The sequence below is a fragment of the Oceanobacillus aidingensis genome (genome assembly GCF_042654105.1).
GTDB classification, from domain to species: domain Bacteria; phylum Bacillota; class Bacilli; order Bacillales; family Amphibacillaceae; genus Oceanobacillus; species Oceanobacillus oncorhynchi.
On record NZ_JBHSFT010000017.1, the window covers coordinates 1 to 57,671 of the forward strand.

Annotated in this window: 52 protein-coding genes and 2 other annotated features (1 of these 54 running past the window's edge); of the genes, 35 read left to right on the top strand and 17 right to left on the bottom strand. The window is 38.7% G+C overall.

Translation table 11 applies throughout. The features are described from left to right. Positions 1-413: 413 nt before the first annotated feature. The 9 genes from ACFO3P_RS11550 to ccpA all read left to right on the top strand — a co-directional run bounded on the left by ACFO3P_RS11550 (position 414) and on the right by ccpA (position 11,447). Entirely contained in the window at positions 414-740 is a 327-nt protein-coding gene (locus tag ACFO3P_RS11550) for a thioredoxin family protein (RefSeq protein WP_332093802.1), read from the top strand. Positions 741-756: 16 nt separating this feature from the next. Next, on the top strand, positions 757-1,572 hold the full coding sequence (locus tag ACFO3P_RS11555; protein ID WP_042535510.1) for a DUF1444 domain-containing protein: 816 nt from the start codon (positions 757-759) through the stop codon (positions 1,570-1,572). Between the two features lie 5 nt (positions 1,573-1,577). Further along, entirely contained in the window at positions 1,578-2,183 is a 606-nt protein-coding gene (gene ytpR / locus ACFO3P_RS11560; RefSeq protein WP_289585375.1) for a YtpR family tRNA-binding protein, read from the top strand. A 132-nt stretch (positions 2,184-2,315) separates the two neighbouring features. Beyond that, the gene (locus ACFO3P_RS11565; protein ID WP_289585376.1) at positions 2,316-4,907 is read left to right on the top strand and encodes a DNA translocase FtsK; all 2,592 of its coding nucleotides are present in this window, start codon (positions 2,316-2,318) and stop codon (positions 4,905-4,907) included. 589 nt (positions 4,908-5,496) lie between these two features. Next, positions 5,497-6,792 (top strand): UDP-N-acetylmuramate--L-alanine ligase, encoded by a 1,296-nt coding sequence (gene murC / locus ACFO3P_RS11570; RefSeq protein WP_042535506.1) that lies wholly within the window; start codon positions 5,497-5,499, stop codon positions 6,790-6,792. Positions 6,793-7,440: 648 nt separating this feature from the next. Next, on the top strand, positions 7,441-7,854 hold the full coding sequence (locus ACFO3P_RS11575; protein WP_042535504.1) for a DUF948 domain-containing protein: 414 nt from the start codon (positions 7,441-7,443) through the stop codon (positions 7,852-7,854). Between the two features lie 19 nt (positions 7,855-7,873). Continuing rightward, positions 7,874-8,470, top strand: a complete 597-nt coding sequence (locus ACFO3P_RS11580) for a YtxH domain-containing protein (protein WP_042535502.1) — start codon at positions 7,874-7,876, stop codon at positions 8,468-8,470. 357 nt (positions 8,471-8,827) lie between these two features. After that, positions 8,828-9,904: a bifunctional 3-deoxy-7-phosphoheptulonate synthase/chorismate mutase gene (locus ACFO3P_RS11585; protein ID WP_212929569.1), complete on the top strand. Its 1,077-nt coding sequence runs from the start codon at positions 8,828-8,830 to the stop codon at positions 9,902-9,904. A 547-nt stretch (positions 9,905-10,451) separates the two neighbouring features. Continuing rightward, positions 10,452-11,447: a catabolite control protein A gene (gene ccpA, locus ACFO3P_RS11590; protein WP_042535498.1), complete on the top strand. Its 996-nt coding sequence runs from the start codon at positions 10,452-10,454 to the stop codon at positions 11,445-11,447. Positions 11,448-11,559: 112 nt separating this feature from the next. Here ccpA and ACFO3P_RS11595 read toward each other — a convergent pair whose 3' ends face one another. The 4 genes from ACFO3P_RS11595 to ACFO3P_RS11610 all read right to left on the bottom strand — a co-directional run bounded on the left by ACFO3P_RS11595 (position 11,560) and on the right by ACFO3P_RS11610 (position 16,721). Continuing rightward, entirely contained in the window at positions 11,560-12,714 is a 1,155-nt protein-coding gene (locus tag ACFO3P_RS11595) for an acetoin utilization protein AcuC (protein ID WP_042535496.1), read from the bottom strand. Beyond that, positions 12,711-13,358, bottom strand: a complete 648-nt coding sequence (locus ACFO3P_RS11600; RefSeq protein WP_212929567.1) for an acetoin utilization AcuB family protein — start codon at positions 13,356-13,358, stop codon at positions 12,711-12,713. Before ACFO3P_RS11600 ends, ACFO3P_RS11595 begins: the two co-directional genes overlap by 4 nt. Before the next feature lie 29 nt (positions 13,359-13,387). Further along, positions 13,388-14,020 carry a GNAT family N-acetyltransferase gene (locus ACFO3P_RS11605; protein ID WP_042535494.1) on the bottom strand — a complete coding sequence of 211 codons (633 nt, stop codon included), beginning with the start codon at positions 14,018-14,020 and terminating at the stop codon, positions 13,388-13,390. A gap of 184 nt (positions 14,021-14,204) precedes the next feature. Beyond that, complete coding sequence (locus ACFO3P_RS11610; RefSeq protein ID WP_226895001.1) at positions 14,205-16,721, bottom strand: transglycosylase domain-containing protein; 2,517 nt, start codon at positions 16,719-16,721, stop codon at positions 14,205-14,207. A 126-nt stretch (positions 16,722-16,847) separates the two neighbouring features. After that, positions 16,848-17,081, top strand: a binding site (T-box leader). Between the two features lie 112 nt (positions 17,082-17,193). Here ACFO3P_RS11610 and tyrS point away from each other — a divergent pair. Continuing rightward, a complete protein-coding gene (tyrS, locus tag ACFO3P_RS11615) occupies positions 17,194-18,471 on the top strand; it encodes a tyrosine--tRNA ligase (protein WP_042535493.1) in 1,278 nt (425 codons plus the stop codon). 84 nt (positions 18,472-18,555) lie between these two features. Here tyrS and ACFO3P_RS11620 read toward each other — a convergent pair whose 3' ends face one another. Next, positions 18,556-19,413 carry a DegV family protein gene (locus ACFO3P_RS11620; RefSeq protein ID WP_042535492.1) on the bottom strand — a complete coding sequence of 286 codons (858 nt, stop codon included), beginning with the start codon at positions 19,411-19,413 and terminating at the stop codon, positions 18,556-18,558. A gap of 94 nt (positions 19,414-19,507) precedes the next feature. On the opposite strand from ACFO3P_RS11620, the gene ACFO3P_RS11625 reads away from it, so the two are divergent. After that, positions 19,508-20,350 carry a YitT family protein gene (locus tag ACFO3P_RS11625; protein WP_193064340.1) on the top strand — a complete coding sequence of 281 codons (843 nt, stop codon included), beginning with the start codon at positions 19,508-19,510 and terminating at the stop codon, positions 20,348-20,350. A 16-nt stretch (positions 20,351-20,366) separates the two neighbouring features. After that, a complete protein-coding gene (locus ACFO3P_RS11630; RefSeq protein ID WP_052485098.1) occupies positions 20,367-20,786 on the top strand; it encodes a hypothetical protein in 420 nt (139 codons plus the stop codon). A 109-nt stretch (positions 20,787-20,895) separates the two neighbouring features. Here ACFO3P_RS11630 and ACFO3P_RS11635 read toward each other — a convergent pair whose 3' ends face one another. Both ACFO3P_RS11635 and ACFO3P_RS11640 read right to left on the bottom strand, forming a co-directional pair. Beyond that, complete coding sequence (locus tag ACFO3P_RS11635; protein WP_042535487.1) at positions 20,896-21,159, bottom strand: NifU N-terminal domain-containing protein; 264 nt, start codon at positions 21,157-21,159, stop codon at positions 20,896-20,898. A gap of 114 nt (positions 21,160-21,273) precedes the next feature. Further along, entirely contained in the window at positions 21,274-22,116 is an 843-nt protein-coding gene (locus ACFO3P_RS11640; protein ID WP_042535485.1) for a Cof-type HAD-IIB family hydrolase, read from the bottom strand. Between the two features lie 153 nt (positions 22,117-22,269). Here ACFO3P_RS11640 and yjfP point away from each other — a divergent pair, with 153 nt between their 5' ends. Next, positions 22,270-23,034, top strand: coding sequence for an esterase (gene yjfP, locus ACFO3P_RS11645; RefSeq protein ID WP_042535483.1), 765 nt, complete (start codon positions 22,270-22,272; stop codon positions 23,032-23,034). Between the two features lie 62 nt (positions 23,035-23,096). Continuing rightward, positions 23,097-23,408, top strand: a complete 312-nt coding sequence (locus tag ACFO3P_RS11650; protein WP_040979684.1) for a metal-sulfur cluster assembly factor — start codon at positions 23,097-23,099, stop codon at positions 23,406-23,408. 73 nt (positions 23,409-23,481) lie between these two features. Here the strand turns inward: ACFO3P_RS11650 and ACFO3P_RS11655 are convergent, their stop codons facing one another. Then, complete coding sequence (locus ACFO3P_RS11655; RefSeq protein ID WP_042535481.1) at positions 23,482-24,303, bottom strand: undecaprenyl-diphosphate phosphatase; 822 nt, start codon at positions 24,301-24,303, stop codon at positions 23,482-23,484. Between the two features lie 218 nt (positions 24,304-24,521). Then, on the bottom strand, positions 24,522-24,698 hold the full coding sequence (locus ACFO3P_RS11660; protein WP_084613006.1) for a DUF2929 family protein: 177 nt from the start codon (positions 24,696-24,698) through the stop codon (positions 24,522-24,524). 145 nt (positions 24,699-24,843) lie between these two features. On the opposite strand from ACFO3P_RS11660, the gene ACFO3P_RS11665 reads away from it, so the two are divergent. From ACFO3P_RS11665 to ACFO3P_RS11685, 6 genes are all read left to right on the top strand, one after another. Beyond that, positions 24,844-25,449, top strand: coding sequence for a hypothetical protein (locus tag ACFO3P_RS11665; protein WP_289585377.1), 606 nt, complete (start codon positions 24,844-24,846; stop codon positions 25,447-25,449). Between the two features lie 18 nt (positions 25,450-25,467). After that, complete coding sequence (locus ACFO3P_RS11670) at positions 25,468-26,424, top strand: BMP family ABC transporter substrate-binding protein (RefSeq protein WP_256704913.1); 957 nt, start codon at positions 25,468-25,470, stop codon at positions 26,422-26,424. Between the two features lie 169 nt (positions 26,425-26,593). Beyond that, positions 26,594-27,532, top strand: coding sequence for a beta-ketoacyl-ACP synthase III (locus ACFO3P_RS11675; RefSeq protein WP_042535475.1), 939 nt, complete (start codon positions 26,594-26,596; stop codon positions 27,530-27,532). 27 nt (positions 27,533-27,559) lie between these two features. Next, entirely contained in the window at positions 27,560-28,801 is a 1,242-nt protein-coding gene (gene fabF / locus ACFO3P_RS11680; protein WP_042535473.1) for a beta-ketoacyl-ACP synthase II, read from the top strand. Between the two features lie 656 nt (positions 28,802-29,457). Then, positions 29,458-29,664, top strand: coding sequence for a hypothetical protein (locus tag ACFO3P_RS22870; protein WP_042535471.1), 207 nt, complete (start codon positions 29,458-29,460; stop codon positions 29,662-29,664). Positions 29,665-29,810: 146 nt separating this feature from the next. After that, positions 29,811-30,572 carry a YjbA family protein gene (locus ACFO3P_RS11685; RefSeq protein WP_042535469.1) on the top strand — a complete coding sequence of 254 codons (762 nt, stop codon included), beginning with the start codon at positions 29,811-29,813 and terminating at the stop codon, positions 30,570-30,572. A gap of 45 nt (positions 30,573-30,617) precedes the next feature. On the opposite strand, the gene trpS is transcribed toward ACFO3P_RS11685, so the two are convergent. Continuing rightward, positions 30,618-31,607 (bottom strand): tryptophan--tRNA ligase, encoded by a 990-nt coding sequence (gene trpS / locus ACFO3P_RS11690; RefSeq protein ID WP_042535465.1) that lies wholly within the window; start codon positions 31,605-31,607, stop codon positions 30,618-30,620. A 119-nt stretch (positions 31,608-31,726) separates the two neighbouring features. After that, positions 31,727-31,900: a binding site (T-box leader), on the bottom strand. A 211-nt stretch (positions 31,901-32,111) separates the two neighbouring features. Here trpS and ACFO3P_RS11695 point away from each other — a divergent pair. Both ACFO3P_RS11695 and ACFO3P_RS11700 read left to right on the top strand, forming a co-directional pair. Further along, complete coding sequence (locus ACFO3P_RS11695) at positions 32,112-33,338, top strand: putative glycoside hydrolase (protein ID WP_042535463.1); 1,227 nt, start codon at positions 32,112-32,114, stop codon at positions 33,336-33,338. A 736-nt stretch (positions 33,339-34,074) separates the two neighbouring features. Further along, a complete protein-coding gene (locus ACFO3P_RS11700) occupies positions 34,075-35,421 on the top strand; it encodes a gluconate:H+ symporter (RefSeq protein ID WP_042535461.1) in 1,347 nt (448 codons plus the stop codon). A 255-nt stretch (positions 35,422-35,676) separates the two neighbouring features. Here ACFO3P_RS11700 and ACFO3P_RS11705 read toward each other — a convergent pair whose 3' ends face one another. Continuing rightward, positions 35,677-37,050 (bottom strand): GntP family permease, encoded by a 1,374-nt coding sequence (locus tag ACFO3P_RS11705; RefSeq protein ID WP_289585378.1) that lies wholly within the window; start codon positions 37,048-37,050, stop codon positions 35,677-35,679. A 1,028-nt stretch (positions 37,051-38,078) separates the two neighbouring features. On the opposite strand from ACFO3P_RS11705, the gene ACFO3P_RS11710 reads away from it, so the two are divergent. From ACFO3P_RS11710 to ACFO3P_RS11735, 6 genes are all read left to right on the top strand, one after another. Continuing rightward, positions 38,079-39,848: a sigma-54-dependent Fis family transcriptional regulator gene (locus ACFO3P_RS11710; protein ID WP_042535457.1), complete on the top strand. Its 1,770-nt coding sequence runs from the start codon at positions 38,079-38,081 to the stop codon at positions 39,846-39,848. Positions 39,849-40,089: 241 nt separating this feature from the next. Then, positions 40,090-41,412, top strand: coding sequence for a four-carbon acid sugar kinase family protein (locus tag ACFO3P_RS11715; protein WP_193064332.1), 1,323 nt, complete (start codon positions 40,090-40,092; stop codon positions 41,410-41,412). A gap of 78 nt (positions 41,413-41,490) precedes the next feature. Then, a complete protein-coding gene (gene pdxA / locus ACFO3P_RS11720; protein WP_042535453.1) occupies positions 41,491-42,495 on the top strand; it encodes a 4-hydroxythreonine-4-phosphate dehydrogenase PdxA in 1,005 nt (334 codons plus the stop codon). A 154-nt stretch (positions 42,496-42,649) separates the two neighbouring features. Beyond that, positions 42,650-43,900 carry a nickel pincer cofactor-dependent isomerase, group 22 gene (locus ACFO3P_RS11725; protein WP_193064331.1) on the top strand — a complete coding sequence of 417 codons (1,251 nt, stop codon included), beginning with the start codon at positions 42,650-42,652 and terminating at the stop codon, positions 43,898-43,900. Between the two features lie 205 nt (positions 43,901-44,105). Continuing rightward, positions 44,106-44,945, top strand: coding sequence for an ATP-dependent sacrificial sulfur transferase LarE (gene larE, locus ACFO3P_RS11730; RefSeq protein ID WP_042535449.1), 840 nt, complete (start codon positions 44,106-44,108; stop codon positions 44,943-44,945). 390 nt (positions 44,946-45,335) lie between these two features. After that, positions 45,336-45,932 (top strand): GNAT family N-acetyltransferase, encoded by a 597-nt coding sequence (locus ACFO3P_RS11735; RefSeq protein WP_042535447.1) that lies wholly within the window; start codon positions 45,336-45,338, stop codon positions 45,930-45,932. A gap of 83 nt (positions 45,933-46,015) precedes the next feature. Here the strand turns inward: ACFO3P_RS11735 and ACFO3P_RS11740 are convergent, their stop codons facing one another. Together ACFO3P_RS11740 and ACFO3P_RS11745 are read right to left on the bottom strand one after the other, a co-directional pair. Further along, the gene (locus ACFO3P_RS11740) at positions 46,016-47,383 is read right to left on the bottom strand and encodes an ammonium transporter (RefSeq protein WP_368901669.1); all 1,368 of its coding nucleotides are present in this window, start codon (positions 47,381-47,383) and stop codon (positions 46,016-46,018) included. A gap of 18 nt (positions 47,384-47,401) precedes the next feature. Beyond that, the gene (locus ACFO3P_RS11745; protein WP_042535443.1) at positions 47,402-47,743 is read right to left on the bottom strand and encodes a P-II family nitrogen regulator; all 342 of its coding nucleotides are present in this window, start codon (positions 47,741-47,743) and stop codon (positions 47,402-47,404) included. A gap of 426 nt (positions 47,744-48,169) precedes the next feature. Between ACFO3P_RS11745 and spxA the strand changes: the two genes are divergently transcribed. From spxA to pepF, 4 genes are all read left to right on the top strand, one after another. Next, positions 48,170-48,565, top strand: coding sequence for a transcriptional regulator SpxA (spxA, locus tag ACFO3P_RS11750; protein ID WP_040979700.1), 396 nt, complete (start codon positions 48,170-48,172; stop codon positions 48,563-48,565). 380 nt (positions 48,566-48,945) lie between these two features. Further along, positions 48,946-49,638, top strand: a complete 693-nt coding sequence (gene mecA / locus ACFO3P_RS11755; RefSeq protein ID WP_042535441.1) for an adaptor protein MecA — start codon at positions 48,946-48,948, stop codon at positions 49,636-49,638. Between the two features lie 180 nt (positions 49,639-49,818). Next, positions 49,819-51,015 (top strand): competence protein CoiA family protein, encoded by a 1,197-nt coding sequence (locus ACFO3P_RS11760; protein ID WP_212929431.1) that lies wholly within the window; start codon positions 49,819-49,821, stop codon positions 51,013-51,015. A 97-nt stretch (positions 51,016-51,112) separates the two neighbouring features. Then, a complete protein-coding gene (gene pepF / locus ACFO3P_RS11765; RefSeq protein ID WP_368901670.1) occupies positions 51,113-52,924 on the top strand; it encodes an oligoendopeptidase F in 1,812 nt (603 codons plus the stop codon). Between the two features lie 66 nt (positions 52,925-52,990). On the opposite strand, the gene ACFO3P_RS11770 is transcribed toward pepF, so the two are convergent. The 4 genes from ACFO3P_RS11770 to ACFO3P_RS11785 all read right to left on the bottom strand — a co-directional run bounded on the left by ACFO3P_RS11770 (position 52,991) and on the right by ACFO3P_RS11785 (position 55,798). Then, a complete protein-coding gene (locus tag ACFO3P_RS11770; RefSeq protein ID WP_139089162.1) occupies positions 52,991-53,170 on the bottom strand; it encodes a hypothetical protein in 180 nt (59 codons plus the stop codon). 646 nt (positions 53,171-53,816) lie between these two features. Continuing rightward, entirely contained in the window at positions 53,817-54,680 is an 864-nt protein-coding gene (locus tag ACFO3P_RS11775) for a ClpXP adapter SpxH family protein (RefSeq protein ID WP_042535437.1), read from the bottom strand. Positions 54,681-54,695: 15 nt separating this feature from the next. Beyond that, the gene (locus ACFO3P_RS11780; RefSeq protein WP_042535435.1) at positions 54,696-55,085 is read right to left on the bottom strand and encodes a globin domain-containing protein; all 390 of its coding nucleotides are present in this window, start codon (positions 55,083-55,085) and stop codon (positions 54,696-54,698) included. A 143-nt stretch (positions 55,086-55,228) separates the two neighbouring features. After that, on the bottom strand, positions 55,229-55,798 hold the full coding sequence (locus ACFO3P_RS11785; RefSeq protein ID WP_042535433.1) for a CYTH domain-containing protein: 570 nt from the start codon (positions 55,796-55,798) through the stop codon (positions 55,229-55,231). 265 nt (positions 55,799-56,063) lie between these two features. Between ACFO3P_RS11785 and yjbM the strand changes: the two genes are divergently transcribed. The 3 genes in view from yjbM to ACFO3P_RS11800 are tightly spaced (at most 20 nt apart) and all read left to right on the top strand, a layout consistent with a single transcriptional unit that may run on beyond the window. Then, on the top strand, positions 56,064-56,672 hold the full coding sequence (gene yjbM, locus ACFO3P_RS11790; RefSeq protein WP_042535431.1) for a GTP diphosphokinase: 609 nt from the start codon (positions 56,064-56,066) through the stop codon (positions 56,670-56,672). 20 nt (positions 56,673-56,692) lie between these two features. Next, positions 56,693-57,496: an NAD kinase gene (locus ACFO3P_RS11795; RefSeq protein WP_042535429.1), complete on the top strand. Its 804-nt coding sequence runs from the start codon at positions 56,693-56,695 to the stop codon at positions 57,494-57,496. Continuing rightward, positions 57,497-57,671, top strand: partial view of an RluA family pseudouridine synthase gene (locus ACFO3P_RS11800; RefSeq protein ID WP_246529047.1) — the 5' end (the start) only. 749 nt of this gene lie beyond the right edge of the window; the window shows 175 of its 924 coding nt (coding positions 1-175); the start codon lies at positions 57,497-57,499; its stop codon lies beyond the right edge, outside the window. It begins immediately after the preceding gene.

Below are 57,671 nucleotides of genomic sequence, written 5' to 3' on the forward strand. Positions count from 1 at the left end.
AGGAGCCGTGTGCGGTAATACCGCTCGCACGGTTCTGGGAGGAGTAGAGGAATTCAGCAAGCAATTATCGAACTGAATTCCCGCTTACTCGACTGGGAAAGCGCGTAGGGAAGACCCCGCAGAAAAAAGCGAACTTCTTTTTTTGAGGAGGCTGAGCTCAAGCCCACGGAAAGCGTAGTGTTTTTCTGCAGCGGCCGCATTAACCTGACAACATTGGTGATTACTCACCCCGCCATAACCCGTCGCAGGGGGTATCACTCTGGCAAAAACACCGATATTTAAAGACCAAGTGATGTTATTGTTTTATCTTATTTGAAAAATGAACGATAAAAATCAAAATTCAAATAATATGGAAACAAGGTAACATAATTGAAAGAATATGTGTGGCAAGCTATGATAGGAGTAAAGAAAGGATGTATAAAATGAAAGAATTACAAAATACAGAGGAATTTAATACGTATATTCAAGAAGGCCCGGTTGTCTTTTTATTTACGGCAGGATGGTGCCCGGATTGCCGCGTGATTGAACCGATTTTGCCTGAAATAGAAGAGGCTTATTCACAATTTCAATTTGTAGAAGTAAATCGGGATAACTTTATCGAGCTCTGTCAGGAATATGATGTCTATGGTATTCCTAGCTTTCTGGCGTTTGAAAAAGGGGAAGAACTGGGCAGATTTGTAAGTAAAGACCGGAAAACACAAGAAGAAATCGAATCCTTTTTAGACGGGCTTGCTAAATAGGTAGGGAGGCATTTGTATGGCAAAAATGACAAGCATTAAGATGAAACGCCTGTTGGAGGATGAACTGAAGAACCCTGATTATCGAGTGACCTACAAGCGTGATGACGATGCTGTACGAATTGAATGGAAGGACTCGAACGAAGGCATGACGGTATCATTGCCTAATTTAATTGCTAAATATAATGACCGGGGGAAGGAAGCCCTTGATGAAATCGTGGAGCATGTTAATGAAGCGTTAAAAATTATGAATCAGACGCAGCATTTAAAAGGAATGGAAAAGCAGATTTTTCCTGTGCTCCGTTCCCCTTCCTTCCCGACAGAAACAAAGGCAAAGAAGAAGTTGATTTATAAAGATCATACTGCAGAAACCCGGGTTTTCTATGCACTTGATTTAGGAAAGTCTTACCGTTTGATTGATGAGGATTTATTGGAGGAAGAGGGCTGGTCTAAGGAAAGATTAGATGAAATAGCATCTTTCAATATCCGCTCTTTATCTTATCAGCCGAAAGCAGATCAGGTTGCAGGCAATGATTTTTATTTCTTGGCAACACAGGATGGTTATGATGCAAGCCGTATTCTGAACGAAGCCTTTTTAGAAGAGATGCGTGCCAATGCAAAAGGAGAATTAACTGTTGCTGTACCGCATCAGGATGTGCTTATTTTAGGAGATATCCAAAATAAATCTGGATATGATATTTTAGCGCAAATGACAATGAAATTTTTTGCGGATGGCAGAATACCGATTACTTCTTTGCCGTTTGTTTATGAAAATAAAAAATTAGAGCCGGTATTTATACTGGCAAAAAATCGACCTGAGAAAAATGAGGAGTGAAAGAAATGGATGTTTTTTATAACCGTCAAGGAATTGGAGATGTATTGATTCTTCCTATTAAGGAAGGGAACCGCTATGAATTAAAGCAAGAAACGAATGGGGATATCACTAAAATAACATCAGCTGATGGAGAAGTGCTTGGCTACAATATTTTTCATGCTTCCACCTACTTTCAATTAGATGAAAAAAACGGTGCGATTCCTCTAGAAGAAAGCTTATTAGCGGAAATTCGTACACTTTTCCAAAGAAAAGGAATAGATGACCCCCTTGAATTTGATTTGAGCCCGAAATTTGTAGTAGGATTTGTAAAGTCAAAACAGGCCCATGAAAATGCGGACAAATTAAGTGTATGTCAAATTGATGTTGGGGAAGAAACCTTGCAAATTGTTTGCGGCGCTCCAAATATCGATGAAGGTCAAAAGGTCGTTGTAGCGAAAGTAGGAGCAACGATGCCGTCCGGAATGAAAATTAAAGCATCTGAATTAAGAGGTGTACCTTCTCACGGAATGGTTTGTTCTCAAAAAGAACTGGGCTTGCCTGATGTGCCGAAGGAAAAAGGCATTTATGTACTGGATGATACGTATCAAATTGGCGAAGAATTTACATTTTAACTTTCAAATCCCTTGTGTGAGCAGGGGATTTTTTAACAGGAAAGGAAACCGAAAAAATTATCGCAGTAATCATGTAAATCCCCTTGAAAAACTGCTAAAATGAACAGTATGAACAATTAAGGAAATGAGTGAATGCATATGTGGTGGGAGCAATGGAAAGAACGGCTCAAAAACATATTTACAAAAGAAGTGGAAATAGAAGTAGAGGAATTTGTTGAGGTTGAACAGGAAGAATCTGATAAACAACCAAATATACAGACAAAAATGACATACCATTATCCTTCCGGGCGATCATTTAAGTTTCCGGTGATTCCAGATACTGTTGATCAAAAAAAAGAAACGAATGTTGACAAGCAACCTAGTTATAAAAGAAGAAATCAAGATATTGTACAAGAAAGAAGAGAGAGACGGACACACAGAGAAAATAATCAAAGAAAAGAAACAACTGCGGACAAAAAGCCGGACAATCATCGCCCGCTGCCGAACCGAAGCAGAAAAGAAGCTTCGTATCCTGCACGTAATGCGCGCAGTACTCCGCAAGCGGAAAATAACCCGGGAAGAAAAGTATATAAGAAAAACCCGGATGTTCCTTTTCAGCCGACAGAGGTGCCTTCTCCGATTTATGGCTTTCAGTCGAGAGAATCTAAGCTGATTCATGAAATACCAGCGTATCAGAGAAAGGAATCCAAACTTCAAAAAGAGGATGAAGCAGCGAGCAGCTTAGAAGATACGATGATGTCAACTGAATCATTGTTAAGGAAAAAGGAAGAATTTCCGACAATAGATACAGGACACCACTCGGATAGAAAAGAAGCTGATATCTTTGAAACAGCGGATCCGTCAGATAAGCAGCAGGATACTTTTTCAAAAGATATGATATTAGAACAAACGCATGAAGTTCAGCAGGAAGTCAGCAGTACGGCGGAGATGCTGGAGACGGAGGAAGATGAGGTTCAAGAAACACCTCCGGAGCCGGAAGAGCCTAAAACCGAAACTGAAAATGATGTTACTTCCCAAAAAAGAAACCCGATTCATACAACAAACCAGATGCCAAGCCAGAATAAGGAAAGGTCAAGTCAGGCTTCAACTGCTTTTAATGTAATGATGACTCCGCGGGATAAGAAAAATTTGCAGGAGCAGCGAAAACGGGAGGAAACTTTTCAGCGATTGCAGCAAGCACATGAAAGACGCGAGGACGAGCTGCGCAAGGCAGAGGAAAAATTAGCCGAAACCCATGCAACGAATCAAGATTCCGAAAGCATGGCTTCGACTGTGAATATAGTACCTGCACCTGTACCTTCACGGAGCGAACCTGAACCGAGAGAGGTTCCTTTGCACTTGTTAAACGATCCAGCAGCCAAATCAACCGAAGAGGATGAAGAATGGCTGATAGAACAGCAAGATTTACTGGAAGAGACATTGAAGCATTTTCAAGTCAAAGCAAAAGTTGTAAAGGCAACACAGGGGCCGTCTGTTACACGTTTTGAGGTGCATCCTGAGATGGGCGTCAAGGTAAGCAAGATTAAAAACTTAGCTGACGATTTAAAACTAAATATGTCAGCGAAGGATATTCGTATTGAGGCACCTATTCCAGGTAAAAATACAGTAGGCATCGAGGTTCCTAATCTTCACCCGGAAATGGTGGGGATCCAGCGGATAATTGAATCGGATGATTTTAAAGATAATAAGTCTCCTTTAAGTGTGGCGCTGGGACTGACTATTGAAGGAATGCCCAAAGTAATTGATATTAATAAAATGCCGCATGGTTTGATTGCAGGAGCTACCGGTTCGGGGAAAAGTGTCTGTATCAACACCATTCTTGTCAGCTTAATTTATAATGCCAGTCATGAGGATGTGCGGATTCTGTTAATCGATCCTAAAATGGTTGAACTTGCTCCATATAATGGTATCCCGCACCTTGTTTCTCCTGTCATCACAGATGTTAAAGCTGCTACACAGAGTCTGAAATGGGCTGTGGCAGAGATGGAGGATCGCTATGATCGTTTTGTAAATGAAGGGGTCCGGGATATAAGCAGGTATAATCAAAAAATGCTGCGAGAAGGAAAAGCAGATCAAAAGATGCCGTTTATCGTGATTGTTATTGATGAATTAGCTGATTTAATGATGATGTCTCCGCAGGATGTGGAGGATGCCATCAGCAGAATTGCGCAAAAAGCAAGAGCATGCGGTATTCATCTTCTGCTTGCAACGCAGCGTCCATCTGTGGATGTTATTACAGGTCTGATCAAAGCAAATATTCCTACAAGAATTGCTTTTAGTGTATCTTCCCAAGTGGATTCACGGACAATTATTGATTCCAGCGGTGCGGAAAAGTTACTTGGAAAAGGGGATATGCTCCTGATTGAGAACGGCGCCGGGAAAAGTGTTCGTTTACAAGGACCATTTGTGTCTGATGAGGAAATTGAACGAGTAGCAAATTATGCAAAATCAATGGCTGAACCGAAATATCTGTTTGAACAGGAAGATTTATTAGAACAAGTACAGATAGATGAAGAGGAAGATGATCTCTTGGAAGATGCGATTGAATTTGTATTAAATCAAAATAGTGCAAGCACATCTTCCCTGCAAAGGCATTTTAAAATAGGATATAACCGTGCTGCGAGATTAATTGATTCTCTGGAACAGCGGGGAATTATCTCAGGGCAAAATGGCAGCCGTGCGCGAGAGGTCTTGATTACAAAAGCGCAGAGAGACAGTATGTAAACTGTCTCTCATTTTTTGGCGGTGAAAATACGGTTACTTTATAATAAACTAGCTCACACTTTGTTTGTTAAGAAAGGCTTGCCGGATGCTGTTTCTCCGCATATCAAAAATAAGGACAACTAAAAAAGTTGCTATAATTCCGGAAAGTTACTAAAATATAAAGGAAGCTTTTCAAGAGAGAAAGAAAATATAAGGCAAAAGCACATATTATTCATTATCTGTATAGAATGAGATATAGGCTCTCTATCTGTACAGAAAATGGTGCTTCTTTTTTACGTGTTAAGAAAGGATAATAGGGACTTGAGATGATTCGTCCCCACCGGCCAGCATTTGCAAAAATGCAAAAGGAAGTACATTTTTATGTAAATAAATGGGCGGACAAACGCTTTCGTTTAAAAAAATATGTTTAAAATGCTTGAATTTACTTTTAAAAGCTTTGAAATAATAAATTTTGCTTTAAAATAAGTTATTTATTTGTTATAATCCATTGAATGGGATTGCGGTTATATAATATCTTGACACAGAGCCGCTGATAACAAATAAAATGACATGAAAATGAATGGATGAAAAAACGTTGGAGGTTCGTTTTATGACAACTTACCATTTTATAGGTATTAAAGGAACAGGGATGAGTGCATTAGCACAAATTCTTCATGACTCAGGTGAGAAAGTACAGGGTTCAGATATTGACAGCCGTATTTTCACACAGCTGGCATTAGAAGAAAAACATATTCCTATTCTGTCTTTTTCAAAAGATAATATTCAATCAGATTATACGATTATAGCAGGAAATGCTTTTCCTGAAGACCATGTTGAAATAAAACAAGCGAGAGAGCTTGGTTGTAAATTTTATTGGTATCATGAGTTTTTAGGCGAATGGTTGAAGCAGTATACAAGTATTGCTGTTACAGGTGCACACGGGAAAACGACAACGACAGGATTATTATCACATGTTTTGGAAAGTGCTTATCCAATCTCTTATTTAATTGGAGACGGGACAGGGCGTGGGCATGTTGACAGTAAATATTTTGCTTTTGAAGCTTGTGAATATCGCAGACACTTTTTAAGCTATGAGCCGGACTATGCGATTATGACAAATATTGATTTTGATCATCCGGATTATTTTACAAGCTTAGATGATGTAGTGGATGCTTTTCAATCTATGTCTGATCGCGTGAAAAAAGGTATTGTTGCATGCGGTGATGATGAAGAACTTCAAGGCATTCATACGAAAGTGCCGATTATTTATTATGGTTTTAATGAGACAAATGATTTCCAAGCGAAAAATGTGGTAGAGACAGAGCAGGGAACAGAATTCGATGTATATGTTCGAAGCACCTATTATGAGCATTTCTTCATTCCTACATTTGGAAATCATACGATTTTAAATTCACTAGCAGTGATAGCGATTTGTCACTACGAAGGAATTCCAGTTGAATTTATGAAGGAATTAAGCTCTTTTAAAGGGGTTAAAAGACGCTTTACAGAAAAGACAATTGATTCTCAGGTAATTGTAGATGATTATGCACATCATCCTAAGGAGATTGCAGTAACAATTGAATCAGCTCGTAAAAAGTATCCAAATAAAGAAGTGGTTGCTATTTTTCAGCCGCATACCTTTACACGTACAAAAACATTTTTACAAGAATTTGCAGATAGTTTAAACCAAGCAGATAAAGTCTATTTATGTGATATTTTTGGGTCGGCTCGAGAGCAGTCAGGTCAATTAACTATTGAGGATCTGCAAAATTTGATTCCTGAAAGTGATATTTTAGATTTAGAGCATACCAATGTGCTACAAGAATATAAAGATAGCGTGTTGATTTTCATGGGTGCAGGAGATATTCAAAAATTCCAGAAATCCTATGAAGAGACACTAGCCTAAATGAAAAAGCAGTGAAGCGGTTCACTGCTTTTTTCTATTTGCCGTGGGTGTGCAGGCAATCTCGTTTATCCTGAGAGGCTAAAGAGCTGTCTATGGATTGCTTAGAGAATTTCCGGGGCTCCAACTGGCTCTCGTTGCTAAACAGCGACACAGGGGCAGATATAAGCCATTCTTGCAGTACTATTGATGAAAGCAATGTATCTTAAATACAGTAAAGACAGCTGTTCGAAAATACCTGCTGAATGAAATTTCATTCGATGTAAGGGCGGTTAGCTGCAGCATTCTATACTGGATATAGATTGATGTTGTATTTTAACGGAAAAATAAGATACAATAAGTATATGGATTAAATCTTTTAAGGGAAAATGTAGTTTATTCTTTAGCTATGCAGGGTAAGAATAAATTATGGTGCCAGCTCTCCCGGTATGGAATGGGCTAAAAGTGATACGGATAAGTATGCCGTTTACTTCACCGCAGATGTTAAAGAGCCAAATAATCGTGTTTTCCTGCAGACTGGATAAAGCAATGTTTTATCCAATACATTTTTACCGGGTTATTTGGACAACCTCTTTATGAAGTACATACTATCCCTTAAAACGTATTTAATCAATATGGATGAATCAAGAAATAAAGGAGTGATATAAGTTTATGGGAGTTATCCTCTATAGTGCACTGGCAATTGCCATAATAGCCTTGCTCATATTAATGATTTATGCGGTTATTTTAGTGTTCAACACAAAGAAAACAATGGAAGAAGTTCGGGAAACATTAGGGAAAATCAATCACCAGGTAAACGGAGTTACAGAAGATGCAAGAGAGGTTGTTCAGGATTCTAAAGGGCTGGTAGCTGATTTAACTCAAAAATCAACTCAGCTTGATGGTTTAATCCAGGGAGCAAAGGGAATAGGTGATACAGTAGAAGACTTTAATAAGTCATTACAGCAATTATCTAATATTATTTCAAAGCACTCAAAAGAGGACCAGGAAAAAGCTGCTCAAGCAGTAAAATGGGGTGCTTCCATTTTTGAGTATTGGAATAATCGGAAACACAAGTCTAATTAAATCTTAGGAGGTTATACGGATGGCAGACAATCAGATTAACACGAAGGATTTTATTATCGGAACACTTGTAGGAAGTTTTGTAGGAGCTGCGACAGCATTGTTGCTTGCACCAAAATCAGGTAAAGAACTGCGCAGTGATTTAAACGATAGTGCGGTTCAAGTGAAAAATCGTGCAACAGAATTAGCAGGAACAGCTCAGGAAAAAGGTGTGGAATGGAAAGATAAAGCTTATTCTACAACTTCCGATTTAACGAAGAAAGCAGTGGATGTAACTTCTGATTTATCCAAGACAGTTGCAGATAAATCTCAGGAGCTTACAGAAAGCGTAAAACAAAAAACGGCTGATTTGAAGGATGTCGTAGAAGATAAACTGAATGATGCTCAGGATAAAGCAGAAGATGTAAAAGATTCTGCTGGTGAGAAGCTGGATGATGCAAAAGATAAGGCTTCGGATTTAAAAGATGAGGTATCAGATAAAATAGAAGATGTAAAAAAAGAAGCTGCTGATAAAAAAGCAGAGGCAGAAGAAACTGCTTCTAAAAAAACAGCAGAAGTAAAAAAAGAAACAAAACAAGCAGTTAATGAAGTAAAAAAAGAAGCAAATAAAAAATCATAATACTTAAAAACATTGATGAGCATTTTTACTCATCAATGTTTTTTTATAATTATATCTTGTCTGTCCCGGAGAACCGCCCGTAAAATTCCCGCTGAATGAAGTTTCGTTCTATATGATTGTAGAACTCCGCTGATTTTTAAATTGAAAATATATTGGATTTATAAAGGAGGAGGGGAGGGCTTTTGGCCCTTCTTCCAAGATATATAATATAATTAATGGTTCCATTTTTCCGTATTTTCTCTAAGAATTAAAATTTTACATTAATTAGATGGTGACAAATAGAAGAATCTTAGCTATAATGGTCTCTAATTATTCTAAATGATTAAACAGATTAAGTGACTTGAGGAGTGTGTATTAATGAGTAATGAAATGGAACAGCTAAGAGAACAAATGGACAAGGTCAATCTGGAAATACTAGAATTGATTAACAAGAGAGCAGGCATTAATCAAGAGATTGGTGAATTAAAAACCAAGCAGAGCATTAAGCGATTTGATCCAGTGCGTGAGCGTGAGATGCTGGATAAAATTAAAAGTAACAATGATGGTCCATTTCAGGATTCAACACTTGAACATATTTTTAAAGAAATTTTCAAAGCAAGTCTTGAGCTTCAAGAAGAAGATAACAGCAAGGCACTTTTAGTATCGAGAAAGAAACAGCCTGAAAATACAGTCGTTGAGCTTAAAGGGGAAAAAGTCGGCGATGGCGGAATCAGCTATGTATTTGGTCCATGTGCAGTAGAAGGATATGAGCAGGTTGCTGCAGTAGCTGCGTCTGTAAAAGAAAAAGGATTGAAATTACTTCGCGGCGGGGCATTTAAGCCGAGAACATCTCCATATGATTTCCAAGGACTTGGAATCGAAGGATTAGAAATCCTGAAAAAAGTAGCGGATGAGTATGATTTAGCTGTTATCAGTGAAATTGTAAATCCTGCAGATTTAGAACAGGCAGTTGATTATATTGATGTCGTTCAAATCGGTGCAAGAAACATGCAGAACTTTGAACTGTTAAAGGCTGCTGGAGATGCTGGAAAGCCTGTCCTGTTAAAACGCGGACTATCTGCAACCATTCAGGAATTCATAAATGCAGCAGAGTACATCATGTCCAGAGGCAACAAAAATATTATGCTGTGTGAACGTGGAATTCGTACATACGAAAAAGCAACACGTAATACACTGGATATTTCTGCAGTACCTATTTTAAAACAAGAAACTCATTTACCTGTTTTTGTAGACGTAACACATTCTACAGGCAGAAGAGATTTACTGTTGCCTACAGCTAAAGCTGCTATCGCAGTCGGAGCAGACGGCGTAATGGCAGAGGTTCATCCGGATCCGGCAGTTGCTCTTTCTGACTCAGCTCAGCAAATGGATATCCCGACATTCGATCAGTTCTTTAAAGAAATCAAAGATGTTGAAAATCGTTTAGGAAAATAATAAAGACTGTCTCAAAAATTAGTGGTATAATTTTTGGGGCAGTTTTTTTGATAGAAAAAATGCTATACAGGATCTGCGCTAAAATAAAACGTTGAAAATGTTTTCAAAGTTTCAAGTTTGGATATAATAAGATAAAGGTATATTATATTTATAGTGTGTTTATGAAAATTTTCATTTTGTTTTCATGAAAGTTTTGTAATTTTTTTCATGGTAGCGTATGATATATAAATAGATGCAGCATTAGTTCTTGTTTAAAGTGAAACATTATTCAGCAGGGCTGTATTTCCCGATTTTGACTATGCTTGAAACGGGAGTCTTGCAAAAGCTCTTTGATGGGACGAGTAATCCCGGCAATATTGACAGGTTAATGATTTTGATGAATTTTGATACAGATAGTAATAAAACTGTCTAGCGAAGGAAAAACACGAAGACTCCTATGGGAAAGCGTTGTGTTTTTCTTCAGCGGTCGCACTAACCTGACAACATTGCCAGTCCCGGTTTCAGCCAGATGCACTGCGATAAAATGAATTTTAGGAGGTAGATAAACATGACTGTTACAATTTATGATGTAGCAAGAGAAGCAAATGTTTCCATGGCGACCGTATCTCGTGTTGTCAATGGAAATCCAAATGTAAAACCAACCACACGAAAGAAAGTATTAGCAACGATTGAACAATTAGGATATCGTCCTAACGCAGTTGCACGCGGACTGGCAAGTAAGAAAACAACAACCATCGGTGCGATTATTCCGGATATATCGAATATCTTCTTTTCAGAGCTTGCCCGGGGAATTGAGGATATTGCGACAATGTACAAGTACAATATTATTTTAAGCAGCTCGGATCAAAACAAGGACAAGGAATTGGAATTGATCAATACAATGCTGGAAAAACAAGTAGACGGTATCCTGTTTATGGGCGGAAATATCACGGAGGACCATGTTCATCAGTTTCAGACAAGCTCTGTTCCAGTTGTACTGGCTTCTACGTATGATTCGACAGACACCATTCCTTCCGTCAATATTGACTATGAACTGGCTGCATATGAAGCAACAAAATCATTGATTGAGAAGACAAACAAACAGCCTGCTTTAGTAGGCAGTGAATCAGATACAAGCGTGAACATTTTAAAAACGAATGGCTATCTGCGTGCATTGAAAGAGGCTGATATAGAGCCTAAAGAAGATTATATATATAAGAGTTCTTATGCGTATTCAACAGGTATAGAAGCAATGGAGCACTTTTTAAAATTAGAGGAACGCCCAGCTTCTGTATTTGTGATGTATGATGAAATTGCTCTAGGTGTTATTCATGGCGCGCAGGATAATGGACTGCAAGTCCCTGAGGATATCGAGGTATTTGGTTTTGATAATATCCGGCTGGCAAGCATGGTACGTCCTAAACTGACTACCGTTGTCCAGCCTACCTACGATATTGGTGCAGTAGGTATGCGTCTTCTGACGAAATATATGAACGATGAGGAAGTAGACGAGAAAAATGTGGTATTGCCGCATCGTATGGAATTCAGAGATTCTACAAAATAACACACAACAAAAAAGACAAGGCAGTTTTGAATCATAAACTGCTTTGTCTTTTTCTATGGCTGATAAGAGACAGTACTGGTTTGAAAAAGAAGAAATCTAACCTCCATTACAATCAAATAATCGCAGTATACTTAAGCATATCTTCTAACAGTAATTTGTTTTTCTCTGTGATTTCAGCCCTTCTAGGAATTACCGGATAAGAATCGGCTGCATCCTGCCAATTTGCCGGAAGGGCTACGGGAGCTTCCTTTTGCCATTTTTTCAGCCACTTTTCAGGAAGGGGACCTTTACAGCAGCTTCCTGTTTTCATCACATTCCACACCTGTCCCCACGCACGTGGCACAACACGCCACATGTCGTATCCGCCGCCGCTGACAGCAAGCCATCTTCCATCACAATACGTATCTGCAATTTCAGCGGCAAGCAAAGGGATTCTCTCATATATCTTCATGGTGCCGCACAAATGTGTTAAAGGATCAAGAAAATGGCTGTCCGCTCCATTTTGTGTCACAATAATATCTGGTTTGAAGAACGCAGCAATTTTCCGTAAAGCTGTTTCATATAATTCTAAGAAAGAATCATCCTCTGTAAAAGCATCAATAGGTAAATTAAAACTATAGCCGTGTCCGCCTTTGATTCCTCTTTCATTTACGTTTCCCGTACCTGGAAAAAGGTAACGGCCTGTTTCATGTATAGAAAAGGTGCATACATTCGGATCATCATAAAAACCAGCCTGCACGCCGTCCCCGTGATGTGCGTCTGTATCTACATAAAGCACTTTCAAATCCTCCTGTTCCCGCAAGTATTTAATAGCAATCGCGCAATCATTATAAATACAGAACCCGGAGGCTTTACGTGGAAATCCATGATGAAGTCCGCCGCCAATATTGGTTATTTTTTTATAATCTCCGTTTAATATTTTATCAATAGCAGTGAGACTGCCTCCAACTAATGCAGAAGAAGCTTGATGCATATTTGGAAAAATAGGTGTATCTTCTGTTCCTATGCCATACTCCTGTGCCCGATCTGCTATTAAATCTCCGCTGCCGGCTCTTTTAACCGCTTCAATATAGGTTGTATCATGAAAAAGAGCAATCTCTTCATCTGATGCAACCCGAGGTACAATGAAATCCTCTGCTGTTAAGGTAGCCTGCTCTTCCAGCAGTTCCTTCGTCAGTAAGGTCCTCTTGTGATTAAAAGGGTGATCTTCTGAGAATTGATAGTTTAAAAAATTAGAAGTATAAATAAAACCTGCCTGCTTCGTCATTTCTTTGGCTCCATAATATTATTTGGCCAGAGCAGGGTATAGCCGGCATCTCGAAGGTCATTGATAATAGGCATCGGATTTAACGTTTTAACACGGAAGACAAGTATTTTATAGTCAGGATCCTTATAAGGATAAAGCAATACGGAAACAATATTTACATTATGGTTGCCGAATACACTTGCCACCTTTGGCAGCTGTCCAGGCAGATCAGGTACTTTTACTTCAATAAGGGAGCTTTGTTCATGTGTTCCGGTCAATTGAATCAATTTATAGAGCATATCTTTTTCGGTTACGACACCAACCAGTTTGTTTTGGCTGACAACCGGTAAACAGGCAATCTCTTTGTCATAAAAAATATAAGCAATTTCTTCGACAAAATCCATGGGATGAATCGTTATCACCGGACTCGTCATAATGGTCTGAATCTCTTTGTTAAGAATATGAAAATCACTTGTATCCAAAAAAGTGGATGGGCTTGCATCTCTTACGTCGCGGTCAGAAACAATACCGAGCACCTGCATCGCTTCATCTACAATCGTGATATGTCTGATTTTATGCTTTTCTAATAGCTGCAATGCTTCATTGATTGTTGCATTCGGTGGAAGCGTTATCATATTCCTGTTCATTAATTCTTCAACTAGCATAGTAGAATCCCCCTTCAGTTATATCTCTGTTAATAATGATTCGGACCTAAAAAACGCAATTTATCAAATCGTTCAATGGATTTTTGCGGCACATTACTTCCTATACGGACCATCAAACAGTTAGCCGGATGAGAGTTTATCTCCGGTTCATCTGTAGGAGCTGGAAGAAGCCCTCCCGCTGCCATCATCTTTTCCATCACTTTCCGATAATCCCAGATACTTAATTGACTGTAATCAAGATCCCAATGCCAATAATATTCTGTAGAAATGACAATATAATTTTCCATGTAAGGGTCCTTCATGGATTGCCGGAGCAGTGTAGACCCGACGCCTCCGCCCCGATATTTCCGGATAATCTCAATTGCGCCTAATTCAATTAAATCCTCCATATTGAACTTGGACCATCTTTCCAATGGATCAGGATGCAGGTAAGTCACATAGCCGATAATGGTATCTGTTGTACGTGCAATGATAATTCTGGACTCTTCCAGCTCTGCGATGTCTAAAAGTGCTTCAAATTGTTTGTCAGCAGGCCGGAATGCAGTTAATTCTTCATGAAAATGATATTGTTCTAACTGGGAGCGTGAAACAGGACCTTCGATTGTCAGCAGACCTGCCTCTGTTTCTAAAAGGATTGAATCAAATTCCTTTATGTGTTTCATCCATCCACCACCTTTATGAGATACAAAATGCTCTTACCATCCATTATACAGAAAATCGCAGCATTTTTTTAGTATTTTTTGATAATTGTTAGGAAGCTTATGGTATGTAATAAAAAACTTCACTCTATAAGCGGATATCCCTTGCTTGATAGAGTGAAGTTTTATTAAAAATATATATCATTTGTTAATCGTCATCATCACCGTCATCGTCTGAGCTGGATGAGGACATACTGACTGGTATGCCAATTCTCAGCCATTTATCTGTTTCTGTTCGAGGATAGAGCATGGAAAAGTCATCCATATCATCATAACCATTTTCTCTCAGCCAGTCAGGGTTGAACATAATCCCGTTGCTTCTGCTGAATGACCTGCCGTCGTCATCTGATTCTAAAACGCGTCTGCTGCCTCTGGTTAAGCTATTGTCCTCTTCTGTCGGCACATGACGGGAATCAAATAAGTCTGTTTTAACCAGACCTACATCTTCACATAAATCGGATGGAAGCATTCCTGAAACGGCGCAGTAGCTTCTTTCTACAATGCCGTCCGGACGTTCAAACGTTGATTCCGGTGTTACCAGGACAGGGTCTACCTGCGCGGCGGCATTAATAACCTCCGCCCACAACTTCATATTCCGCTGACTGTATGTCAGATGATACTCATGATTGATGGGAGCAGGCGTTTCATAGCCAATCCAAGTTCCAAAGGTAATATTTGGATTAGTTGCTACAAACCAGGCGTCATGATAATCCTGAGATGTTCCTGTTTTTCCAGCCCAGTCGACATTTGTGTTTTGAAGCTGGGAATTCACGAAATTACCTGTCCCGTTATCAATCACATCCCGCATCATATCGACTGTCAGGTAAGCTGTTTCAGGTGAAAATACTTCTACTGGATCCGTTTCATGCTCATAAATCACATCGCCTTCAGCGTTTGTGATTCTATCAATCATATAAGCATCTGCAAACTTCCCGTTATTGCCAAAGGTGGAGAAAGCATTGACGTTTTCTTCTACTGATATACCATGGTCCATTCCGCCAATAGAAAGAGATGGCTGAACATGATCACCAGGCGTTAATGAAGTGATGCCCATCTTTTCCAAATATTCAGCAGCAGGGTCATTATTGATTATTTCCATATACACGGCGGCAGCAGGAATATTATAGGAATTGGCCAGCGCTGTACGGGCAGAGACAAGGCCATAATTTCCTCCTCCATAGTTACGCGGAGGCCATCCACCAGCAAATGTCCTAGGATAGTCTGCAATCGGTGTTCCCGGCTGAATAACGCCTTCTTCCATCGCCGGCGCATAATCAAGCAAAGGCTTGATGGTACTGCCGATAGAGCGTCTTGTATCCGTAGCGAAATTTACCTGGTGATCTTCATCAAAACCGCGTCCGCCGATAAATGAAATTATTTTGCCGGTGTTATTTTCAACCATTATCGCACCAGTCTGGATTTCCTGTGTTACTTCATATTCTTCCCCATCACTGTTTGTAGCGGTAAACGTTCTGGCATATCCATAGTCTGAATAATTGTCTGCTGCTTCTTCCATGGCGTCGTACATTTCTTTATTAATCGTCGTATGGATTTGATAGCCGCCGTCACGTAATTCTCTTTCTGTACGCTCCGCATATTCAGCTCGTAAATCGTCATCTTCTGCCAAATCTTTCTCAGTCACGCCGTCTTCTTCCATTAATAAACCTTGAATAATATCCTTGGTTCTTTTCTCTACTTCATAAGTGACATATGGATATTCGTCTGTAGAAGAAGGGATCGCATCAATAAAATCGCTGGCAATATCATAATTGGCAGCTTCTTCGAGTTCTTCATCTGAAATAAAATTCATATCATGCATGCGATTTAAAACTGTTCTCATCCGGCTGATTCCAGCTTGCAATTCTTCTTCAGACTTTCGCGCACCTTCCGCTGTAAATGGTGTGTAGGAAGAAGGACCTTGCGGAAGGCCGGCCAGATATGCAGCCTGCGGAAGTGTTAATTCAGATGCCTCTACACCGAAAATACCTTTAGATGCTGTCTGTATACCTGCAATATTACGGCCGGATGAATTTCTGCCATAAGGAATAATATTTAAATAAGCTTCGATGATTTCATCTTTTGTAAAATAATTTTCCAGCCGCATTGCTAATAATATTTCTTTGGCTTTCCGGTCAAAGGACACTTCGTCTGTTAGAATTTGATTCTTAATCAGCTGCTGTGTCAGTGTGCTTCCTCCTGTTTGGACAGAGGAATTTAGAAATTCCTGTGCCGTCGCTCTTAAGATCGCTTTTGGCACCACACCGTTATGCTCGTGAAAATACTCGTCCTCTGTTGCGATAACCGCATCAATCAATGTAGGTGAGATATCGTCAAGTGCTACTTCTTCCCGATATAAATCACTTCGGATATCTCCCAGGTAGACATCGTTAGCGAAATAAATACTGGATGTCTCAGAATAATTGTAAATATCATCTGCCATAGATGCTTCACTTCGTAATGGTTCGTCATAAACCAGGGAGGCAAAGTACCCAAGTCCGATTCCGCCGGCAAAAATTCCGCCGATGCCGATAATCACAATGACAAATAATACAATATTCCAAACAACGTCGTATGTAACTCGTGATGTCTGCTGGAGGATACCTTTTTTCCACCAGTCTTTAACAGTATTAAAAAAACGTTGCAGTTTTTCTTTCATAATAGACATTAGACCTCCTATTTCAACATTTATTATAACATAGTGAAAATACAGTTTGGTAGTAAGACGGAAAAAGGCTTGCATAGAAGAACTATTTATGCTATGAATAGTATCATATGAATTTAATTTTTTATGAAAGAAACATGGAAGGATCGAAGTAGCAACGTGAATCCCTGTCTTAGAGAACTGACGGATGGTGCGAGTCAGTATATATTCACTTGCGAATTACAATCTGGAGTTTTTCTTTTTATTATTCGCGTCATGGAGGCTGATAATAAGAAGAACGGTGACAACCATCGTTAACAAACCTTAAGCGGCTATTTTATAATAGCAACAAGGGTGGTACCGCGAATCCAACTCGTCCCTTTCTTACCAGAGAGGAGGCGGGTTTTTTTATTTACCTTAAAAAGGATGTACCAAAAGCGGGGAGCAGCTGGCATTGTCAGTAAAAAGAAAATACAAATAAGCAGGAGGAAATAATATGAATATTTTACAGGATTTAGAAAACAGAGGGTTAGTAAATCAAGTAACAGATCGGGATGGATTAGAAAAGCATCTTGAAAATAATCAGGTAACCTTATACTGCGGCTTTGACCCGACAGCGGACAGCTTGCATATCGGACATTTAGTCCCTTTAACGATGCTGCGCCGGTTTCAGCGGGCTGGTCATAAACCGATTGCCTTAGTCGGAGGGGGAACCGGGATGATTGGCGATCCAAGCGGCCGTTCAAGTGAACGCAGCTTGAATACCGAAGAGGTTGTTTTTGGTTTTACGGAAAGCATTCAAAAGCAAATTGCCAAAATTGTAGATATGGATGATACCTCCAGCGATAATCAAGTTGTCTCCCGCAACAACCACGATTGGCTGGGAAATATGACAATCATTGATTTCCTTCGCGGAGCAGGAAAGCATTTTGGGATTAATTACATGCTGTCTAAGGATTCGGTTGCTGCAAGACTTGCACAAGGAATTACCTTTACCGAATTCAGTTACATGATTCTGCAATCACTAGACTTTTTACGGTTATACGAAGAAGAAAATTGTACATTGCAAATTGGCGGAAGTGATCAGTGGGGGAATATCACAGCAGGGTTAGAGCTTATCCGCCGTTCCAGAGAGAACCAAGGGGAAACTGCTGAAGCATTTGGCTTAACTGTTCCTTTAATCACAACGGCAGATGGAACAAAATTCGGAAAAACCGCCGGGAACGCCGTGTGGTTAGATGCTGAAAAAACATCTCCATATGAATTTTACCAGTTTTGGATCAATGCTGATGATCGTGATGTGATTCGTTTTATCAAATACTTTACTTTCCTGTCAGATGAGGAAATTGCAGAGCTGGAAAAAGAAGTAGAAACACAGCCGGAAAAACGGGTGGCACAGCGCCGTCTGGCAGAAGAAATGACACGCAGCATCCATGACCAGGCTGCTTTGGATCAGGCGCAGCGAATTTCTGCAGCATTATTCAGCGGAGATATCAAACAATTAAAAGCAGATGAAGTAGAACAAGCGTTTAAGGATGTTCCCAATCATGATACGGGGAAAGAACCTTCCAGCTTAATCGATTTATTAGTGGATGCTTCTATCTCTTCATCGAAGCGGCAGGCAAGAGAAGATGTGAAAAATGGAGCTATCTACATTAACGGAGAACGTGTTCAGGATTTGGATTACGTGGTAGATGAAGCGGACCGTTTAGGGGATGCTTTCACGGTTATCCGCAGAGGAAAGAAAAAATATTTCTTGATTCGTTTTCAATAAAAAGAAGAAAAAATAGATTTGACGCTGTGATAACGTCAAATCTATTTTTTCCTCCAATACAGTATATACAGCGAAGTATATATTTTATTTGTTGTAGAAGAATAAAGCCAACGTGCCGGGACCTGAATGCGCGCCAATCACGGAACCAACCATTTCAATAATAATATTTTCTTCTTTGACATGAAACGTATCCTGAATCATTCTGGAAAGCTCCTGTGCACGAGGTAAATCATCACCATGGCTGATTCCAATGGTTTGATTTTGGAAATTGCTGCCCCGCTTTTCCATGACCTCTATCATGCGCTTCAGCACTTTCTTCGTTCCGCGAATTTTTTCTAAAGGAATAAGCTTTCCTCCGTCGACATGCAGAAGAGGTTTGATATTCAATAAGCCGCCGACAAAGGCAGCGGTTTTACTGACACGGCCGCCGCGATATAAATACTCTAAATTGTCCACAGTAAATATATGCTCCATCTGTGCGGCGTTTTTGGCGGTTTGCTGAATGATTTCATCAAAAGAGATATCCTTTTGAGCCATTTTAGCTGCTTCCAGTACGACTAGACCGAGGCCCAGTGAAGCACATTTGGAATCAATAATGTGCAGCTTTGCTTCAGGATATTTCTCTTTAATTTCTTGTTCAACCATTTTTGCAGCTTGGCAGGTTCCGGATAATTCCGATGAAAAAGCGATATAGAGTAGAGGCTTGCCTGCTTCCGCATAAGAAGTGAAGATTTCTTTAAATTGGTTTGCTGATGCCTGCGATGTTTTTGGTGTCTGTCCTTCCCGCATCGCATCATAGATTGTCTTCGGTTTAATATCGACACTGTCCCGATAATCTTTTGATTCAAGATGAACAGTTAAAGGTATCATTTCAATACTATATTCGTTATAATAATGTTCGGATAAATCACATGCGCTGTCTGCCAGAATGGTGATTGCCATTTTAATCACATCCGTTTCTATTTAAATAAGATTTAATTATAAGTTTACGTTTAATTGAATATTTAGTCAAAAATTTAATAAAGGAGGCTGTTTTGTGTTTTATATTGAAGCTAAGAGGATAAGTATAGTAATACTTGGAGCATTATTAAATGCTGCATCTTTAAACTTCTTTCTTATCGGTGCAAATGTCTATGCCAGTGGATTTACGGGAGCGGCTCAGCTATTATCCAGTATTTTTAATGATTTCTTAGGAATCGGCCTATCCACAGGTATTTTATTAGCTCTTTTAAATATTCCAGTTTTGATTTTAGGATGGTTAAAGGTAGGAAAGGGATTTACTGTTTATAGTGTGATATCTGTATTTTTCTCTACGTTATTTTTAGAGATATTACCGCTTATTTCTATTTCGAATGATATTATTTTAAATGCGGTATTTGGCGGTGTTATCGCTGGAGTCGGTGTAGGTATTACATTAAAAGCAGGTGCCTCTACAGGCGGTATGGATATTGTGGCAATGATATTATCCCGTCTGAAAGATAAACCGATTGGCAACTATTTTTTAATTATGAATTCCTTGATTATTGTTATTGCAGGTATTTTATATGAACCTGAAAATGCGTTATACACCATGCTGACACTTTATGTAACGACCCGTGTGATCGACACCATTCATACACGCTATGAAAAGGTTACTGCGTTTATTGTTACAAAGAAAACGGACGAGCTGCAGAAAGCCATCCATGATACGATGGTTCGCGGGATTACGATTTTACCTGCAAAGGGTGCTTATACAAAAACAGATAAAAGTCTCATGTATCTCGTTGTGACAAGATATGAATTATATGATTTAGAAAGAATTATTAATGAAATAGATCCAGAAGCATTTACAAATATTGTGGAGACTGCTGGAGTATATGGGTTCTTTAGAAAAGATTAAAAAGGTGTGTATATGTATGAAACGTTGGTATGCTGTTATTGCTGTGCTCGTACTATTGGCAGGCTGTGGGAATAGAGATGGGGAAGTCATTGAGCCGAGTGCTCCGGAGGAAAATAATGAAACGACAGGCACCGTAATGTTCCAGGAAATTGACATTACAGCAGATGGAGAACAATTCCATATCGTTGGTCAGGTAAGAACAGAAGGAAATGCTTTTTTCTATCGAATTGAACAGGATGGAGAAACCATTCAAGAGGAAACAACGGTAGACTTGGAAGAAGCAGATGCAGGTTCTTTTCAAAGCTTTCAAATCATGGAGACATTCTCCGAAGATACGCTTAGTCATGAGGAGCCTCCATTCGTCGTGATGTATGGAAAAGATGAAGATGATAATGAGATTAACGCAAATTATGTACCGATAGATACAGAAGAATAAGCTGTTTTTTGCCAGTATTATTTAAAATCCCCGGATTCGCTAGACCATAAGCGGTTCCGGGGATTTATAAGATAACAAGAAAGAGGCCGGGGAGCTCCCGGCCTCTTTCTTAATAGCCGAATTTAACAAATATTTCTTCCACCTTGGGATTAATATTCTCCCAGTCAGCGTCAAAATGTTTGTTGACCGTAATAAAATTTTGATAGCCAAATACGTTATCAACATCTTCCAGTTTCATTAATTCATTTAAAATTTCATGCTCGCTAACATCACCGGGCATAACAGAAATACTGTTTGTCCCAGAAAAAATAACACTATCTGATGTGTATTTCATTGCATTTGGATTTGGTGTCGGGGAAATATGTACTGCCATATGAGTACCTCCTCATTTAATTGTTCGTAAGTTTATATTAACAGAAAATCGAAAAGAGATAAAGAAAAGGAAGGCTGCATATGTTTTATCTGCAGACTCCCTTCTTAATAACCATTACACAAGGCTGTTATTCTTATTAAGATTTAAATATTCTTCTAAAAATATGCTGATACCGTCTTCTTCATTCGTTAAGGTCTGATGTTTGGATACAGAGACAAGGTCGTCAATCGCATTTCCCATAGAAACACCGACACCGGCATAATCAATCATTTCTAAATCATTGTCCTCGTCGCCAAAAGCAATAATATTTTCACGGGCAATGTGATATTCGTCAGCAATGGCTTTTAGCCCGACTGCTTTATTCATTCCTTTTTTGATAATTTCAATGATATTCCATGGAGCACCCCATTTACGATGTTCAATGACTTCCGCATGATAATCATTTAAATGATTTCGCAGCTCCTCTACCTGCGAAACGTTAGGATGAATAAGAACAGAAGTCGGATCATATTTTAATTTAGATTTAATGTCGCCGATAATATATGGCGATTGCTCGGGGAAATCTTGAAAGATAGTCATAATATCTTCACTGTATTGATCTAAATAAACCTGGTCTTGCACTTCAGCTAATATATTTTTTACTTCGACTTCGTTGGAAACATCAATAATCCGATGTGCGGTAGTCAGAGGCATTGGCGTGTGAATACCTTTCCAGCTGGTATCCAGAGGATGGTGTACAAGTGCTCCATTGAAGTTTACCATCGGTGTTTTTAATTGGAGTTCCTGATAGTATTGAATACTGGCACGGCCGGGTCTTCCGGTGGCAATAACAACCACGTGGCCATCTTCTATTGCTTGAGATATCGCCTGTTTATTTCGAATACTGATTTTCTTATCATCTGTCAATAACGTACCATCTAAATCCAATGCGATTAAGTGCCTGTTTTTATTTTCCATTCTGTCACCTCTCATTTGATTTTTATGTTACCATGATTTGAAAATATGTAAAGTAAAGAAAAATTAAACAAAAGCTGCATTGTTTGCGAAAGATATTACAAAAACTTTACAATAGAGATAGTACGTTGATAAGTGAAAGGAAGCGTGTCAGAAATGATAGGAATATATCAGGAACCAATCGAGGGAATACCTTGCTTGCATGTTGTCGATCAAAAGTATGCTGGCGGGGAACGGCCGACGGTTATTTATTACCATGGTTTTACAAGCGCGAAGGAGCAAAATTTGCCGATAGCCTACATGCTTGCTGAGAAAGGATTTCGGGTGCTTCTACCGGAAGCGCTGCACCATGGGGAAAGAAACAGCGGTTTATCAGATGATAAACGGCAGCTCGCTTTTTTTGAAATCGTGTTAAAAAATATTCGTGAATTGGATATTATCCGGAAATACTTATTAGAAAATAAGCTTTTAAAAGAAAATGCATTAGGTGTAGCTGGAACCAGCATGGGAGGAATTACAACAAGTGCTGCGCTTGTCAAATATTCCTGGGTCAATGCAGCGGCTGTTATGATGGGCACCCCTAAACTGCAAGCATATGCGCACCAACTACTGCAGTATGCTGAAAAGAATGGGAAGACACCATTTACACAAGAAGATTTGGATGATTTGTTTGAACAGCTGGCTGAATTAGATTTGTCTGCCCACGTGGAATCACTTCACGAACGTCCGTTAATGTTCTGGCATGGGGAAAATGATAAAGTAGTTCCTTATGAACAATCGCACTCCTTTTACCAAACAGTCAAGCAGGCTTATAAAAAGAAAGACCATCTGCAATTTATTGGCGAAAAAGGCAGGGAGCATAAAGTTAGTGTGCCGGCAATGCATCACGCTGCAGAGTGGTTTGAGCGGCATCTGTTGTAAAATGATTTAATTACATGTTAAAGTATGATTTAATAGAAACAAGGGAAAGGAGGATGACACGTATGGATGAAGCGATGAAAGAGAATCTAATGGGTGCATTAGAAAACGTTATTGATCCGGAACTAGGTATTGATATTGTCAATCTTGGTTTAATATATGATGTAGATTTGGATGATGATGGCTTGTGTGTAGTTACGATGACATTGACTGCAATGGGATGTCCTTTATCTGCGCATATTGAGGCAGATATCAAGCATGCTTTATCAGATATTCCAGAAGTAAAAGAAACAAAAACAAATATTGTTTGGGATCCGCCTTGGGGTAAAGATAAGATGTCCCGCTATGCGAAAATTGCCTTAGGTATTCCAGATTGATAAAAGAGAGCAGAATATAAACAAAGGCATCCGTCTAAAAAGAATGGATGCCTTTGTTTATATTTGGAGATTATTATAAGAAAATCAATACAAGAATACCGACGATGACACAGTAGTATGCGAAATACTCCAGTTTTCCGTGCCGCATCACGTTCATAAACCATTTAAGTGCAAAATAGCTGGCAATGAAGGACGTAATGAATGCTACCAGATAAGGTGCCCATAGATAACTCATTGCCGGGTCACTGGCGATTTCAGGTATTTCAAGAATACCTGTACCAAGACTTACCGGAATATAGAGCAGGAAAGAAAATCGTAAAGCTGTTTCCTTCTTCATGCCGACAAGCATCGAAGCAACGATAGTTGCACCGGATCTGCTGATTCCCGGCGTGACAGCAATCGATTGAACCAGGCCGACAATGATAGCATCTTTTGTTGATAAATCTCCATCCTGTTTGCGTCCTCTGAGATTACGGATAATCCAAAGAGCAAGAGCGGTGATTAATAAAGTTATCCCGACTACATTCGTTCCGCTCAACGTTTCGCCAAGTGCATCTCCGAATAACACGCCGATAATCCCGACAGGAATGGTTGCGATGACGAGATAAACAACAAACATAAAGTCACTTTTGACCGTTTTATCTCCTTTGAATAAGAACTTCCATGTACTGACGATTAAACGTATAATATCTTTGCGGTAAATCAGCATTACAGCCAGTAGAGAAGCGAAGTTAACAAAGATTTCAAAAGAAAGCCCTCTTGCTTCAATATTAAACAGCTCTCTGACAATGATTAAGTGTCCGCTGGAGGATACCGGTATTGGTTCGGTAACTCCTTGTACGATACCAAGAACAAAATACTGGATCAGTGTCCATAAATTACTTAAAGCGTCCATGTTTTTATACCTTCCTTTATTTTTTCTTCTCTGATTGTACAGTTATTTCTTAAAATGAACAAAGCAGAACTACAATCAATTTTGTCCATTCCAATTTATTAGCCTGTCCTTATATGTAAATATGCTAAAAATGATAAGCATAAAACGTTTTCTTTAATAAAAGGCATTTTAGAAATATAGAAACCCCTTGCCGCATAGAATAAGACAAGGGGTTTTACCTACTTAGTGTCTTCTTTCAAAACCAGACCAGCTAAAGCAAAAACGAATATAGAAAAAATACCCGCTACAATCAGTGCATCACGAACAATAAATGGTGCTGCGCCCATGCTTGTCAATACATAAGAGACTGCTAAAGAAATAGCTACAGCCCAAAAAATAGTTGCTATAAAACGCATAAGTCCACCTCACTTTACTACCTTATCTAAGCATATCATAAATACTATTTTAACATGAAAAGCTTTTTGTTGCTGTAAAGAATTTAAAAAAATCATGAAAATTAGTGGTTCTTTACCTGAATATGACTATAAAGGAGTGTTTTCCTTGCGAGTATTCGTTACTCCCCACAATCATTGGATTGGCTACCATATAGTAACAGAGTTATTAGATGCGGGCTGCCAAGTCGATGGAAAGCGGGATAATCAAATCGATTCTGGACTGGAAGATTTTTTTGGAAGGAACAGTCATTTTCAAGAAACGGATCAAGTGACAAATTCATATGATTTGGCTATTGTTATCAATCATCATTCCGAGATAACGGATTTGCCGCAGTATACTAAAAAGATATTGCATATATATACCGATGCAAACGGACATAAGATATCAAATTATGCAGACACAACAGTGATTTCCGCTCCCTATCTTATTGGGGAAGGAATGGAAATGAACGAAAATGGATTGATTGCAGACGGCAGACTGCTTTCTTTTGCAGATAAAGAATGGCAAAACAAAGCGATTTATATCAAAGATTTTTTAAATGTATTGATGCAATGGATAAAAATGACCCATTTGCCAAAATTAATAGAGATTATCTCTGTTAACGATAACTTAACAAACACAAAAGTTGAAAAAAAGCAGGTTCTGCTGGAAAATAGAGATATAGATGAAGTAATAAAAACAATACAAACATTTAATAAGCGACTTCGGTAATGAAATGGGTGTGCTAAGTTGAAATATATCTACTATCCAACAATCCTTCTATTTTTGATTTGTACATTGTCTGCCTGCTCTTATTTTGAGACGGGTCAAATACAAAATGTCGGGTTTATAACGGATTCAGAAATAGATAATAACCCTTGGACAGAGCAAGGATATCAGGCCATGGAGGAGATTGGGGAAAAATATGATGTAGATGTTTATTATAAAGAAAATATACAAACGATGCATGATATGCAGGAAGCTGTTGACCAATTTGTTCAAGATGGTGTGAATTTGATTTACGGGCACAGTAATATTTATGGAGAATATTTTATGTCATTGGCAGAAAGTTATCCAGATGTTCATTTTGTTTACGTGAATGGAGGAGAGTCCGGAGAAAATGTAACCTCTCTTAATTTTAATGGGCATGCCATGGGATTTTTTGCTGGTATGGTTGCTGGAAATATGACAGAAAGCCAGCAGATAGGGATTATTGCGGCAAATGCTTGGCAGCCGGAAATTGAAGGATTCTTTGAAGGGGTCAATTATGTAAACAATGAGGCAGAAATAAAATTCAATTATACAAATGATTGGAATAACGTGGAACTGGCGTTGAAAAATTATAATGCCATGCAGCAAGAAGGTGCAGATGTTGTGTATCCGATTGGAGATGCTTTCAGTGAAGCTGTCTTGAAAGAGGCAGAAGAGGATAATCTTTATGGAATCGGATATATGATGGATCAAATGGAAGTTGCGCCGGATGCCGTATTAACAAGCACGATTCAACATGTTGGAGAGTTATATCAAGCAGCAGCAGACGAATTTAACCAGCAGGAGCTGGAAGGAAAAATTTATACCTATGATTTTAAAGATGGTTTTATATCACTTGGTGAATTTCAATCCGCTGTCCCCGATGAGGTAAGACTTCAAGTAGAGGAAGACATCGAAGCGTACATTGAAACAGGTTTATTGCCAAATGAATATTGAGCGGCGAAGCAGTAATCAAAAAATATAATAAATCAAAAAAGAAATTGGATAGCCTGGTTATGAAGAAGGGGTAAAATTGTAACTTGCTATCCAATTCATTTTATCTTAAAATTAGTACCAAGTCATAATGTTTGATATTAATGTTATTATAGAAGGGGAGCGCGGTTAAATGAGTATCGGTATTTTAGGGACCGGCCATTATTTGCCTACAAATGTAGTTACCAACCATGATTTGGAGAAAATCGTTGATACAAACGATGAATGGATTCGAACCAGGACCGGAATTCATGAAAGAAGGCTGGCTACAGACGATATTGATACTTCAGATATGGCATATCATGCATCCATAGAAGCGCTGAAAGATGCAAATGTGAAAGCGGAAGATATTGATTTAATTCTGGTAGCGACAGTAACACCGGATACAGCTTTTCCATCCATTGCCTGCCTGATCCAGGATAGATTAGGTGCTGTAAATGCCGCAGCAATGGATGTTGGAGCAGCCTGTGCCGGATTTATGTATGGTGTGATTACAGCAAATCAATTCATTGCAGCAGGTACGTATAAAAATGTACTCGTTGTCGGGAGTGAAAAACTGTCTAAAATTACAGACTGGACCGACCGTTCGACCTGTGTTTTATTTGGCGATGGTGCTGGAGCAGCGGTCATTGGTGAAGTATCTGAAGGGAAAGGTATCCTGTCCTTTGAACTCGGCGCAAATGGCGCTGGAGGGAAGGAACTCTATTTAAATAAAGAAGATCATATCATCATGAACGGTAGAGAGGTTTTTAAATTTGCTGTGAGGCAAATGCCGGAGTCTACCATCCATGTTGTTGAAAAAATTGGATTATCTCGTGAAGATGTGGACTATCTTGTTCCGCATCAGGCAAATATCCGGATTATGGAAGCGGCAAGAGAGCGATTAGGTATTTCCGAGGATAAAATGGCGAAATCGATTGAGCGTTTTGGAAATAATTCTTCTGCTTCGATTCCTATGGCTTTGTCTGAAGCAGTAAAAGAAGGTAAAATAAAAGATAATGATTTAATCGTATTAGTAGGATTCGGAGGAGGTTTAACCTGGGGAGCGGTTGCAATGCGCTGGGGCAGGTAAGCTTTATCTAATTAAAGGAGGATTACTATCGTGGAAAAAAGAGTTGTAATAACAGGACTAGGAGCTGTAACTCCCGTTGGTAATGATGTTTCTACGATGTGGGAAAGCATTATTAATGGGAAATCAGGTGTTGATTTTGTTACGAAAGTAGATAAAGAACAATTCACAGCGAAAGTAGCTGCCGAGATAAAAGATTTTGATCCGGCTGCTTATATGGAGAAAAAGGATGCCCGCAAAATGGATCCTTTTACACAATATGCTGTGGCAGCTGCGAAAATGGCTGTAGAGGATGCAAAATTAGAAATTACAGATGAGAATGCTGACCGTGTCGGTGTCTGGATTGGTTCTGGAATCGGGGGAATGAAAACATGGGAGGACCAGCATTCAAAGTTTTTAGAGAAAGGTGCGAAACGTGTCAGCCCGTTTTTTGTGCCAATGATGATTCCGGATATGGCTGCAGGACAAGTGTCTATTCAATTAGGAGCCAAAGGTATTAATGCTTGTACAGTAACAGCCTGCTCTTCTGGTGCAAACTCTATTGGAGATGCATTCAAAGCAATCCAACGCGGTGATGCAGATGCAATGATTACCGGCGGTACAGAAGCGCCAATCAGCAATATGGCATTTGCTGGATTTACGTCAGCAAAAGCATTAAGTACAACCGATGATCCGAAGAAAGCAAGCCGCCCATTTGATAAAGAAAGAAATGGTTTTGTTATGGGTGAAGGTTCGGGTATCCTGATTTTAGAATCACTGGAATCCGCAAAAGAACGCGGCGCACAAATTTATGCAGAAATTGTCGGTTATGGAGCAACAGGCGATGCATACCACATTACAGCACCTGCTGATAATGGGGAGGGCGCTGCCCGGGCGATGCAGCATGCAATTGCTGACGCAAAGCTGGATTCCAATGATATTGATTATGTGAATGCGCACGGGACAAGTACAGACTTGAATGATAAGTATGAGACAGAGGCGATTAAAACGGTCTTTGGTGAAAAAGCGTCCAGTTTAGCTATTTCCTCAACGAAATCAATGACTGGTCACTTATTAGGAGCTGCAGGGGCGATTGAAGCAATTATTTCCATTAAAGCAATCATTGATGGAATTGTCCCTCCAACTATTAATTATGAACATCCGGATCCGGAATGTGATTTAGATTATGTGCCAAATGAAGCCAGAAAGCAGGAAGTGAATGCAGTAGTAAGTAATTCATTAGGTTTTGGCGGACATAATGTAGCGCTAGTGTTTAAAAAATATGAAGCATAGTTAAAAGAAGCTTATCCCTTTTTTAGGGATAGGCTTTTTTCTTAAAGAATAAGAAAGTATAAAAAAATGCTGAATATATCCGCTCCAGAAATACACTCCGCTTTCCGTGGGCTTGAGCTCAGCCTCCTCGAAAAAAAGAAGAACACTTTTTTTCTGCGGGGTCTTCCCACTGCGCATTCCCACAGGAGTCTCCGTGTATTTCTTCTGGGACTGGGACTGCGATTACTCGTCCCACCGAAAACCATTGCGATTACTCGCCCCATCAAAACCGTCGCTAGAATTTGCGTTATTTCCTTGTGAAAAAGCAAATAAAACATAATTCCACTTAGATGGGAGCGGATGTTGTCGACTCCTGCGGGAAAAGCAACAGGTAGACCTGAGCAGGAAGCGGTTTTCTTCCTACCCGCTGGGCATAAGTGCGACTATGCTTCTGTCTGCGCCTGACGGCTTGCCAATCAGCAAGTCTTCTTTAAAGGAGGCTAAGCCGTTGCCCGCGGAAAGCGACTTCCCGTAGCGGACATCTCTTCGGCAAGAACACCGATGTTTTAAAGACGAAGCAGTATTCTTGGTTTTTCTAACATCCTGTAAAAACCTTGTATTTTCCGTGGGACAAGCACATAGAATAATATAAACGGACAAGCAGGTGAGGCGATACAATGGGCTCTTTCTTTATATTTCTAGTCGGATTTGGAATGACAGTTACAGGAAGTGTTACTATCATAGCATATTTCAATTTTCTCCCCGCCGGGTTAAGCTGGGCTGACTATTTTACATTTATAGCAGGGCGGTTAGAATGTTATTTTCTTCCTTTAGGTTTATTGCTGATCCTTATTTCCCTCCGTCATTTTAGTGTAGAAAAATAAGTGATTTCGCATAAAAATATGAGAGATGGTCATAATGTATTTTAACCTTCAAGTTCAAAAGATATAGAACGTAACAAGAATATAACGCATCAAATTTTTCTTTTGAACTAAAAGATAATAAATGGCAGATAAGGTGGGGTTAGGAAATGTTATATTTACATGACGCTTGGGTAAATTGGTTTGAAGGGGAAGAGAACGGATATAATGTATGCCCCTTCCACGAATGGCGAAAATCTGATTCTGTTGAATTATTAGATCAAGTACCGCTGCTGTACATATCGAGCGAACTATTCGAATACATTGAAAATGATATTCGTGAGCTTCCAAAAGATTTACTCGATAGTATCTATAAAAGAGCAACGATACGAAAAGGACAAAAAAGAACGGTATTGGAATATGCAGCTGTAGTCACAGATGGCATGGAAATACTTGCTTTTGATACAGCGGGGTATTATATTCCAGTTAGAAAAAGCAGGCTGATACCCAGACAGGAACAATTAGTGTACAGCATGATTGAAAAAGCAGAACAAAAAAACTACGGCTTTAAAAAGGAAAGCTATCAAAAGGAATACCATATGCTATCTATGCCGCCATCTTTTATTCATGGACTGACAAGGAAAGAACGTCAGCTTAAACAGCTGTTAATGATTGGATTAGATCAGTTAAAAACAACAAATAATAAACAAGAATTAAGGTATTGGCTTACAGAATGGAATCCTAAAAAATATCCTTCTATTAAATATATGAATGAAGAGGAGGTTTGGGAGGCGCTTTATAACGGCTTAAAAGACGGCTGGAGTCGAGCGCATGAAGAACTTTGCAGGAAACTGATACGTGGGCAGGCTTTCCTGGAACGAATGTGGGAAGCTGAAATGGAGCCCGAAGAAAATACATCGAAACAAAATTAAAAAAACAAGGAAACGGTAAAAAATCGTTTCCTTGTTTTTTTAGCATTATTTTCTGACTCTGCCTAATCCCACCGCTTTTTTTGCTTTTTTTAATGTCTTTCCAGCAGTGATAGAAGCTTTTTCGGATCCTTTATCCAGAATAAGATCCAGCTCTTCTGAGTCGATTAATTCTTTATATTTTTCTTGGATTGGTTCTAATACACTGATGACTGCATTAGCTACACCCTGTTTAAAATCTCCGTAGCCTTTATCAGCATATTTTTTCTCCAGAGCTTCAATAGATTCTCCAGTACAAACAGAATAGATGGTTAATAAATTGGAGACGCCAGGTTTATTTTCTTTATCAAATTTCACGATGCCTTCTGAATCGGTAACCGCACTTTTGATTTTCTTTTCTATTTGTTTTGGTTCATCCAGCATAGAAATGTATCCCTTTTGGTTCGTATCTGATTTGCTCATCTTTTTCGTCGGATCCTGTAAAGACATAATCCGTGCACCAACTTTTGGAATACGAATTTCTGGAATTGTAAAAATATCGTTGAAACGGTGATTAAAGCGTTGTGCTAAATTACGGGTCAGTTCCAGATGCTGCTTCTGATCATCCCCAACAGGAACGACATTTGTATTATACAGTAAAATATCGGCTGCCATAAGTGTAGGGTAAGTTAATAAAGCAGAAGAAACAGCTTCCTGTCCTTTTGATTTATCCTTATATTGTGTCATTCTTTCCAGTTCGCCAATATAGTTGATGGACTGCAAAATCCATGCCAGCTGCGTGTGGGCCGGAACTTCAGATTGGACAAACAGGGTTACCTTATTCGAGTCGATTCCTGATGCCAGATAAAGTGCAGCTAATGATTTGATATTTTTTCTTAACGCTAATCTATCTTGTGGAACAGTGATTGCATGCTCATCAACAATACAGAAATAACAATCGTATTCATCCTGTAATTCGACGAATTGTTGAAGTGCACCTAAATAATTTCCTAGGGTCAATGTGCCGCTAGGCTGAATTCCTGAAAAAATAGTTTGCAATGTCTTCACCTCATTTATTTATTTCCAAGCAGAAAAGATATCCGCTGTGTGAGCTTGAGGAATCAGGATTAAATGTTGAATTATTTCCCAGGCAATAAAAAAAGCCCACTCATTCCCAAAATAGGGACGAATGAACCGCGTTGCCACCCTGATTATTCTATAAATAGAATCACTTCATTAGTAAAATAAAGCTCCAAAGCCCAATTCCACCTTCCCATGATACTTGTTTTCAGCACCACAAGCTCTCTTAAATCAGCGGGAAAGATGTACTATATCTTCTTCAATGCTTTTGCTATTAAATTAAGTTTATTATAAGTTTATTTTTAACAAATTGCAAGTAACCTATACATAAGAAAATCGACAAAATAGCCAGCGATATTTTTTTGGATGTATATTTACCTACAAAATAAAACTTTTTTCCACTTTTTGCGAGTTTTCCTTTTAAAAACTTCCTTCCTTCATTTATACTAGTAATAAAATATATTCAAATGGGAGATTGATTGGATGAAAAAATGGAGGAATCTGGTAACGGCTTTTGTTGTTGCTGGTGCAGCATTGGTCGGTCTGGGGCAAGCAAATGAAGTTCATGCAGAGGATGGCGCGGATGTAGTAGCAAAATCTCATAAAGAGCGGTCTACGAGCTTAGAAGAAATTGATACTTCCCAACGGTTTAGCCGCTTTGTTATTACGTCTGATTATAATTTTACATATCCGGATGCAGTACGGGGAATCTATGTTACTGGTAATTCAGCCGGCGGAGAAAAAATGGAAAGTTTAATAGATTTAGTATCTTCCACAGATTTAAATTCAATGGTAATCGATGTGAAAGAGGATTACGGACATATCACATTTGCCCCTGAGGAAGGATCAGTGTATGAAGAAATAGGCACAACATTTATTTCTGACCCCGATGCAATGATGGAACGATTAGAGCAAGAAGAAATTTATCCAATTGCGCGTATTGTTGTTTTTAAAGATAATATTTTAGCTGAAGCCCGTCCTGATCTATCTTTTAAAGAAAATGGAGAAGTTTGGACAAACGGCAGCGGTCATGCATTTGTGAATCCTTTTGAAAAAGAAGTATGGGAATACAATGTAGAAATAGCTAAAATGGCTGCAGAAATGGGCTTTAAAGAAATACAATTTGACTATGTTCGATATCCGGAGGGCTTTGAAAATAGAGATGAGGATTTAGAATATTCCATGGGGGATTATGCAGATTTAGATATGGATAATGTTCAAAAGCGTGTCGAAGCAGTGACTGATTTTGTTGCTTATGCCCGTGAAGAACTAAGCGATTATGATGTTGATGTATCCGTAGATATTTTCGGGTATGCAGCAACGATAGAGGAAACACCGGGAATTGGCCAAAACTTCTCAAAAATCTCTGAGAATGTAGATATTATTTCATCTATGATTTATCCAAGCCATTGGGGTTCTTATTTTGGACTTTCTAATCCAGATGAAGAACCATATGCTCTTGTCGATGAATATTCCCAAGTAGAAAATGAAGTTTTGGGTGCTTTGGATGAACCGCCTGTATCTCGTCCATGGTTGCAGGATTTTAGTGCGCCATGGTTATACAGCGGACCGACATTTGAATATGGCAAAGAAGAAGTAGAAGCACAAATACAAGCATTATATGAAAATGATATTAATGAATTCCTGTTGTGGAATGCAGGTAATACCTATACGGAAAATGTAGATTATTTAATTGGAAAAGAAGACTGATGGAAAAGCTCCAGGATGAATGAAAACTGCTCGACCGAGTAAATAAGAAAAAAATAAAAATCAAATGATATTGGAACAGCCTGACACCGGAATTTTGAACAGTGTCGGGCTGTTTTTATTTCTTCGATGAATATTCTTGCTGACTCCATTCTTTTATCTAAATCTGTGCACTGCTTCGATCTCATCACACTTTAATCACGGAGAACCGTCCGTAAAACTCCTAATGAGTGAAATTCGTTTTATGTATCCGCCACACCTGCTTATTTTCTTACACACGAAACTTGAAACTTAATCTAACAAAAAATAGAAACTGTCGCAAAAACCAACATAATAATAGTGTTTGTTCTCTTGACAATAATATACACAAAGTATAGAATGTTTTTTGTTGCCAAAAACAACAATTAAAGTAATATCTAAACTATTTCAGGCAGTGAAAAAGAAAAGTGTTGTGAATTTATATCTTTGACATCAGAAGGGGAAGGTTTCTGATTCATTCTATATTCCGGCGGTATGTGATTTTCAAATGAGGAACATAGATTAAAATAAATGGACTTTCCATTTTAATCTATTTCGTTTGTAAGCACTCTCATTCAAGGAGAAAAAACAAATTTGTATTTTTGTTGAAAGCGTATACCGCAGAAGCTTATCATGATGTCATTTATAGAGAATTAAAAATTACAACATCTTTATCATAAACAAATAGAACTGCTAAAACTTACATCAGGGGGACAGACAGATGCCATTATTAATTGTTGCACTAGGGGTACTTTTATTACTTATTTTTATTATGAAATTTAAATTAAATACATTTGTTTCATTGGTTATTGTTTCATTTATAGTAGCTTTAGCACTTGGAATGCCTATGGGAGAAGTTGTTGAATCGATTGAGAACGGATTAGGAGGAACGCTTGGCCACATCGGGTTAATCTTTGGGATGGGCGCTATGCTTGGAAGACTTATTGCTGATTCCGGCGGGGCTAATCGAATTGCGATAACGTTGATTGACAAATTTGGTGAGAAAAGAATTCAATGGGCAGTTCTATTTGCTTCATTTATCGTTGGAATCGCCTTATTCCTGGAAGTAGCCATCGTATTACTTGTTCCAATTATATTCTCGATAGCAAAAGAGTTAAAAATTTCTATCGTGAAATTAGGATTGCCGATGGTTACAGCTGCGCTGGCAACACATGCTTTCTTGCCTCCGCATCCTGGTCCGACAGCGGTAGCTTCAGAATATGGCGCAAATATTGGGTTGGTTTTAATTTATGGAATTATTGTTGCTATTCCGACCGTAATTATTGCAGGAATTTTATATCCAAAGCTTGCGCAAAAAATTGTGCCTACTGCATTTACCAGAGAAGGCAGCGAATCGTTTGGTGTCCAGAAAACGTTCAAATTAGAGGAAACGCCTGGTTTTGGAATTAGCTTATTTACAGCATTGTTTCCTGTAATATTAATGGCTTTAGGTGCGATTGTTGATATGATTCAGCCAGCTTTGGGCATTTCTGATAATTTATTTATGAATGTGATTCGTTTCATTGGTAATTCTTCAACAGCTATGACACTTTCTTTATTACTGGCAATTTATACGATGGGAATAAGAAGAAATATTCCTGTTAAAAAATTAATGGATTCCTGCTCTTCAGCGATTAACGCATTAGGAATGCTGCTGCTGATCATCGGTGGCGGCGGAGCGTTAAAGCAGGTGCTTATTGATGGAGGTGTCGGAGATTACGTTGCTGATATCTTTGCAGGTTCCATGATGTCTCCCGTCTTTTTTGCGTGGATGATTGCAGCGATTTTACGTATTTGTTTAGGTTCCGGGACAGTTGCAACATTAACTACTGCAGGGTTAGTTATTCCATCACTTGCCGGAATCCCGGACGTTAACTTGGAACTCGTTACACTTGCAACCGGTGCAGGCAGTGCCATTGCCTCTCATGTAAACGATGCTGGCTTCTGGATGGTTAAAGAATCTCTGGGGATGTCCTTAAAAGAAGCATTTGGAACATATACGGTACTTTCAACCATTGTAGCTGTATCTGGTCTAGTATGTACTTTATTATTGGATATCATCATTTAAAGAGGCAGAACTAGTTCGATAAAAGTGATGCGGAGAAGTGTGGCAGTACTGTGAAAGGTGCAGGCAACGTATGCAGCTGAATTTGGTTCTTACATTCTTCTATTTAAATTTAACACAAAAAACCAACCATTTATTGATTCTATAAATGGTTGGTTTTTTGCACTTTACGATGCCAGCAGGCAGAAAAAAAATCGGGATAAGTTTGTTGAAGGGGGAGGGAAAAAATCACTTCTCCTTCCCTTCATTTTGTTATAGTTAAAGAATCATGTTGGCAATCAGAAGACAAATAAATCCTATAAACCACATGATTGTAGTTGGTACGGACCAAACCATGATTTGTTCTTTCACGTTCTTGATTCCTAACATACGGTTCACAACCCAGTAGAAACTGTCGTTAAAGTAAGAGAAAATTAAAGATCCGAGTGCTGCAGCAGACGCAGCTAGTGCCATATTAACATCCATCTGTGCCAAAATCGGTGCTGAAATGGATGCTGCTGTAATCATAGCAACTGTTCCGCTTCCTTGAACCAGACGGACCATTGTCGAAACGAAGAACGGAATCAGAATAGCTGGCAGCGGCAGTTCAGCAATTTGCTGTGCAATATAATCTCCTGTTCCACTTGTACGTAATACGTTTCCAAGCGCACCGCCGGCACCGGTAACAAGCAGAATTATACCCGCATCCTGAATTCCTCTTTCCATTTCCTCCAATGTATTTAGCCGGCCGCGGTTACCCGCCAGCGCATAGATTGCAACGATAAGACCTAGTGCAACGGCTATAATCGGCTGACCTAAGAAGATGAAAATTCCATAAACACCTTCTGTTAGCTCTAAAGCATCCAGCGTTGTGTTCAAGAAAATCAGAATAATAGGAATTAAAATGGGCAAGAATGAACGTCCAAAAGATGGAAGATCCTTTGCTCTTTCGTTAATGACTTCAACCATTTCTGGATAACCCATATGCTGATTTGGTCTAGTGAAGCCTGCTTCGGAATCATCAGGCAGCTGGTAAATTCTTTTTCCTAGCCATTTTGCATAAAGAACACCTGCAATCATAAGCGGAATCGCCAGCGTAAGGCCTAATGCAATCATAATGCCGATATCTACTCCGAAAATGCCAGCTACTCCTAACGGTCCTGGCGTAGGAGGAACTAATGTATGAGTGAGTACGAGACCAACGGCTAAGGCAACACCGATGGAGATAACAGATTTTCCTGTTTTTCTAGAAAGCGTTTTAACTAAAGGATTTAAAATAACGAAAGCAGAGTCAACAAATATTGGAATTGAAATGATATACCCTGCAATCGCCATTGCCCATTCTTCTTTTTTCTTTCCGACAAATTTAATTAATGAATAAGCGAGTGTTTCAGCAGCACCGGTAATTTCAAGGATGCGTCCCATCATGACGCCCAGGCCAATGACAATCCCGATAGATGCAAGCGTACTGCCAAAACCTTCTGAGATAGCAGCAGCAACATCGCCTGGGACCATCCCCCCAACAAGGCCTGCGATGGAAGCAGCAATGATTAGTGCTAGAAATGCGTGAATCTTTGTCTTTAAAACTAATAAAATTAGTACAATTACCCCAAGTATTAACCCGGAAACCATTTGGATACCTGATGGTTCCATAATATTTCTCCCCCTTTGTAAATGTTTACATTTGAAACAAAAATAAAAACGATGGATACCATTTCTCATAAAAGCACATTTGATTCTAGAATGTAGCAACTTTTATTCAGCATTTGTTATTTATGCAAAAAGAATGCGATTTCAATTTAAAAAAATATAATTAGAATGTGCATCACCCCTTTTGCGGACGATTGTAAGTGCTTAAATAAAACTTAAAAATAAAAGTTCATGCACCTCTCCGCGTATATAAGTGAACAGCAGGATTTCTAATATATATTGAATTACCAAAATTGCAACACTTTTTTCAATTAAATAATTAAATCTTTAAAAAATAATGAGAAATGTTATTTATCGCATCATATTGTGCTGTAATGAATTCTATATTCTTCAACAGAACTTGTCAAGTAGATATTTTATATTAATTTTGTTACTTTTTTCAACATGAATATGTATGCCTTGTTTTCTGATTGGGCATTTATCACGGAGAATCGCTCGTAAAACTCCTCTGAATGAAATTTCGTTTTATGCAGGGGAAGGAATGTTTTACATAATGCATTTCAACGTCAATGACTGCTTAGGTGTGTGAAGAAAATTCGTGCTTTCGGTGAAAATGCAAATGAAACTGTTGAAATATGTTTTAATTGGTAGTAGCCAAAAACAATAGTTTGGCAGTGGAATCAAGAAGCTAAATCTCCGTTTAACTGGACATTTAGCGGGAGTTCGATGCAAAATAAACCAAAGGGGTTACATAAGGAACGATTGCGTGATAAAAAATTAAATAAGAAATGTGTATGAAAGGGCAGGTACGTCTATTCAAATGGATGAAAACAAGGAAATTATCTTGTCATTTATTTTTATCACGGAGAACCGCCCGTAAAACCCCCGCTGAATGAAGTTTTGTTTTATAGAGAATAAGAATTCAGATTACTTACCCGAATTTTTCTTGATACAATGGAACAAAATAAGCTCTTTTCTTAAAAAAATAAAGAAATCGATAACTTGATTTTTTCGACAGAAGGTGAAGTTGAATGATAAAAGTATTAGTAATTGTCCCGTATGAGGGACTGCTTGAAATGATGAAAGAAGTTAGCCAAGAAGTAGAGGATATTGAATTACAAGTGGAATTAGGTAACCTGTCAGAAGGTGTGGCTATTGCAAAGAATGCTGAAAATGAAGGGTATCATGTTATCGTCAGCCGCGGGGGTACAGCTTCCATGATCCAAGAGGCCGTATCGATACCGGTAATAGATATCCAAGTTTCCGGCTATGATGTGCTGCGAATTTTAACACTTGTGAAAGGATTTTCCGGTAAAGCTGCTATTGTGGGATTTTCAAATATTACCCAAGGTGCTGCTACCATATCTGAACTGCTGGATTTAGATATTAAAACATTAACAATTACGAGAGACAGCGAAGTAAAAGAAAAACTACTGGAATTAAGTAAGGATGGTTACGAGGTTGTAATTGGGGACGTTGTCACTGTGCAGACGGCTAAACAATTAGGAATGACCGGAGTATTGATTACATCGGGAAAAGAGGCAGTGATAGACGCTCTGGAAGAGACACGAAGATCCTACCGCTTATTTTCAAGATTGCAACAGAATATCGCATTTATGGAAACCATTCTTGACAGTGAAGAGCAGGCTATCGGTGTTTTTAATCAGGACAATGAAGTGATTTATGGGAATGAGCAATTTTATCATGAGTTTCATTGGTTAAAGTTAGACAATACTGATGTTAAGAAGCTTATACAGGAAACAACCTTAGCGAATGAGAAGCAAGTAAAAACGCTTTCCATCAATAATAAATTATGGGAAATAACGACATGCCCGATTCAAGACGCAACCATCTTATTTTTTAAAAATGCACATTCGCCCCAAACGATTACGAAAAGTGAACATATAGATTCCAATGTTATTGAATTACACACCTTTGTTGCCCGTACTCCAATTTTAGGGAAAAGTGATGTTATTCATCATGTAATGGATCAAATCGAGCATTTCGGAGAACTTGACGGCCCGGTCTGGGTTTCGGGAGAGCAGGGAAATGGCAAAGAACTGGTTGTCCACTCTATTTATTTGAAAAGGCAAACAGCAGATAAACCGCTGATTACCTTGCACTGTGATGTGATAACTGCAGAACAATGGAAAGACCTGATGAAGGAAAGCTTTTTTCAAAAATATGCTAACAGTATATTCTTCTTGAAAAATATTGATAAATTGAAACCTTACATGCAGAAGGAGTTATTGCAATTTCTTCAGAATGAAAATAACCGGAATCCGCAATGGCTTATTTCTTCTGGGGATAATATGGAAAAAATAATTAAAAATGGCACCTTCCATCGCGAGTTGTTTCAATTGTTAGCTCAATCTCATATTCATATACCTCCGCTGCGGGAACGCAGAGAGGATATTGAGTATTTAGTTCATGTGTTTATTTCTGATCTGCATCCGAAATATGGCAATGAAGTTGTCGGAATCCGCAACGATGCACTGGAGCAGCTGATTGATTATGATTGGCCCGGAAATGTTGGGCAATTAAAATATGTCATTGAACAATTGTTTTTAGAATCTCAATCTTATTATATTGAGAAAACAGAAGTGGATACTGTGTTTAAGCGGGTAGAACAACAAGCAAAGCAGAATGATGTGTTATCGTATGTGGATATGAGCGGTACATTAGAAGAAATTGAGAAACAAGTCATCATAAAGGTTCTTGAAGAAGAAGGAATGAATCAATCCAGAGCAGCAAAACGCTTGGGAATCAATCGTTCTACCTTATGGCGCAAGCTGAAATAACAGCTTGCGTTTTATTTTTGACAATAAAATTACAATATGATGCTAAATACAACATGTTATTAAAAAGGAAATAAAACAAATAAAATATATTGCAAAATACAACGGATTGGTTTATCATTATGAATGAAAACGTTATTAGTGTATAAGCAACCTCCTTATAATTAAAGTAAGATAAATATCATACAAGAAAAGTTAAACAATAAAAGAAAAACGGAGATTGTTCAGAAGGGGGTAAATAGAGTTGGAACTGGCAGTGATTGCAGATGACTTAACTGGTGCAAATGATACAGGTGTTCAATTTGCAAACAGAGGGTTAAGTACGACCGTACTTTTTTCAGACACCGAATTACAATCATCGCATTTAAGTGAAGATGTCATCGTTTTAAATTCAGATAGCCGTGCACTCGATTTTCAAAAAGCATATGATATTGTTTTTAAGCTATCTACAGAATTGAACAGATTAGGGGTAACAAACGTTTTTAAGAAAATCGATTCTACAATGAGAGGGAACATCGGTCAGGAAATCGATGCAGTAATGGACGTCTTTCAATTCAAAACCTCTTTTGTAGTACCGGCCTTTCCGAAAAGCAAACGGACAACGGTGGAAGGAAAACACTATGTGAATGGGGTGCTGTTAGCAGACTCGGAAATGTCCAATGATCCTTCCTGTCCTGTAAAGCAGAGCTACCTTCCAGAATTATTGGAGGAACAGAGTAAACGGGATATCCAATTGATTTCCATTTCGGATGTGCAAAAAGGAAAAGATCATATACTGGAAAAAATGTTGAAGTTGACTGCTGCAAACTCATCTCAAATTATTGTCATTGACGCAACAACAGATGAAGAATTGAAGGCGATTGTTGAAGCGGCCGAAGCATTGAAAGAAAAATTTCTCTGGGTCGGATCGGCGGGGGTAGCCTCTCATCTTTCCAGTACAGGCGGTAACCGGAAAGAGGTATTGCAGAGCAACCAATCAGATGAACGTCCGCCAGTACTGGTTGTAGCAGGCAGTGTGAACATGATTACCGATCAGCAGATTCATGATTTGAAAAAAGGGAATAATGTAGAAGAGATTGTTATTTCTCCTGAAGCGTTCTTTGACAACGACAAACGAAAGTATGAAATAGATCGTATCGTTCAGTCTGGCCAGGCGTTATTGGCAAAAGGGGATTTAGTAATAACAACGGATCGCGGACAAGAAGCGAGAAATCGAGTAAAGCAGCTGAAGCAGGAGCTTGATTTATCAAACTTTGATGTAGGTTATACAATTGCTGAATCCATGGGAATGATTGCTGGTCAGTTGATTGAAGCGAATGATATTAGTGGTGCAGTCTTAACCGGCGGCGACATTTCAGGTGCAACCTGTAAAGCATTAAAAGGAGAAGGAATTCGGGTGATTGGAGAAGTGGAGCCCGGTATCCCTTATGGGCAGCTTTTCGGCGGATTATTCGATGGACTTCCTGTTGTAACCAAAGCAGGCGCATTTGGAACGGAACAAGCGCTATCCAAGGCCCTTGAAACAATTACAAAAGTGCAGGGACCTGTGATGAACAATAAAAAGTAACATATAACGCCAGGTGTATGGTTGGTAATTACAATATGCTTGGCAAAAAAAGATTAGGATAATTAGGAGGAATTTATTATGGCTGCGAAACAACCAACGATTGCGATTACAATGGGTGACCCTTCAGGAGTGGGGCCGGAGATTATTGTCAAATCTTTAAATGATAAACATATTTATGAAACAAGCCATCCATTTGTAGTTGGTGATGCAAAAATATTAAAAAGGGCACTGGAAGTAACAAATGTAGAGCTTAAAGTAAACAGCATTACTAAACCAGAGGAAGCAGTATATGAATATGGCATAATTGATATTATTGATTTAGATTTGGTTTCTGAAGATTTGCCATGGGGGCAGGTTTCCCCTGAAGCGGGAAATGCTGCATTCCGCTACTTGGAAAAGGCAATCAGCTATGCAAATGAAGGGGCAATTCAAGGAATTTGTACAGCTCCTTTAAACAAAGAAGCACTTCATAAAGCTGGTCATGTTTATCCTGGTCATACAGAAATTTTAGCAGAACTGACAAATACAAAAGATTTCGCAATGATGCTCTCTGCGCCAGGTTTAAGAGTGATTCACGCAACCACTCATGTTGGACTGATGGATGCAATCAAGAAAAATAATGCAGAGCGTCAATATACAGTGATCAGGCTTGCGCATGAAACATTACAAAAAGCAGGAATTGAATCTCCTCGCATCGCAGTTTGCGGCATCAATCCGCATGCTGGAGAAAACGGACTTTTCGGTAACGGGGAAGAAGAAGAAAAAATCATTCCGGCCATTGAAAAAGCGCAGGCTGAAGGAATCAATGTGCAAGGGCCGCTTCCGGCAGATACACTGTTCTTTAGAGCGAAACGCGGTGATTTTGATATCGTTGTGGCGCAGTATCATGACCAGGGACATGGCCCGATTAAAGTATTAGGTCTGGAAGCTGGCGTGAATATTACAGTTGGACTTCCAACTATCCGTACGAGTGTTGACCATGGGACGGCATTTGATATTGCCGGCAAAAATATTGCTGACGAGCTGTCATTAAAAGAAGCGCTGCGTATGGCAGTTGAATTAGCTCCAGAAAATGAATCCTAAAAAATTGAGCAAGAGGTTGTGATCAGCCTCTTGCTTCTTGGCATGAAAAGCTGGCAAGTATGAGACTGGGGGTTACGGAAGAATAAATTCCTCATTAAGACAGGGAATATTTCATCGATTTTAGATAAACGTAATTTGAAAGGAGCTGTAAACAATGTCTTTACCGAAAATGGCAAAAATTAGACAAAAATTTGAAGTGGAAAGTCTGGACGATATTACAGGAACTGTTTCAGAGCAATTCAACCATGTGAATGCGGATAAGAAAATCAAACCCGGCATGGAAATTGCAATTACTGTCGGAAGCCGCGGGATTGCTAATATTCCGCTTATTGTCAAGGGTGTAGCGGATGAAATTAAAAAAAGAGGTGCAACACCATTTATTATCCCGGCGATGGGAAGTCATGGCGGAGCTACTGCGGAAGGTCAAATCGAAGTACTTGATGGACTTGGGGTAACAGAGGTGTCAACCGGCTGCGAAATTCGTTCATCCATGGAAGTTGTAGAAGTAGGCAAAACATCAGCTGGTATTCCTGTTTATGTTGATAGGCATGCATATGAAGCGGATGGTATTATCGTGATGGGGCGTGTGAAGCCGCATACCGATTTTAAAAAGGATATTGAAAGTGGTATCTTGAAAATGGCATCGATTGGTATGGGAAAACATAAGCAGGCGTTAGCGCTTCATACACATGGCATCAGAGGAATTCGTGATATGATGCCTGAGGTTGGCAAGGTTGCGATCAGTCATTCAAATACACTGTTTGGTATAGCGATTGTAGAAAATGCGCATGAAGAAACCGCGATTATTGAAGCGATTGATCCTAATCAAATTGAAGAACGTGAAAGAGAATTATTAAAACGTGCATTTGCTTTAATGCCTAGTCTTCCGGTTGATGAGATGGATATATTAGTTGTTGATGAAATAGGCAAAAATCATAGTGGAACAGGCATGGATACAAACATTATTGGCCGTATACGGGTGCTGGGAGTAGAGGAACCTGAAAAGCCTAGTGTCAAATACGTGATTGCTTCTAAATTAAGTGAGGCCAGCCATGGGAATGCATTAGGGATTGGTCTGGCGGATTTGACAACAAAACGTTTATTTGAAGTAATTGATTTAAAAGCCATGAATGAAAACGTTGTAACAAGTACATTTTTAGACAGAGCTAAAATTCCAATCGTCCTTGATAGTGATCGGAAAGCATTAGAAGCAGCACTCCGCGCCAATTGGGGCGTCCCGTCGGAAGAGGCAAGAATCGTGCGGATTCCAAACACGCTTCATATCGGAGAGTTATTTGTATCAGAAGTGATTTTCAATGAATTGAAAGAGAATGAAAACATTGAGGTATTAGAGGATTTGCATCAAATGGAATTTGATGCAGAGGGCTATTTTCCTCCAATGTAAATAGAAAGGCAAGTTAGGTTACTTCATTTATTTTAATCATTGTGAATGGACGAGTTGGCTATGTTAAAATGAAAGTGGAAAAGATGAAGAAATTATTTGTCGCCTATAATCAAAAAGAAGTTTATTTAAAACATTTTAATAGAAGTTTAAGATGCTGAGATGGAATCAGTAACAATAAATTGCTTGTTGGGGAGTGTATGTAAAAATGAATAATCTGCAAGAAAAAAATAAACACTTAGGCAATATTTTGAAGGGTATGGGCCGCGTAATGGTTGCCTTTTCTGGCGGAGTAGATAGTGCAGTTGTATTGAAGCGGGCGCAGGAAGAGCTTGGGGACAATGTATTAGCCGTGGTTGTAAACTCTGAGCTTTTTCGCGACTCTGAATTTGAAGCCAGTGTACAATTAGCTGAAAATCTGGGGGTCCGTGTGCATCAAACAGAAATGAAAGAACTGGAAAATCCAGATATTATAGCAAATAATCCGGAGAGCTGGTATTTCAGTAAAAAACTGCTTTACACACATCTGAATAAACTGGCTGAAGAAATGGGTTATTCGTACGTTTTAGATGGCATGATTATGGATGATGAAGCGGATTTTCGTCCGGGATTAAAAGCAAGAACAGAGGAAGGTATCCGCAGTGTGCTGCAGGAAGCAGACTTTTATAAAACAGAAGTTCGCGCACTTGCGAAGGAATTGAAGCTTCCTGTTTGGGATAAAGTGGCATCCTGCAGCCTGGCTTCTCGTTTTCCTTATGGTACGAAGCTAAACAAACAAATCGTTCAGCAAGTCGATCAAGCTGAATTGTATTTAAAAGGGCTTGGTTTTGAAGAGGTGCGTGTGCGCTATCATGATAATGTAGCGCGTATCGAAGTAGCTGGAGACAAAATATTGGAATTACTTGATGAAAAGGAAGAAATCCAAAATAAGCTGGTCAGCTTTGGGTTTGATTATGTATCCGTCGATTTGCTTGGCTACCGTACAGGAAGCATGAATGAAGTTATCGAGCAGGATCAATGGGAAACAAAACTGTCAGCGCACGCTTAAACCATCGAAATCAATCAGGAAGCAGTTTTCATCTGGAAGAGGGAACTTAAAAAAGCAGGTAAAAATCACGCAGTCCAAAAGAAAGTTATTGGACGGCTTGTTTTTACCGGGCTTTTTTCAGCGGCCTGTGAAAGATTGAAGGCTGCTCTTTTTTTATCGCGGAGAACCGCCTGTAAAACTCCCGCTGAATGAAGTTTCATTTTATAGCAATCTGAAATTATATGAAAAGAAGGAACCATAAACAGAGAAGTGCTTTATTTTGATTGCTTTTCTAAAATCAGCAAAACCTTGTCGTGTTAAGAAAGGAAATTATGGATTCCTGCTATCATTTCACAATTAAAATGAAATCGGTTATAATGAAACGATAATAATCGAAAAGGAGCAACCTGAATGAATTGGTATGAAAAGCTGAACGATTATTTTCCGGTAGAAGAGATGAAATCTAAAAAGCATATGGAGCTTTTACTGGCGGAAAAGGGCGATGTCTATTTTAAAGATGAGAGTCCAAAACATGTATTGATGTATGCGGAATTCGATACATTTCTTTTTATTGATTATCTCTGGGTATCATCGAATACTAGAGGGCAGGGGATTGGTCATCAGCTGATAGACAAGCTGAAAGAAAAAAATAAGGCGATTATTCTGGAAGTGGAACCGATTAATTATGATGATACCGACTCGGAAAAAAGATTAAAGTTTTATTCCCGTGAAGGTTTTCGTCATGCAAGAGCGATTGGATATAACCGCAAATCACTGGCAACGGATGAAGAAACACCGATGGAAATCTTATATTGGTCTCCTCAGGGTGATTCAGAGGAAGTTATTTATAGTCAGATGAAAAAAATGTATGAAGATATTCATACATACAAGGACAAAGAGATTTATGGAAAAAAATATCAGCCTTCAGATGAAGTATTGCGTTATAATGAAGATGAAAAATCGGATAACCTTTTAGAAGGTATGCAAAAACGGAAAGAATCGAATTAAAGGCGATTCTTTAATGAAAGCTTAAAAACACTGCAGGAGTGAAGTATTTCCTCTGCAGTGTTTTTAAGTTTAGAAAAGGATTATTAAGATTTTGTCGGGTTTTCAACAGGTGTTTTTTGGTTTAAACGTTCTGCCAGACCAATTGGTGCCTTCGGGCTTGAAGTTCCTTCTAAATAACTGTCTTTAAAATGATAGGCGCTGGAACCATGTTCTGAGAAGTCCAGTCCGGCTTTTTCTTCTGCAGCAGATACGCGAATGGGTGAGATTTTATTTAATACATAAGTGAATCCTCCAATTGTGGCAGAAACCCAAATGATTACTGCTGAAACGCCGATTGCTTGAATTCCTAACTGACTGAAACCATTTCCGTAAAATAATCCGGTATCAATCGAGAAGAATCCAATAGCTAATGTACCCCAAATTCCGCAGATGCCATGAACTGCAATTGCTCCTACAGGGTCGTCTAACCGCAGTTTTGTATCGATAAAGCGGATGGCTTCTACTAGTAAAATACCGGAAACCAGCCCGACGAGAATAGAGCCGCCTAAGGAAATTTCTGCTGCGCCGGCAGTTATACCTACTAAACCGCCTAAAACCCCATTCATGGATAAGGATGCATCCATTTTTTTAAATCGTAATTTTGTGTAGAAGGAGGAAGATACTAACGCAGCAGAGGTGGATAGCAAGGTTGTTCCGATAACATAGGGGACAAGCGATGGATCAGCCGCTAGTGTACTGCTGCCGTTGAAACCAAACCATCCTAACCATAAGATAAACACGCCGAGTGCTCCGAGAGGTAAATTATGTCCAGGGATAACATTAACTTTCTTGCCATTGTATTTTCCGATCCTTGGACCAAGAATCGAAATAACCATAAGTGCTCCAGAAGCTCCGGTTAAGTGAACAACTGTAGATCCGGCGAAATCACTAAAGCCAAGAGCTGTTAACCAGCCATCTCCCTGCCAGATCCAGTGTCCGACTACAGGGTAAATAAAAGTGGTCATGGCAATAACAATAAGGATATAGCTCCCTAATTTAATTCGTTCTGCTACTGCTCCTGACATAATTGTTGCGCATGTTGCGACAAACATAGCCTGAAATACGAAGAAACCAACATCTTCCACATCAGTTAGAAAGAAACCATTTGTTCCAATAATAGTTCCTGCGGAAGAACCGAACATAATCCCGTACCCGGCTGCGAAAAATAGAATAGCGGCAATACAGATGGTTAAAAAATTTTTCATTAAGATATTTAATGTATTTTTTGAACGGGTAAAGCCGGATTCCACCATAGCGAACCCTGCGTGCATAAAGAAAACTAAAAAGGCGCCAAGCATCACCCATACAAGATTGATGGAAAGCTCTAATGATTCTACAGTCGGTGTTTGAGCGTATGCGGGTGTTGTTATTAAAAATAATACGATAGCTAATGTAAATGATTTCTTAAACATATGATTTCCTCCTGTCTGTTAATAAATTGCTTTTGTCCCGCTTTCTCCTGTTCTTATGCGGATTACCTGCTCGATTGGGGAGATGAAAATCTTCCCGTCTCCAATTTGTCCGGTTTTACAAGCGTCGATAATATGGCCGACTATATCATCGACTCGTTCTTCGGAAACAACTAATTCCACCTTTAACTTAGATAGTAAGGTGACTTCGAACTCTGTAGAGCGATATACACCAATTTTGCCTTTTTGCTTGCCGGTCCCGGCTACTTCTGTCACGGTCAGGCCGTCAAAACCGATTGCTGACAGTTTTTCTCGTAAATCCTGAAACTTCTCTGGGCGTATAATTGCTTCCACCTTTTTCAATGAGGATTCCTCCTTTTAAAATTATGTTAGGAAACCTAACATATAAAGTTATGTTTAATATCATATTATGTATTTATTAAAATAGCAAGCTTTTTTTAGAACATTTTGATTAAAACGCTTTCAGGAAAAAAGACGTTTATCCCGTGATAATAAGTGGAATAATTTATAGTACAGGCAGAATTATAAATTTTATATCGGGTAAATAAAATTTATGTGGTTTAAAGGTTTATTATCAATTAGATGAGGGAATCTTAAAACTATGTGAGAAGCGGTAAGAGAATTTAAATAAATGATTTTATCGCACCCCCTACCTTTTATTAGATATTTGGTGTATAATAAGTACATATGAACAGATTATACTTATTATTATTTAATAAAGTTTAGGTGGATGTTGAAAATATAAATTAGATTGAGGAGTGAAGTTTTATGGTAACACTTTATACCTCACCAAGCTGTACTTCATGTAGAAAAGCAAAAGCATGGCTGGAAGAGCATAATATTCCTTTTACAGAACGTAATATCTTTTCTGAACCTTTATCTCTTGATGAGATTAAAGAAATATTGCGTATGACTGAGGATGGAACAGATGAGATTATTTCTACAAGATCGAAGGTTTTTCAAAAGCTGAATGTTAATATTGACCAGCTGCCGATGAAAGATTTATTTAATTTAATACAGGATAATCCTGGTTTATTGCGTCGCCCTATAATTTTAGATGAAAAACGACTGCAGGTTGGTTATAACGAAGATGAGATTCGCCGTTTCTTACCGCGGACCGTTAGAACCTTCCAATTACGTGAAGCACAACGAATGGTTAATTAATAATAAATAAGTCAGTTAAGGTGCAGATGATGTCTGCGCCTTTCTTTATGGGTAAAAATGGTGAAAATCAAATAAGCTCTGATAAATGACAAAACACGTGAAATACGTTAAAATAACTAACTAAATAAAATGTATAGCTATATTCGTATTTAATAGGGATGCTCATCTGTTTTTTCAGAAAAGTGACAGGAACTGGGCGTATTCATTTCTTGTGGATTGCATTTTTGCATACAATGTGATAAATAAGGATTATGATTAGGATTACATTGATTTGGGTACATCTATTATAGAGACGTTAATTATATGCTGTCGGCTCAGGTATCCGTTTAGAATAAAGGTGCAGGAGATGATTCTATCTTAATGAGAAGGGGGAGCTTACTGTGGAGATAGAAAGAATTAATGAAAATACGATTAAATTTTATATTTCTTATGTTGATATAGAGGAATTAGGTTTTGAAAAAGAAGAAATCTGGTACAATCGGGAAAGAAGTGAGCAATTGTTCTGGCAGATGATGGATGAAGTCAACTATCGTGAGGATTTCAATCCGGAAGGACCGCTTTGGATACAAGTTCAAGCGATGGAAAAAGGTCTTGAAATTGTTGTTACGAAAGCGAAGGTCTCTAAAAATGGTGAACATTTAGAGCTGGAAACCGAGGATGGGAATATTGATTTACCAGTAGATGATCAGCTGGACAATATTTTAGAAGAGAAGTTTGGAGACAATAAAAAAGAAGACGAAGATGAAAAGAATGACGAACTGATGGAAGAGAATTTGTGGATTATTGTTGAATTTGATGAGTTTGAGAATCTGATTCAGCTTAGTCACCAGCTGCAGGATGTAAGTGATTTTGGAGAAGAGACGTTATATTCCTATAAAGATAACTACTATTTATATATGGAATTTTCTTATGATGTATTAGATGAACATCGTCAGGAAGACGTCATCAGCCAAGTGCTGGAATACGCATCAGATTCATCCCTTTCTATTCATCTTTTGGAAGAATACGGTAAGAGGTTGATGGAAAACAATGCATTTGAGCAGGTTCGTACCTATTTTCCAAAGGATGTCTGATATAAAACCTACAAGAAATCATTTGCTGCGATTTGTTGTAGGTTTTTTTGATGTTTTTTTTGCCGTTACAATGGAGCGGTGTTCAAATTCAGTCATTTGTTTGAAAAAATGCAGCAGCAGAAAAAAGCAGGAAAAGCAGAAACGCTGTCGAAATAATATATGTATAGGAGGTGATAAAGCTTGCAGCGAGCAATGAGTAAAACGGGAGAGTCTATTCTGCTATTTCGTCATTCGCAAAGAGAGATTGCTGTTTGGAAAGAGAACAAAAATATCTTTTATTGTCCTGTCTGTGAAGAAAGAGTGATTATCCGGTCGGGAGAAAGGGTGGTGCCCCATTTTTCCCATTTACCTCAGACAGCATGTCTTTTTTCGGGAGGAGAAGGAGCTTATCATGCAAGAGGGAAGCTGCAATTATTTCAGTGGCTGACACGATTTAATATGCGAGCAGATTTAGAAGTATATTTTCCTGAAATTTCTCAAAGGGCTGATATTTTTATTTGTATTGGCCAAAAGAAAATAGCAGTTGAGTTTCAATGTTCAAGAATCCCGCGGAAAGAAATCTTAAGCAGGATTCAGGGTTACAAATCAATCGGAATCGAATCCATGTGGATTCTCGGAGCGAAATATTTAAAACGGAAAGGAGCCTGCACTTTTCAAACAAATCATTTTTTAGATACGTTTATTCATTCTTCTCCGCAAAAGGATTATCCGCAATTGTTTTTTTACGACCCGTTTCTATCAGAAATGGCTGTTCTTCATCATTTACATCCTCTACAAACCTCTAAGCTTTTTGCTAAACAGTTTATCTACCCGCTTCATAAGCTGCATTTTAAACATCTCTTTCACAAAGAAAAGAATCCCGGCAAGTTTCCGGAGGTCTGGTTAAAAGAAGTACAACGTCTCCGTATAAAAGTGGAGGGAGCTTATGGATCTGTCTATCAGCTGCGGAGGTGGCTATACAGTAAAGGATACCTGTTTCAGCATCTTCCAAGTATCTGTTTTATACCGATTCCTTATTACGCTGCTGTGCCTGTTCCGTTTTATAAGTGGCAAACAGAGCTGTATGTCACTTGGTTAGCTGATTTAAAAGCAGGGGAGCGGACAGATATCGGCCGGGTAAAGAAAATACTTTATTCCTTCTACGGCAAAGGCACCTTCGATTTTTCCAATGCATTGAGTTATTACCTTCAGTTAATCCAACGTGCCGGATATATAGACATACAATCCTCCTCCATTCTGCGGACTAAGAAAGAAATTATTTGTTATTCTTCGCTGGAGCAGGCAGCTCAGGGAGATCAGTCCTTTTTTTATCCATTTTTTACAGAAAAAAAAGCAAAATACGAGCATGATTCGCCCTTATTTCGTTATACTAAATAAGAAGAATAAAAACAGTATGGCTTTAATACATTTACATCGGAAGAGTTGTTGGAAACAGAAAGTACTGTTGAATTGTAAAAAGGGAGGCAATAATCGTATGGCAAAAGCAGCAAAACAATTACCAAAGCGTGATGAAATACCAGAAGAGTCTACGTGGCGTTTAGAAGATATTTTTGAGACGGATGAACAATGGAAAGAAGAATTTCAAAGCTTAAAAAATGATATTTCAAAATTGGCAGCGTATAAAGGGAAATTAGGGGCTTCCGCAGATACGTTATTAGAAGCATTACAGGTTCAGGATGAACTGTCAGAGCGTCTAGGTAAGTTGTATGTTTATGGTCATTTACGCACGGACCAGGATACGACGAATTCCTTTTACCAAGGGTTAAATGCGCAGGCAGAAAATCTGCTGACGACTGCATCCAGCCAATTTAGCTTTCTTGTACCGGAGATTTTAGAAATACCGGAAGAAAAGCTCAAGCAGTTTATAGAAGAGAACAAAGAACTTCAGGTTTATAAAAAAGTATTAGATGATATAAATCACAGCCGTCCGCATATATTAAGCGAGAAGGAAGAGATATTGCTTGCAGAGGCAGATGAACCGATCGGAGCCATTTCACAAACATTCGGTATGCTGAATAATGCCGATTTAACCTTCCCGTCCATCACAAATGCGGATGGGGAAGAAGTTGAGCTGACGCACGGCAGATACTCTACATTTATGGAATCATCGGACCGGAATGTGCGCGAACAAGCTTTTAATGCGATGTATGACACGTACGGTTCATTTAAAAATACATTTGCCTCTACATTAAGCGGAGAGGTGAAATCACATAATTTTAATGCGAAAGTCCGGAATTATGAAAGTGCACGTCAGGCTGCTCTAGATAATAACCATATACCTGAGGAGGTATATGATAATTTAGTTGAGGCAGTGAATGAAAAATTACCTTTATTGCATCGCTATGCCAAATTAAGAAAGAAAATTCTCGGTGTCGATGAACTGCATATGTACGATTTATATACACCGCTCGTAAAAGATGTGAAAATGCCTGTTACGTATGAAGAAGCTAAAAAATACGTCCTGGAAGGCTTAAAGCCATTAGGGAAAGAATACGCCGGTATTCTAGAGGAAGCCTTTAGCGAGCGCTGGATCGATGTAGAAGAAAATAAAGGAAAAAGAAGCGGCGCCTACTCGTCAGGGACATATGGAACAAATCCATATATTCTTTTGAACTGGCAGGATGATGTGAATAATACTTTTACGCTGGCTCATGAATTGGGACATTCTGTGCACAGCTATTATTCGAGAAAATATCAGCCGTTCCGTTATGGAAACTATTCCATCTTTGTAGCAGAAGTGGCGTCGACTACAAATGAAGCACTATTAAACGATTATTTATTAGAGCATCTGGATGACGAAAAGGAAAAGCTTTATATATTAAACCACTTTTTAGAAGGTTTCCGCGGAACCGTATTCCGCCAAACCATGTTTGCTGAATTCGAGCATGATATTCATGTGCTGGCTCAAAATGGAGAGGCGTTAACTGCTGATAAGCTGACAGAGGTGTATTATGATTTAAATAAAAAGTATTATGGAGAAGACGTTGTAAGTGATGAAAAAATTGGCTTAGAATGGGCGCGAATTCCTCACTTTTATATGAATTATTATGTATATCAATATGCTACAGGCTATTCTGCAGCAACGGCGCTGTCAAAGCAGATTTTAGATGGGGAAGAAGGCGCTGTCGACCGCTATTTAGGCTTCCTGCAATCCGGCAGCAGCGAGGACCCTATTGATGTATTGAAAAAAGCTGGCGTGGATATGACGCAGAAACAAGCTATTTTAGATGCACTGGATGTTTTTGAAGAAAAATTGACAGAGATGGAAGCATTGCTGGAAAAATAAAATGAATCATAAAAACGGTCAGGAAGCTCGGTTTCCTGACCGTTTTAGATATAATAGATGCTATTTTCAGCGCCGGTATCCTCTTGTTTTCTGATAGGCAATGGAAGACAGCATACAATAAATGGATGCGAGTAATAAGGGGAGCGTTATATACATAGGTATCATGTTCATAAAGCCTAATAAATTAAAGAAAAAGGCGATAATCACTAAAAGTATGAATAAGAAAGGAAAATAATTACGCCGCATATGATTGGACTCCTCCTTTGATGGGGAATTGGTTTGTACTGCATTATATGTCCGAGTTATTTCTTCTAGAAGAAGAAGTTCAAAAAGTCCAATAAAAATGACACGGCGAATTTCTGCGTTGACGAGATTTTTCCGCTACTCACGTATTTTAAAGCATACGCTCCGTTCGGAAAAATCTCGTCGCCTTGAACTTATTGGTCATTTTTATCAGACTTTTTAAACATTTGTTATTATAGGAAGTTCAAAAAGTCCAACAAAAATGACACAATGACTGCCGGAAAAGAACAGAAGTGAATATTTTGTGAAAAGATGCACATAATTATTGAAAACTGAAAAGGAACTTGCTAGAATATAATTGTAAGTTGATTACAAACAAATACCCCTTTTGTTTGATCATGAAACTTTCTCCCATCCCCCCTTTGTAATTATACAAAGACGGAAAAAAAGATACACGCTGCCCCGTGTATCTTTTTTATTATCAAAAAAACCTGATCCGGTCTTTTTTTGATCGGATCAGGTTCAAAATAAAATAAATTGATAACCATGCTCAAAATAAGTGTATTTCCTAATTTGTATTAACGCATCGGTCGTTTGGCTGCCGGGAAGCCTTAACTTCTAGGAAGCTCAGACATTAATCATGATAGATTCAAAGCGTGCCGAGGTATTTCCAGCAGGATTCATTTTTTTCCGGCACTCTCTCAACGATTTGCTGAAACTGCAGCTTTTTAAGCTCTTTTTCTGTCTTATCAATGGACCAGTCATAAATAACAGATAGTTCCTTTGTGCATACTGTTTTCTGTAATTGCAGATAGTCAATTAATGATGGTTTTACAGACGGAATCGGTGTGCGCTGTAAAATTTCTTTTAACACAAATTCATAAATATCATACGGATGAAGTCCAGAAAGCTTTACACCTTCATCTTCAACTTCCTGGTTAAATAAAACAATGGTAGGTGTATAATCTACTTCCATCTCATAAGCAAGGTGTAAATCACATTGCAGTGCACGCTTAGAAGTATTTGAGAATAAATCCTTTTGAAATTCTTCGATATCTAAAGCTGCATCGGAGGCACATCTTAATAAGACATCCTCATTACAGATATTCTGTTTATCAAAAAACAGTGTCTCCTGTATTTTGCGAATAAATTGTTTAGAGGCCTTTTTGCCTTGCAGTTCCGCTGCTTTAATTGCGAGAGCTGGAACCCAAGGGTAATCAATCTCTTTATGATTGCTTGGGAAATGAGTGAAACTGGATTGTTTTGTTTGTTTGTTTTTATTTAAACCATTTGAATTTAATGCGGTCAGCTGTCCGCTGATTACATGCTTTATCGTAAAAAAACGGCCATATTCAACATATAACTTTTTTAGATAAGGCTCTAATGCCCAGCATTCAGAACATAATGGATCAATAAAAACATACATTTCAATCGGTTTTTGAACATATTTCATGTAGTTAAAAGCAGGGTCCATTTGATTAGAAGATGACAGTTCTTGTTGATTTCCATTCATTTTGAATGCTCCTTTCTAAGATTCAGGGGTATTCATCATATGATTTGCAGTCAAGGTCATTCGTTCCATCATTTCCGTATAATAAGGTTCTTCTACCTCGTGTTCTACTAGTGCAAGATTCATACAGGCCAGCCAAGCATCTCGGGCACTTGGTGTTATCGGAAACGGAAGATGCCTTCTTCTTAACATCGGATGTCCGCGTTCTTCTTCATACAATCTCGGACCGCCGAAAAACTGTGTGAGAAATAACTTCTGTTTATGAGCTGTTTCGGTTAAATCATCCGGAAAAAGCGGTATTAAGACAGGATTTTCTTTTACATATCCATAGAATGTTTCCACAATCTGCTCCATCTTTTCATAACCGCCAATTCCGCTATATACCGTTTTTATATTATTTTGTTTCATATCATTTGCTCCTTGTACTAGTATTGTAGCAATATAGATTCACTTCATCAAATAATCTGTACCGTAACAGAAGGCTAATCTCCTATTTGTTATTACAAATGGAGAATAACAATTTGTAATACAACTGCTTTTTACAGGGGGTTTCACTGTTTTTGATTAAAAAAACGTGCTATTTTAGCGGGCGTTTCCCGGAAAGGTATTTCATAGTTTCCAAGTAAGCTTTTAAATACTTTTTCTCCATGGTCCCTTGAAGCTGCTTCTAATTCCAGCTCAGCGTCCACCGCATCTAAATACATACTTTTATCTAAAACAATGAGTGTATCCTGATAAGGTCTCTCTTTTCGTAAGGTGGTCATTTTTCCTAAATAAGTCAGCGATGACACGTCGACAGACATTTCCTGCAGCTGTTTTAATACATTTGGAGCTTCTGTCGGCGAGCCGGAAGTCCATGATAGAAATGCTTCCTCTGACAGCTTGTCATGCGTCTCCAATAATCCATCCGGATGCGGTTCTTTTAATGTTAAAGTATATGTTTCGTTCTTTTTCCGTATTCGTAATGCAGAATGGTTTCCTTTTAAATCAAAGGAGGGCGTTTCAAAGTAATAATTTGTCTGCTCTATTGTCTCTGCCTGTGAAAATAAAGCTTCTGCCAGTTGATTATATTCCTGTGTGGTCAGCAGGTTTTTAAATTCAATTTCTACTTCTTGGCTCATACATAAATCTCCAGTTCTAAAATTAGATTATCTCTATTATGGCTTGTATGAAGAAGCATTGCAAAAAATAACTATGCGGGCAGATGGCTTTCGAAAAAACCCGATACTTTGGCGTGGAGATTCCTGACAGCAGGTTGTTTAAGAGCATCCTATTTAAGGCCCGGTTTGCCGAGTTTTCCTTAAAAGTCCCTCTTTCCTTTGTACTAATGCTACTCTGTGATAAAATAAAAATAATAATATTAGTTTACATATAGGGTGATGTTCGATGGACTGGGGAAAAACGTTAGCGCCATATAAACAGGCAGTGGAAGAATTAAAAGTAAAGCTAAAAGGGATTCGTGCTGAGTATGAGAGAGAATCCAGCAATTCACCGATTGAGTTTGTCACAGGAAGAGTAAAACCAATACCAAGTATTATCGAAAAGGCGCGTGAACGGCAAATTCCTCTTGAGAATTTAGACACCTTACAGGATATCGCAGGGATAAGAGTTGTTTGTCAATTTGTTGATGATATTTATCCCATCGTCGAAATGCTCAGGAAACGCAATGATTTTCAAATTATTGAAGAAAAAGATTATGTTTTTCATAAAAAAGATAGCGGGTACAGATCTTATCATATGATTATTGAATACCCCGTGGAGACGGTGACGGGAAGAATAATTGTTATAGCTGAAGTTCAAATACGTACACTTGCGATGAATTTTTGGGCGACCAATGAACATTCTTTAAATTATAAATATGAAGGGAATTTACCTTCAGAGGTTAAACTGCGTCTGCAGAAGGCTGCCGAGGCTGCATTTAAACTGGATGAAGAAATGTCTAAAATCAGAAGTGAAATCCATGAAGCTCAGCGTGTTTTTCATCGTAAATCATAGGCAAAGGATGGGAAAATGTAATGAAGTTTAAAATTGTTTCTAGAGGAGACAAGCGGTCAAATAAAATAAAGAACATGATGCGGCAATATTTGGAGTCTTTTGGACTGGAATATCACAAGGAGGAGCCTGATTTGGCTATTTCAGTTGGCGGCGACGGTACCTTTTTAGAAGCTTTTCATCGCTATAATCACCGTCTGAAAGAAACAGCGTTTATCGGGATTCACACCGGTCATTTAGGTTTTTACACGGATTGGACGCAGGAGGAAGTGGATAAGCTCTTGACTGAAATTGCGAGAACGCCATTTCAAACGGTAGAATATCCATTAATGGAAGTAATCATCCGGGACGAATTAGGGAAAAAAGAAGACAGGCATCTTGCGTTAAATGAAGCGATGATCAAAACGGCAGATGGTTCATCTGTTGTCTTAGATGTGGAGTTGAAGGGGGAGCATTTTGAGACATTCCGCGGGGATGGGATATGTATATCGACCCCTTCCGGCAGTACAGCATATAATAAAGCGCTTGGAGGAGCAATTATTCACCCGTCTCTGGAAGCTATTCAGATAACGGAGAATGCATCGATTAATAACCGTGTTTTTCGGACGATTGGCTCGCCGTTAGTTTTACCGAAGCACCATACATGCTTTCTAAAGCCGATGGTGGATAATTCCTTCTTGATTCAGATTGATCATTTCACAAAGAATTATCATGAAGTAAAATCGATTCAATGCCGTGTGGCCAATGAAAAAATCCGTTTTGCGCGATTTAGACAATTTCCTTTCTGGCATCGTGTACGGGATTCCTTTGTTACTGAGGTGGATTAAGTGACTGCAGCGATACAAAAAAGCTGGGTAATTCCGGAGGATAGTGCTCAGCTGACGATAAAGGAATTTTTACAGAAAAAGCAGGGCTTTTCAAGAAGACTGCTGACTGCTATGAAACAAGAGGGCGGAAAATTTTTAATCAACGAAAAGAAGAGCTATATAACCGAAGCACTCA

Bases quoted from the DNA above. Each gene is read 5' to 3' on its own strand.
- ytpR (WP_289585375.1), top strand. From the start codon at position 1,578: ATGGATGTTTTTTATAACCGTCAAGGAATTGGAGATGTATTGATTCTT.
- ACFO3P_RS11660 (WP_084613006.1), bottom strand. From the start codon at position 24,698: ATGCGTTTTATAGCAACTATTTTTTGGGCTGTAGCTATTTCTTTAGCA.
- ACFO3P_RS11580 (WP_042535502.1), top strand. From the start codon at position 7,874: ATGGCAGACAATCAGATTAACACGAAGGATTTTATTATCGGAACACTT.
- ACFO3P_RS11775 (WP_042535437.1), bottom strand. From the start codon at position 54,680: ATGAATGGAAATCAACAAGAACTGTCATCTTCTAATCAAATGGACCCT.
- ccpA (WP_042535498.1), top strand. From the start codon at position 10,452: ATGACTGTTACAATTTATGATGTAGCAAGAGAAGCAAATGTTTCCATG.
- ACFO3P_RS11780 (WP_042535435.1), bottom strand. From the start codon at position 55,085: ATGAAACAAAATAATATAAAAACGGTATATAGCGGAATTGGCGGTTAT.
- ACFO3P_RS11710 (WP_042535457.1), top strand. From the start codon at position 38,079: ATGATAAAAGTATTAGTAATTGTCCCGTATGAGGGACTGCTTGAAATG.
- ACFO3P_RS11595 (WP_042535496.1), bottom strand. From the start codon at position 12,714: ATGACGAAGCAGGCAGGTTTTATTTATACTTCTAATTTTTTAAACTAT.
- ACFO3P_RS11735 (WP_042535447.1), top strand. From the start codon at position 45,336: ATGAATTGGTATGAAAAGCTGAACGATTATTTTCCGGTAGAAGAGATG.
- ACFO3P_RS11650 (WP_040979684.1), top strand. From the start codon at position 23,097: ATGGATGAAGCGATGAAAGAGAATCTAATGGGTGCATTAGAAAACGTT.
- ACFO3P_RS11700 (WP_042535461.1), top strand. From the start codon at position 34,075: ATGCCATTATTAATTGTTGCACTAGGGGTACTTTTATTACTTATTTTT.
- ACFO3P_RS11675 (WP_042535475.1), top strand. From the start codon at position 26,594: ATGAGTATCGGTATTTTAGGGACCGGCCATTATTTGCCTACAAATGTA.
- ACFO3P_RS11600 (WP_212929567.1), bottom strand. From the start codon at position 13,358: ATGCTAGTTGAAGAATTAATGAACAGGAATATGATAACGCTTCCACCG.
- ACFO3P_RS11550 (WP_332093802.1), top strand. From the start codon at position 414: ATGTATAAAATGAAAGAATTACAAAATACAGAGGAATTTAATACGTAT.
- ACFO3P_RS11605 (WP_042535494.1), bottom strand. From the start codon at position 14,020: ATGAAACACATAAAGGAATTTGATTCAATCCTTTTAGAAACAGAGGCA.
- ACFO3P_RS11770 (WP_139089162.1), bottom strand. From the start codon at position 53,170: ATGCGGCGTAATTATTTTCCTTTCTTATTCATACTTTTAGTGATTATC.
- yjbM (WP_042535431.1), top strand. From the start codon at position 56,064: ATGGACTGGGGAAAAACGTTAGCGCCATATAAACAGGCAGTGGAAGAA.
- ACFO3P_RS11695 (WP_042535463.1), top strand. From the start codon at position 32,112: ATGAAAAAATGGAGGAATCTGGTAACGGCTTTTGTTGTTGCTGGTGCA.
- ACFO3P_RS11740 (WP_368901669.1), bottom strand. From the start codon at position 47,383: ATGTTTAAGAAATCATTTACATTAGCTATCGTATTATTTTTAATAACA.
- ACFO3P_RS11620 (WP_042535492.1), bottom strand. From the start codon at position 19,413: ATGGCAATCACCATTCTGGCAGACAGCGCATGTGATTTATCCGAACAT.
- ACFO3P_RS11585 (WP_212929569.1), top strand. From the start codon at position 8,828: ATGAGTAATGAAATGGAACAGCTAAGAGAACAAATGGACAAGGTCAAT.
- ACFO3P_RS11575 (WP_042535504.1), top strand. From the start codon at position 7,441: ATGGGAGTTATCCTCTATAGTGCACTGGCAATTGCCATAATAGCCTTG.
- ACFO3P_RS11725 (WP_193064331.1), top strand. From the start codon at position 42,650: ATGTCTTTACCGAAAATGGCAAAAATTAGACAAAAATTTGAAGTGGAA.
- larE (WP_042535449.1), top strand. From the start codon at position 44,106: ATGAATAATCTGCAAGAAAAAAATAAACACTTAGGCAATATTTTGAAG.
- ACFO3P_RS11610 (WP_226895001.1), bottom strand. From the start codon at position 16,721: ATGTCTATTATGAAAGAAAAACTGCAACGTTTTTTTAATACTGTTAAA.
- ACFO3P_RS22870 (WP_042535471.1), top strand. From the start codon at position 29,458: ATGGGCTCTTTCTTTATATTTCTAGTCGGATTTGGAATGACAGTTACA.
- murC (WP_042535506.1), top strand. From the start codon at position 5,497: ATGACAACTTACCATTTTATAGGTATTAAAGGAACAGGGATGAGTGCA.
- ACFO3P_RS11635 (WP_042535487.1), bottom strand. From the start codon at position 21,159: ATGGCAGTACATATTTCCCCGACACCAAATCCAAATGCAATGAAATAC.
- yjfP (WP_042535483.1), top strand. From the start codon at position 22,270: ATGATAGGAATATATCAGGAACCAATCGAGGGAATACCTTGCTTGCAT.
- spxA (WP_040979700.1), top strand. From the start codon at position 48,170: ATGGTAACACTTTATACCTCACCAAGCTGTACTTCATGTAGAAAAGCA.
- ACFO3P_RS11630 (WP_052485098.1), top strand. From the start codon at position 20,367: ATGAAACGTTGGTATGCTGTTATTGCTGTGCTCGTACTATTGGCAGGC.
- ACFO3P_RS11705 (WP_289585378.1), bottom strand. From the start codon at position 37,050: ATGGAACCATCAGGTATCCAAATGGTTTCCGGGTTAATACTTGGGGTA.
- pepF (WP_368901670.1), top strand. From the start codon at position 51,113: ATGGCAAAAGCAGCAAAACAATTACCAAAGCGTGATGAAATACCAGAA.
- ACFO3P_RS11640 (WP_042535485.1), bottom strand. From the start codon at position 22,116: ATGGAAAATAAAAACAGGCACTTAATCGCATTGGATTTAGATGGTACG.
- ACFO3P_RS11655 (WP_042535481.1), bottom strand. From the start codon at position 24,303: ATGGACGCTTTAAGTAATTTATGGACACTGATCCAGTATTTTGTTCTT.
- ACFO3P_RS11795 (WP_042535429.1), top strand. From the start codon at position 56,693: ATGAAGTTTAAAATTGTTTCTAGAGGAGACAAGCGGTCAAATAAAATA.
- ACFO3P_RS11565 (WP_289585376.1), top strand. From the start codon at position 2,316: ATGCATATGTGGTGGGAGCAATGGAAAGAACGGCTCAAAAACATATTT.
- ACFO3P_RS11685 (WP_042535469.1), top strand. From the start codon at position 29,811: ATGTTATATTTACATGACGCTTGGGTAAATTGGTTTGAAGGGGAAGAG.
- ACFO3P_RS11785 (WP_042535433.1), bottom strand. From the start codon at position 55,798: ATGAGCCAAGAAGTAGAAATTGAATTTAAAAACCTGCTGACCACACAG.
- ACFO3P_RS11555 (WP_042535510.1), top strand. From the start codon at position 757: ATGGCAAAAATGACAAGCATTAAGATGAAACGCCTGTTGGAGGATGAA.
- tyrS (WP_042535493.1), top strand. From the start codon at position 17,194: ATGAATATTTTACAGGATTTAGAAAACAGAGGGTTAGTAAATCAAGTA.
- pdxA (WP_042535453.1), top strand. From the start codon at position 41,491: ATGGCTGCGAAACAACCAACGATTGCGATTACAATGGGTGACCCTTCA.